At 58.1% G+C, this 57,671-nt stretch carries 41 protein-coding genes and 1 pseudogene (1 of these 42 only partly in view); 24 read left to right on the top strand and 18 right to left on the bottom strand.

Translation table 11 applies throughout. The features are described 5' to 3' along the window. Window positions 1–146: 146 nt before the first annotated feature. On the bottom strand, window positions 147–2,192 hold the full coding sequence (locus tag ACI7MX_RS14855; protein WP_405589230.1) for a S9 family peptidase: 2,046 nt from the start codon (window positions 2,190–2,192) through the stop codon (window positions 147–149). Window positions 2,193–2,292: 100 nt separating this feature from the next. Between ACI7MX_RS14855 and ACI7MX_RS14850 the strand changes: the two genes are divergently transcribed. The 7 genes from ACI7MX_RS14850 (at window position 2,293) to ACI7MX_RS14820 (ending at window position 7,283) form a co-directional block, all read left to right on the top strand. Further along, window positions 2,293–2,787 carry an MFS transporter gene (locus ACI7MX_RS14850; RefSeq protein ID WP_314490584.1) on the top strand — a complete coding sequence of 165 codons (495 nt, stop codon included), beginning with the start codon at window positions 2,293–2,295 and terminating at the stop codon, window positions 2,785–2,787. Between the two features lie 36 nt (window positions 2,788–2,823). Then, window positions 2,824–3,600 (top strand): class II glutamine amidotransferase, encoded by a 777-nt coding sequence (locus tag ACI7MX_RS14845; protein ID WP_314490581.1) that lies wholly within the window; start codon window positions 2,824–2,826, stop codon window positions 3,598–3,600. Between the two features lie 12 nt (window positions 3,601–3,612). Continuing rightward, window positions 3,613–4,146 carry a DUF2937 family protein gene (locus tag ACI7MX_RS14840; protein WP_405589234.1) on the top strand — a complete coding sequence of 178 codons (534 nt, stop codon included), beginning with the start codon at window positions 3,613–3,615 and terminating at the stop codon, window positions 4,144–4,146. 141 nt (window positions 4,147–4,287) lie between these two features. Continuing rightward, window positions 4,288–5,040, top strand: coding sequence for a 5-oxoprolinase subunit PxpA (locus tag ACI7MX_RS14835; RefSeq protein WP_314490575.1), 753 nt, complete (start codon window positions 4,288–4,290; stop codon window positions 5,038–5,040). Next, on the top strand, window positions 5,037–5,741 hold the full coding sequence (gene pxpB / locus ACI7MX_RS14830) for a 5-oxoprolinase subunit PxpB (RefSeq protein WP_405589238.1): 705 nt from the start codon (window positions 5,037–5,039) through the stop codon (window positions 5,739–5,741). Before ACI7MX_RS14835 ends, pxpB begins: the two co-directional genes overlap by 4 nt. Further along, on the top strand, window positions 5,738–6,658 hold the full coding sequence (locus ACI7MX_RS14825) for a biotin-dependent carboxyltransferase family protein (RefSeq protein WP_405589241.1): 921 nt from the start codon (window positions 5,738–5,740) through the stop codon (window positions 6,656–6,658). The genes pxpB and ACI7MX_RS14825 overlap by 4 nt, the downstream gene beginning before the upstream one ends. 97 nt (window positions 6,659–6,755) lie before the next feature. Next, window positions 6,756–7,283, top strand: coding sequence for a hypothetical protein (locus tag ACI7MX_RS14820; RefSeq protein ID WP_405589244.1), 528 nt, complete (start codon window positions 6,756–6,758; stop codon window positions 7,281–7,283). Between the two features lie 85 nt (window positions 7,284–7,368). Here ACI7MX_RS14820 and ACI7MX_RS14815 read toward each other — a convergent pair whose 3' ends face one another. The 3 genes from ACI7MX_RS14815 to ACI7MX_RS14805 form a co-directional block, all read right to left on the bottom strand. Continuing rightward, window positions 7,369–8,547, bottom strand: a complete 1,179-nt coding sequence (locus ACI7MX_RS14815; RefSeq protein WP_405589247.1) for a vWA domain-containing protein — start codon at window positions 8,545–8,547, stop codon at window positions 7,369–7,371. Between the two features lie 21 nt (window positions 8,548–8,568). Continuing rightward, window positions 8,569–9,414 carry a MoxR family ATPase gene (locus ACI7MX_RS14810; RefSeq protein WP_314490559.1) on the bottom strand — a complete coding sequence of 282 codons (846 nt, stop codon included), beginning with the start codon at window positions 9,412–9,414 and terminating at the stop codon, window positions 8,569–8,571. A 139-nt stretch (window positions 9,415–9,553) separates the two neighbouring features. Then, entirely contained in the window at window positions 9,554–10,630 is a 1,077-nt protein-coding gene (locus ACI7MX_RS14805) for a DUF748 domain-containing protein (protein ID WP_405589250.1), read from the bottom strand. Between the two features lie 120 nt (window positions 10,631–10,750). Here ACI7MX_RS14805 and cysK point away from each other — a divergent pair, with 120 nt between their 5' ends. Both cysK and ACI7MX_RS14795 read left to right on the top strand, forming a co-directional pair. Next, window positions 10,751–11,725, top strand: coding sequence for a cysteine synthase A (gene cysK / locus ACI7MX_RS14800; protein ID WP_405589253.1), 975 nt, complete (start codon window positions 10,751–10,753; stop codon window positions 11,723–11,725). Window positions 11,726–11,950: 225 nt separating this feature from the next. Next, the gene (locus tag ACI7MX_RS14795; RefSeq protein WP_405589256.1) at window positions 11,951–12,889 is read left to right on the top strand and encodes an aspartyl/asparaginyl beta-hydroxylase domain-containing protein; all 939 of its coding nucleotides are present in this window, start codon (window positions 11,951–11,953) and stop codon (window positions 12,887–12,889) included. Here the strand turns inward: ACI7MX_RS14795 and ACI7MX_RS14790 are convergent, their stop codons facing one another. Together ACI7MX_RS14790 and ACI7MX_RS14785 are read right to left on the bottom strand one after the other, a co-directional pair. Next, on the bottom strand, window positions 12,890–13,054 hold the full coding sequence (locus ACI7MX_RS14790; RefSeq protein ID WP_405589258.1) for a hypothetical protein: 165 nt from the start codon (window positions 13,052–13,054) through the stop codon (window positions 12,890–12,892). Between the two features lie 581 nt (window positions 13,055–13,635). Further along, a complete protein-coding gene (locus ACI7MX_RS14785; protein WP_314493135.1) occupies window positions 13,636–14,535 on the bottom strand; it encodes a DMT family transporter in 900 nt (299 codons plus the stop codon). 199 nt (window positions 14,536–14,734) lie between these two features. Here ACI7MX_RS14785 and hrpA point away from each other — a divergent pair, with 199 nt between their 5' ends. Then, entirely contained in the window at window positions 14,735–18,646 is a 3,912-nt protein-coding gene (gene hrpA / locus ACI7MX_RS14780) for an ATP-dependent RNA helicase HrpA (RefSeq protein ID WP_405589262.1), read from the top strand. Here hrpA and ACI7MX_RS14775 read toward each other — a convergent pair. Continuing rightward, entirely contained in the window at window positions 18,614–19,000 is a 387-nt protein-coding gene (locus ACI7MX_RS14775; RefSeq protein ID WP_405589279.1) for a hypothetical protein, read from the bottom strand. The two genes, hrpA and ACI7MX_RS14775, sit on opposite strands and share 33 nt — an antisense overlap. Window positions 19,001–19,800: 800 nt before the next feature. Here ACI7MX_RS14775 and ACI7MX_RS14770 point away from each other — a divergent pair. The 3 genes from ACI7MX_RS14770 to ACI7MX_RS14760 are packed head-to-tail and all read left to right on the top strand — an operon-like array spanning window position 19,801 to window position 21,779. After that, entirely contained in the window at window positions 19,801–20,922 is a 1,122-nt protein-coding gene (locus ACI7MX_RS14770; RefSeq protein WP_405589282.1) for a beta-ketoacyl-ACP synthase III, read from the top strand. Between the two features lie 24 nt (window positions 20,923–20,946). Beyond that, window positions 20,947–21,558: an RNA polymerase sigma factor gene (locus tag ACI7MX_RS14765; RefSeq protein ID WP_405589284.1), complete on the top strand. Its 612-nt coding sequence runs from the start codon at window positions 20,947–20,949 to the stop codon at window positions 21,556–21,558. Continuing rightward, window positions 21,552–21,779: a zf-HC2 domain-containing protein gene (locus ACI7MX_RS14760; RefSeq protein ID WP_405589287.1), complete on the top strand. Its 228-nt coding sequence runs from the start codon at window positions 21,552–21,554 to the stop codon at window positions 21,777–21,779. Before ACI7MX_RS14765 ends, ACI7MX_RS14760 begins: the two co-directional genes overlap by 7 nt. 119 nt (window positions 21,780–21,898) lie before the next feature. Here the strand turns inward: ACI7MX_RS14760 and ACI7MX_RS14755 are convergent, their stop codons facing one another. Further along, window positions 21,899–23,191 (bottom strand): putative porin, encoded by a 1,293-nt coding sequence (locus tag ACI7MX_RS14755; RefSeq protein ID WP_405589290.1) that lies wholly within the window; start codon window positions 23,189–23,191, stop codon window positions 21,899–21,901. 306 nt (window positions 23,192–23,497) lie between these two features. Between ACI7MX_RS14755 and ACI7MX_RS14750 the strand changes: the two genes are divergently transcribed. Next, the gene (locus tag ACI7MX_RS14750; protein WP_405589293.1) at window positions 23,498–24,622 is read left to right on the top strand and encodes a GNAT family N-acetyltransferase; all 1,125 of its coding nucleotides are present in this window, start codon (window positions 23,498–23,500) and stop codon (window positions 24,620–24,622) included. A 14-nt stretch (window positions 24,623–24,636) separates the two neighbouring features. On the opposite strand, the gene ACI7MX_RS14745 is transcribed toward ACI7MX_RS14750, so the two are convergent. The 3 genes from ACI7MX_RS14745 to ACI7MX_RS14735 all read right to left on the bottom strand — a co-directional run bounded on the left by ACI7MX_RS14745 (window position 24,637) and on the right by ACI7MX_RS14735 (window position 28,197). Beyond that, window positions 24,637–26,469 (bottom strand): ABC transporter ATP-binding protein, encoded by a 1,833-nt coding sequence (locus ACI7MX_RS14745; RefSeq protein WP_314483451.1) that lies wholly within the window; start codon window positions 26,467–26,469, stop codon window positions 24,637–24,639. A 105-nt stretch (window positions 26,470–26,574) separates the two neighbouring features. Then, window positions 26,575–27,138, bottom strand: a complete 564-nt coding sequence (locus tag ACI7MX_RS14740) for a peptidylprolyl isomerase (protein ID WP_314483452.1) — start codon at window positions 27,136–27,138, stop codon at window positions 26,575–26,577. Window positions 27,139–27,297: 159 nt separating this feature from the next. Then, window positions 27,298–28,197, bottom strand: a complete 900-nt coding sequence (locus ACI7MX_RS14735; protein WP_314483453.1) for a LysR family transcriptional regulator — start codon at window positions 28,195–28,197, stop codon at window positions 27,298–27,300. Window positions 28,198–28,623: 426 nt separating this feature from the next. On the opposite strand from ACI7MX_RS14735, the gene ACI7MX_RS14730 reads away from it, so the two are divergent. Then, entirely contained in the window at window positions 28,624–29,484 is an 861-nt protein-coding gene (locus tag ACI7MX_RS14730; RefSeq protein ID WP_314483454.1) for a carboxylate/amino acid/amine transporter, read from the top strand. Window positions 29,485–29,525: 41 nt separating this feature from the next. Beyond that, window positions 29,526–30,086, top strand: coding sequence for an RBBP9/YdeN family alpha/beta hydrolase (locus ACI7MX_RS14725; protein ID WP_405589298.1), 561 nt, complete (start codon window positions 29,526–29,528; stop codon window positions 30,084–30,086). A gap of 343 nt (window positions 30,087–30,429) precedes the next feature. Here the strand turns inward: ACI7MX_RS14725 and ACI7MX_RS14720 are convergent, their stop codons facing one another. Beyond that, window positions 30,430–31,737, bottom strand: a complete 1,308-nt coding sequence (locus tag ACI7MX_RS14720) for a mechanosensitive ion channel family protein (protein ID WP_314483457.1) — start codon at window positions 31,735–31,737, stop codon at window positions 30,430–30,432. A gap of 192 nt (window positions 31,738–31,929) precedes the next feature. Here ACI7MX_RS14720 and ACI7MX_RS14715 point away from each other — a divergent pair, with 192 nt between their 5' ends. Then, window positions 31,930–33,276, top strand: coding sequence for a DEAD/DEAH box helicase (locus tag ACI7MX_RS14715; protein WP_314483459.1), 1,347 nt, complete (start codon window positions 31,930–31,932; stop codon window positions 33,274–33,276). Between the two features lie 81 nt (window positions 33,277–33,357). On the opposite strand, the gene ACI7MX_RS14710 is transcribed toward ACI7MX_RS14715, so the two are convergent. Both ACI7MX_RS14710 and ACI7MX_RS14705 read right to left on the bottom strand, forming a co-directional pair. Continuing rightward, entirely contained in the window at window positions 33,358–33,639 is a 282-nt protein-coding gene (locus ACI7MX_RS14710; RefSeq protein ID WP_405589301.1) for a pyrimidine/purine nucleoside phosphorylase, read from the bottom strand. Between the two features lie 90 nt (window positions 33,640–33,729). Then, a complete protein-coding gene (locus ACI7MX_RS14705) occupies window positions 33,730–34,272 on the bottom strand; it encodes an exonuclease domain-containing protein (RefSeq protein WP_314483463.1) in 543 nt (180 codons plus the stop codon). A gap of 214 nt (window positions 34,273–34,486) precedes the next feature. On the opposite strand from ACI7MX_RS14705, the gene ACI7MX_RS14700 reads away from it, so the two are divergent. Both ACI7MX_RS14700 and ACI7MX_RS14695 read left to right on the top strand, forming a co-directional pair. Then, window positions 34,487–35,284, top strand: a complete 798-nt coding sequence (locus tag ACI7MX_RS14700) for an amino acid ABC transporter substrate-binding protein (protein ID WP_314483465.1) — start codon at window positions 34,487–34,489, stop codon at window positions 35,282–35,284. A gap of 107 nt (window positions 35,285–35,391) precedes the next feature. Continuing rightward, window positions 35,392–35,994, top strand: a pseudogene (locus tag ACI7MX_RS14695) (GNAT family N-acetyltransferase); the annotation flags it as partial. Window positions 35,995–36,083: 89 nt separating this feature from the next. Here ACI7MX_RS14695 and ACI7MX_RS14690 read toward each other — a convergent pair. Beyond that, window positions 36,084–36,632 (bottom strand): RNA polymerase factor sigma-70, encoded by a 549-nt coding sequence (locus ACI7MX_RS14690; RefSeq protein ID WP_405589306.1) that lies wholly within the window; start codon window positions 36,630–36,632, stop codon window positions 36,084–36,086. A 321-nt stretch (window positions 36,633–36,953) separates the two neighbouring features. Here ACI7MX_RS14690 and ACI7MX_RS14685 point away from each other — a divergent pair, with 321 nt between their 5' ends. Together ACI7MX_RS14685 and ACI7MX_RS14680 are read left to right on the top strand one after the other, a co-directional pair. Further along, window positions 36,954–37,700 carry a thioesterase II family protein gene (locus tag ACI7MX_RS14685; protein ID WP_405589309.1) on the top strand — a complete coding sequence of 249 codons (747 nt, stop codon included), beginning with the start codon at window positions 36,954–36,956 and terminating at the stop codon, window positions 37,698–37,700. Between the two features lie 62 nt (window positions 37,701–37,762). Beyond that, window positions 37,763–50,773: a non-ribosomal peptide synthetase gene (locus tag ACI7MX_RS14680; RefSeq protein ID WP_405589312.1), complete on the top strand. Its 13,011-nt coding sequence runs from the start codon at window positions 37,763–37,765 to the stop codon at window positions 50,771–50,773. 558 nt (window positions 50,774–51,331) lie between these two features. Here the strand turns inward: ACI7MX_RS14680 and dsbG are convergent. From dsbG to dsbD, 3 genes are read right to left on the bottom strand one after another with little or no spacing between them, the layout of a single operon-like run. Then, complete coding sequence (gene dsbG / locus ACI7MX_RS14675; RefSeq protein ID WP_405589315.1) at window positions 51,332–52,108, bottom strand: thiol:disulfide interchange protein DsbG; 777 nt, start codon at window positions 52,106–52,108, stop codon at window positions 51,332–51,334. Beyond that, window positions 52,087–52,932 (bottom strand): prolipoprotein diacylglyceryl transferase family protein, encoded by an 846-nt coding sequence (locus ACI7MX_RS14670; RefSeq protein ID WP_405589318.1) that lies wholly within the window; start codon window positions 52,930–52,932, stop codon window positions 52,087–52,089. Before ACI7MX_RS14670 ends, dsbG begins: the two co-directional genes overlap by 22 nt. Beyond that, window positions 52,933–54,672: a protein-disulfide reductase DsbD gene (gene dsbD, locus ACI7MX_RS14665; RefSeq protein WP_405589321.1), complete on the bottom strand. Its 1,740-nt coding sequence runs from the start codon at window positions 54,670–54,672 to the stop codon at window positions 52,933–52,935. A gap of 163 nt (window positions 54,673–54,835) precedes the next feature. Between dsbD and ACI7MX_RS14660 the strand changes: the two genes are divergently transcribed. From ACI7MX_RS14660 to cycA, 3 genes are all read left to right on the top strand, one after another. Next, window positions 54,836–55,519 carry a response regulator gene (locus tag ACI7MX_RS14660; protein ID WP_405589324.1) on the top strand — a complete coding sequence of 228 codons (684 nt, stop codon included), beginning with the start codon at window positions 54,836–54,838 and terminating at the stop codon, window positions 55,517–55,519. Further along, window positions 55,516–56,838 carry an ATP-binding protein gene (locus tag ACI7MX_RS14655; RefSeq protein ID WP_405589327.1) on the top strand — a complete coding sequence of 441 codons (1,323 nt, stop codon included), beginning with the start codon at window positions 55,516–55,518 and terminating at the stop codon, window positions 56,836–56,838. Before ACI7MX_RS14660 ends, ACI7MX_RS14655 begins: the two co-directional genes overlap by 4 nt. Before the next feature lie 158 nt (window positions 56,839–56,996). After that, a protein-coding gene (gene cycA, locus ACI7MX_RS14650) for a D-serine/D-alanine/glycine transporter (RefSeq protein WP_405589330.1) crosses the window boundary here: on the top strand, window positions 56,997–57,671 show its 5' portion. Its footprint extends 735 nt past the window's final position; only the first 675 of its 1,410 coding nucleotides appear in the window; the start codon lies at window positions 56,997–56,999; its stop codon lies beyond the right edge, outside the window.

Here is a 57,671-nt window from a genome sequence, read left to right as displayed (position 1 = left end):
GCTTAAGGCTTATCGCTGGTGCGGGGTTTCAGATACCCCCCAGGCATTAGCTTGCGACGATTGCATCGTCGAACGCAGCCTCGCATTACTCGACAGCTGCTACGAAATGCTTGTTTCGTGGCTTGGCAAGCGATAGGTCTTGCGCATCAGATGTTCAGCACTTTAAACACAAACGCATATTCCAGTGCCACGTCACGCAGGCCCTGATAGCGCCCGCTCATGCCGCCATGACCAGCGTCCAGCTCGGTCTTGAGCAACAGCAGGTGATCGTCGGTTTTGGTGGCGCGCAGTTTAGCCACCCATTTGGCGGCTTCCCAGTACTGCACGCGGCTGTCGTTATAGCCGGCAATCACCAGCATCGCCGGGTAGTCCTGAGCGGCGACGTTCTCATAGGGCGCGTACGCCTTGATGCGCGCGTACACCTCAGGTTCTTGCGGGTTGCCCCATTCGTCGTACTCGGTCACGGTCAGCGGCAGGTCGGGATCAAGCATGGTGTTGAGCACATCCACAAAGGGCACTTCAGCAATCGCCGCTTTAAACAGTTCAGGGCGCTGATTGAGTACCGCACCAATCAACAAGCCACCTGCGCTGCCACCGCTGATCACTAACTGGTCGGAGCGCGTCAGGCCGGTGTCGATCAGGTGCTCGGCACAGGCGATGAAGTCACTGAAGGTGTTGTGCTTGTTTTCCTGTTTGCCTGCGCGGTACCAGGCTTCGCCCAACTCGCCGCCACCGCGTACATGGGCAATGGCAAAGGCAACGCCGCGATCAAGCAAGCTCAGGCGGGCATGGGAAAACCACGGGTCAAGGCTTTCGCCGTAGGCGCCGTAGCCATACAGGTAAAGCGGTACAGGCTTGCCCAGTGCTGAGCGTTTGACCACCAGACTGATGGGCACGCGGGTGCCATCTGGCGCGGTGGCCCACAAGCGCTGACTGACGTAGTCGTCGGCATTAAACGTTCCCAATACCGGGGTTTCCTTGAGCACGCTTTGTTCGCCGGTCGCCAGCGTCAGTTGGCGAACTTGAGCCGGACGGTTCAATGACTCATAGCGAAGACGAATGTGCGGGCTGTCAAATTCCAGGCTGTCTTGTACATATAGGCTGTAGGCCGCATCGGGCAGTTGCACGCGATAGGACGCCAGGCCTTCAGGGCGAATCTCAATGATCGGCAGGCCACCTTCGCGCAAGCTCAGGCACAGGGCGTGGGCGTTCAGGCTCATCCCTTCCAGCATGACGTGATCGTTATGCGCGATCAGCAACTGCCAGTCATTGCGGGCAGGGACATCGCCCAGCGCGTAATACAAGGCAAAGTTGATGCCGTCTTGATTGGTGCGGATAAACCAGGCCCATTGCCCTTCGTACAGACCGTGGTCAACGCTGTAGTCGTGCCCCTCAACCCGAGGTGCCAGACAGTTGAACGACTGTTGCGGGTGATCGGCATCCAGTACCCAGCTCTCGCTGGTGGTCTTGCTGTTGAGCAACAGAATCAGCTGGCGCTCGGAACTGGAACGGTAGCAGTGCAGGAAAAAGCGTCCGTCCGGCTCATGAAACGCCTCGTGGGCCAAATCTTCACCCAGCGTGTGGCGATAGAGCTTATGCGGACGGTGCGTGTCGTCCAGCTCGGCAAAAAACAGCGTCTGGCTGTCATTGGCCCACGTCATGCTGCCATCGCAGTCTTCAAACGGCAGTTCGGTCACCGTGCCATTGCTCAGCTCTTTGACGAACAGGCGATAAGTCTCTTCGCCACTGGTGTCCAGGCTGTAAGCCAGGCGCTGGTGGTCAGGGCTGATACTGAAGGCACCTAACGAAATAAAACCACCCTCGGCCAAGGCGTTCGGGTCGAGCAGCAATTGCTCGACGCTTTCATCGACTTGCTGGCTGTCATCAGCCGGACGCGGGCAGCGGAAATGGCGGGCGTACTCATCACCCGCGACCGTGCGCGTGTAATACAGGTACGGTCCCCAAGGGGAGGGCAGGGACAAATCAGTCTCGCGAATACGGCCCTTAATCTCCTGAAACAGCGTCTCACGCAATTCAGCCTGATCGGCCAGCTGTGCTTCCTGATAGCTGTTTTCCGCTTTCAAGTAGTCCAGGACCTCTTCGCTATCGCGATTTTGTAACCATGAGTAGGGGTCAGAACCCTCAATCCGGTGTGCGATAGGTGCGCTGTTTGCGTAGGCTGATTCGGTCATTGAGCGTTCTCGAAGATTTGAATGAAAAGAAGGGAGGTTGAAGGCGGGGCAGCCGCACTGTCTAAAAGCCGTTATCATAGCGCTTCATTGCCTGCCGACCATGGATACCATGACCGAGAACGACTATCTGATCGCCTGGGGCCTTTACGCCTTTGCCGCTTTAGGCTGCCTGCTCGTGTGGTGCCGCCTGACCCGATTCATGTGGCGCTGGTTGCGTGAGCCGTTGCGTGTCTTGATGGCGGTGCTGCTGTTTAGCCCGACCATCATCGACCCGGTCAAAGAAAAATTTGCTCCTGCCGTGGCGATTACCGCGTTGGACCTGGCCTTCAAAGTGGGCAACAACGCCTGGCGTGCCGTATCAGACCTGCTGATGTACACACTGTTCGCGTTTGTGTTGTATGCGGTGTTTGTGCTGATCCGCTGGCCCATCGAGCGTGCCAGTAAGGCGCGTCAGGCAAAAATCGCTGCCGCTGAAAAAGCACAGGCAGCTGATCCTGAAGATGACCAGCCTTTCGGCTCGGCAGGCGATGACGGTTATGGTCGTCGCGTGCCGCCCCGTGCGGCAGCCCCGTCACGTGTAGAGCCGCGGTTGTAACCCTTTTACGTTGGGCTTGAATGCGAGAGTACGAGCGTGTGTGAATTATTGGGCATGAGCGCCAATGTCCCGACCGACATTGTGTTCAGTTTTACCGGGCTGATGCAGCGTGGCGGACGAACCGGCCCGCACCGTGATGGCTGGGGCATTGCCTTCTACGAGGGCCGTGGCCTGCGCTTGTTTCAGGACCCTGGGGCCAGCTGCGATTCCGAAGTGGCGTTGCTGGTACAGCGTTACCCGATAAAAAGTGAAGTGGTGATCGGCCACATCCGCCAGGCCAATGTCGGAAAAGTATGCCTGTCCAATACTCACCCGTTTGTCAGGGAGCTGTGGGGCCGTAACTGGTGTTTTGCCCACAACGGTCAACTGGCCGATTTTGCACCGGGCGCGAGTTTTTATCGCCCCATTGGTGACACCGACAGCGAAGCGGCGTTTTGTGACTTGCTCAACCGGGTACGCGAAGCCTTCCCGGAGCCGGTCGAGGTGGAGCGTATTCTGCCGGTGCTGGTGGCCGCCTGCGCCGAGTTTCGCAGCAAAGGTGTGTTCAATTGCCTGCTCAGTGATGGCGACTGGCTATTTTGCTATTGCTCGACCAAGTTGGCGCATATCACCCGTCGAGCGCCGTTTGGCCCGGCGCGCTTGAAGGATGTCGACGTTATCGTCGATTTTCAGTCTGAAACCACGCCGGACGATGTCGTCACGGTCATTGCCACCGAACCCTTGACCGAAAACGAAACCTGGACTCGCTACGAGCCTGGCCAATGGAGCCTGTGGCGGCGTGGCGAATGCGTCAGTCAGGGCACAACCGAATAAGGATGGGCCAATATGTGGTTGAGCTACCTGCGTTTGGTGTTGTTTACATTGGGCTTGTTGATCGGCGTGCAAGTGCCGGGGTTCATCAATGACTACGCCAATCGCGTCGAGGCTCACCTCATTGAAGCCCGGACCGGGCTGGCGGGTTTCCAGAACACGGCCAATCAGTTCTTCAAGGGCGACCTGCAAGCGCTGGTCGCGCATTACCAGGCCAGCGACGACCCGGTCTTTCGCAGCGATGCCAACAGCCTGAGCACCTTGCTGGATCGCCAGCGCCTGCTTGATGAGCAGTTCCAGGCCATGCAAGGCCCGTGGTACAGGCGCGCTCTGCAAGTGGCCTATGCCGCCGACCCGGCTATTCGCGAAGAAACCTACAACACCTATACCTATCAGGTACTGCTTTCGCCGGTGGCTATCGGCTGGGCAATGGCGGGTGCGCTGCTGTTCTCCTTCATTATTGAAGGCTTTGTGCGGCTGGTGGACTGGGTGGTGCTGGGCGGCAAACGTCAGCGAGAACGTATTGCCCGGCGTGAACGCTATAGCTAAGTCGCTGCCTTGGCGGCTTAACATTTAAGCAATCAACTTTTTCTTATGTCCGAGTCCGGCTTTTATTAGTTGGACGAAGGGCCTGTGCCTGTCGAAAAATGCCTGCCACCTACACTACAAAAAAACCACAGGAGCATGACCGTGAGCCGCCTGTTATTGAATTGCGATATTGGTGAGAGTTTCGGTAGCTGGACCATGGGCCTGGATGCCGAGGTGATGCCCTTTATTGATTGCGCCAACATTGCTTGCGGCTTTCATGCCGGTGACCCGAGCATCATGCGCAACACCGTGGAACTGGCGCTGGCGCACAACGTCAAGGTGGGGGCCCATCCGGCGTATCAGGATCTGGCCGGGTTTGGTCGACGTTCAATGGCCTATTCAGCGCAAGAGCTGCAAGACCTGCTGCACTATCAGATCGGAGCGTTGGATGGCATCTGCCGTGCTCAGGGCACCCGCGTCAGCTACGTCAAACCCCACGGGGCGATGTACAACGACATGATGGCCAATCCAGCGCAATTGAGAGCGGTGGTGCAAGCCGTGGCTGCCTATGACGGCAACTTGCCGCTGATGCTCATGGCCACACGGGACAACAGTGCAGCTCAGGCCATTGGCGATGAGTTCGGCGTGACCTTGTGGTTCGAAGCCTTTGCCGACCGTGCGTATGACAGTGCTGGCCGGCTTGTCTCACGCCAACTGCCGGGTGCGGTGCATCACGATCCGGACGTTATCGTGCAACAAGCGCTGACCCTGGCAGCGGGGCAACCGTTGCAAAGCAACGACGGCAGCGCCCTGCATTTACAGGCCAATACTTTATGTGTGCATGGCGACAACGCCAGTTCAGTCAACGCTGTACAGCGTATCCGTGAAGCCTTGAACCAGCAGGCTCAAGCATGAAGGTGCGTATCGAAGTGGTGGCCATCGACTGCCTGATGGTGCGTTTGTTCGATGATATTGCCGAAACCAACATGCCTTGGATGCTCGCTGCCAGCGAACGATTGCGCGTTTGCTTTGCTGAACACCTGACGGATCTTGTGCCGTCCTACACCACCTTGATGGTGCACTACGACGGGCTGGCGCTGACCCCGGCGCAAGCGCGCGAGCGGATTGCCCAAGCGCTGACGGACCTGCACCCGCACACTCAAAACAGTGGCCAGCGCCATGTGCTGCCGGTGTGGTATGACCTGAGCGTCGGCCCTGAACTCACTTTGTTGGCCCAACGCATTGGCGGGTCGGTCAGTGAGGTCATTCGCCTTCATAGCGAGCACGAATATCAAGTGTTCGCGTTGGGCTTTGCCCCCGGTTTTGCCTTTATGGGGTTGGTCGAAGAAGCACTGGCTGCGCCCCGTCTGAATACCCCGCGTAAACGGGTGGCCCAGGGCAGCGTCGGCATTGCCGAGCGCCAGACAGCGGCTTACCCGGCGCAGTCGCCGGGAGGCTGGAACCTCATCGGCCGCACGCCGAGCGCCTTGTTTGATCGAGACCGTGAGGGCTACAGCCTCCTGCAACCCGGCGATACCGTGCAATTCGCGGCTGTTTCTCATGCAGAATTCATTCGCTTGGGTGGCGACGATACCCCTCAGGAGGCCTTGGCATGAGCCGTTTACTGATTCAGGCCAGCAACCCGTTGTGCCAATTGCAGGACGCAGGGCGCTTTGGTGTCCGGCATCTGGGTGTGACGCAGGGCGGCGCGGCAGACTGGTTATCGATGGCCAGGGCCAATGGTCTGCTGGGTAACAAACCCGGTGCTGCGGTGATTGAAATCACCCTGGGCGGCTTGACCATAGTGGCCCAGGACGATTGCACACTGGCACTGGCGGGCGCCGATTTGGCGGCGGCGATAGACGGGAAACCGCTGAAACCTTGGCGCAGTTTTTCGTTGAACAAAGGCCAAACCCTGACCTTTACCCAGCCATTGACCGGGGCGAGGGCTTACTTGGCCGCGCCAGCCGGGTTTGCGGCGCCGCAAGTCTTGGGCAGCTGCGCTACGGTGGTGCGTGAACAGTTGGGTGGGCCGGATGGGTTTGGTCGAGCGCTGCTGGCAGGTGATGAGTTGAGCTATGACGGAGTTGCTCCGCCTTTGCGTGAGTTGCAAGTGCAACTGCAGCCTGTGTTCAGTGCCAATCCATTGCTTGACCTGGTCATGGGTGCGCAAATCGGTGCTTTCAGTGGCCAAAGTACCTTTGATGCGTTCAATAGCTCGTGGACGCTGGACAGTCGGGCAGACCGTATGGGCATTCGTTTGCTAGGCCCTGCGTTGGTGTATCAGGGCGCACCGATGATTTCGGAAGGCATCCCGTTAGGGGCGATTCAGGTGCCGCCGGATGGCCAACCGATTGTGTTACTCAATGATCGCCAGACCATTGGCGGTTACCCGAGGCTGGGGGCTTTGACGCCGCTGGCGTTAGCGCGGCTGGCGCAGTGTTTGCCGGGAGAGAAGATCCGCATGTCGCCACGGGTACATGAAGCGGCTTCTGAGCAGCATCTGCGTTATTTGCGAAAATTCCTTTATTAATAGTGAAAGGGATTACTGGGCGCGTCTTATTTGCTGACTCGTCGAGTAATGCATTCTGGTCTAGCGTGAAGTTCCTTTTTATGCTGAGAATCCGCTTATGCGTTACTTGAAGATTCATGCTCAAGATATACAGGACGACGATAAGCCCGACACAGTTCTACTTGATTTTTATGACGGCAGCAGCACCCCGCCTGTTCTGATCAAACAGGCAGCTGCATTCGACATCAACGATGACGGAAAACTGGACTGGGTCATTGCCGATGATATGAATGGCGATGGTGTTAAAGACAAAAAGGACGATGAGCTGGCAACTCAATTGGCTCAAATGTTCCTGTTATTTAAGTGGCACAGCCTTGATGCGTCCTACGATAAATACTTGAAGGTTAGCGCTGAAGATTTTGATGCCGATGGTAACCCCGACACCGTGCGCATGCATTTTCACCAGGGCACAGGTGATCCCCGTGATGAAACAATCGCTTACGGCGCTTCTTTTTATACCCGTGGGGATGGTTCAGGTACTGGCGAAACGATCAACTTTGATGTGAATAACGACAACAAGGTTGACCGGGCCGACTCAGAGCTGGTTAAAGCATTTGCACGCTGCTACTTAAAGTTCGGTTGGTAGGGTAAATAACATTTACCCATACTCGGTCTAACTAAGCTTTGCTGAATGAGTGCGCCCCTGCTGCTAAACGACGTTAGGGGCGCTATCACTTCGCCAAAAACCGCATGCCTTCTTCCAGCCCGTCTAGCGTCAGCGGGTACATGCGGTCTTCAATCAGGTCCCTGACAATCCCGGTCGAAGCGGTGTAGTGCCAAGTGTCTTTGGGATACGGGTTGATCCAGATGAGCTTTTTGTATTTCTCCATAAAGCGCTGCATCCACTTGTAACCCGGCTCTTCATTCCAGTGTTCGACACTGCCGCCCGCATGGGTGATTTCATAAGGCCCCATGGCCGCATCACCGATGAAAATCACCTTGTAGTCAGCCCCATAGGTATTGAGCAGGTCCTGGGTAGAAATACGCTCAACCTGTCGGCGCTGGTTGTTCTTCCACACCGATTCATAAATGAAGTTATGAAAGTAGTAATACTCCAGGTGCTTGAACTCGGTTTTGCAGGCCGAAAACAGCTCTTCGCAAATCTTTACGTGCGAATCCATCGAGCCGCCAATATCAAACAGCAACAACAGTTTGATGTTGTTACGCCGCTCGGGACGCATCTGAATATTCAGCAAGCCACCATCGCGAGCGGTGTGGTCGATGGTGCCATCAATGTCAAACTCTTCGGCTGCGCCCTGACGCGCAAACTTGCGCAAGCGTCTTAACGCCACTTTGATGTTGCGCGTGCCCAACTCAACCTGATCGTCGAGGTTCTTGTACTCGCGTTGCTCCCACACCTTGGCCGCCTTGCCCTGACGCAGGCCGGCATCACCCACGCGAATGCCTTCAGGGTGGTAGCCGCCCGAGCCAAACGGGCTGGTGCCGCCGGTGCCGATCCATTTATTGCCACCGGCATGGCGCTCCTTTTGCTCTTCAAGGCGCTGCTTGAAGGCTTCAATCAGCTTGTCCAGCCCGCCCAGCGACTGGAGTTGAGCGCGATCTTCATCGCTTAATGAACGCTCGAATTCCTTGCGCAGCCAGTCTTCGGGAATCAAGGCTTCAAGATGCTCATTGAGGTTTTGCAAGCCATTGAAATAGGCGCCGAACGCACGGTCGAACTTGTCGAAATGGCGCTCGTCCTTCACCAGAATTGTGCGCGCCAGATAATAAAACTCATCCATGTCGGCGAAGGTCACGCGGTTTTTCAATGCGTTGATCAAGTCCAACAGTTCGCGCACTGAAACTGGCACTTTGGCCGCCCGCATTTCATTGAACAGATTAAGAAACATGCTTATCGCCTTCTCGAAAAATCAGCGATTGCCGCGACGGCTCATAAACGCCAGACGTTCAAGCAACTGCACGTCCTGCTCGTTTTTCACCAGAGCACCCGCCAGTGGCGGAATGGCTTTGGTGGGGTCGCGTTCGCGCAATACCGCCTCACCGATGTTGTCGGCCATCAACAATTTCAACCAGTCGACCAGTTCGGAAGTGGAAGGTTTTTTCTTGATGCCGGGCACTTTGCGCACATCAAAGAACACGTCCAACGCTTCACTGACCAACTCTTTTTTGATATTCGGAAAGTGCACGTCAACAATTTTCTGCAGCGTGGTGCGATCCGGGAAGTTGATGTAATGGAAGAAACAGCGGCGCAGAAAAGCGTCCGGTAATTCCTTTTCATTGTTCGACGTAATGATGATGATCGGACGGATTTTGGCCTTGATGGTTTCGTCGGTCTCGTAAACGTAGAACTCCATCTTGTCGAGTTCTTGCAGCAGGTCGTTAGGAAACTCAATGTCGGCCTTGTCGATTTCATCGATCAGCAAGATCACCCGCTCATCAGCTTCGAAAGCCTCCCACAATTTGCCCTTTTTCAGGTAATTACGCACATCGTGGACTTTATCGACGCCCAGTTGTGAATCACGCAGGCGGCTGACCGCGTCGTACTCATACAAGCCTTGATGCGCTTTGGTGGTGGACTTGATGTGCCAGGTGATCAATTTGCAGCCAAAGGATTCCGCCAATTGTTCGGCAAGCATGGTTTTGCCGGTGCCCGGCTCACCCTTGACCAGCAATGGGCGTTCAAGGGTAATGGCCGCGTTGACCGCCAGTTTCAGGTCGTCGGTGGCGACATAGGCGCGGGTGCCTTCAAACTTCATCGATAAATCCTCAAACCATGGCCCGGGGCCTGCGAGGGCAGGGCGGGAGAAAAAAGTATGCCCGACTATAACGCGCCCCGGCGCACGCTGGGAACGTAAGCGCTTTATTCAGATTGTGAATGGATCGTCACGAACTGACTCACTCTGCCTTGGGCGCGGGTTGTTCATATCGGGCATTGAAGGCCTGAACAAAACCATTGCGCAAAATCTGCAAGAACGCCTGGAGCGCACTGATGTCCTGACGATGCACGCTGCCGCTCAATTCGACGCGAGTCGCGAACTGGTTTTTAGGCTGGTTTTTCAGCACCGTCTCAGTGCCGCCCACCACGGCCTCCCAGATAGAACGAAAGAACCCCTTGTCTTTGTTCTCGACATCCTGCTGCCAGTTGAACACTTCCACGTTGCGTAACAACGGTTTGATATAGCCTTTTAAACGACCTTTTTCGGCTTGAGCCTCAATCACCAAATCGCCATTACCGGCATTAAAGTCAAATTTGCCGTAGGCCGAGGCGAAGCTGTTAAAGCGCTTTAATTCAATCTTCGTGGCGCGCAGGCGAAACTCAAAGTTTTCAAAGTTGCTCAGCGGGTCGAAGGTCGCGCTGACTTCCATGGGGGCCTGTCCCAGTAACAGGGCTTTGCCTTCCAGACGGGCATCGCGGTTGCCTTTGACGTCCACCACGTTGGTTAAATTGAAGATGCTGGCATTTATGTCAGTGGCGCTCAGGTTGACGGGCGGTTTGGAGTTGAAGTTGCGAAAAGTGACTTGCCCGTCTTGGATGCGCACCTCGTTCAGCGTGATGGGCAGCAATTTGCGCAATTGCTCGCGCCAGTCGGTGCCTTCACCCGTCTGCGTGGCAGACGTATTGGCGCCGCCATCGACAAAGTTGATGTGCGGCCTGACAAACACGGCCTCGGCGACCACTGCGCGGTCGTACCAGAGTGAGTGCCAACTGACCGCCAGTTCCAGCGTCGGAATTTGCACGAAAGGTACGGGTACCTTGCCTGACACCTTGACGATTTCCAGGTCATTGATTCGATAGGCACCGCGCCACAAGGCCAGATCCACGTCGTTGACATGCCCGCTGTAGTCGCCCATATGGGCCAGTTTGTCGTTCAAGTAATTGCGCACCACATAGGGCAGGGCGATGTGAGCCGCCACCAGCAGTACCACCAACACACCCACTGTCCACAATGGCCATCTGTATCTCGCTTTCATGATAGAACCTCCCTCAGTACAGAATGGACTCCACTGCACGCCAGACGTTCGCATGACTGGACGCCTGAAGACACGAGGCCTACCCTGAGGCCTTTCCAGAAGGTGCATAAGGATCCCGTCATGAGCCGCATTTTTGCAGATAACGCCCAATCCATCGGCAACACGCCTCTCGTCCAGATCAACAGCATCGCCCCCCGTGGCGTGACCATCCTGGCCAAGATAGAAGGGCGCAACCCCGGCTATTCGGTGAAATGCCGCATTGGCGCCAATATGATCTGGGACGCAGAAAGCCGGGGCGTGCTCAAGCCGGGTATGACCATCATTGAACCGACGTCGGGCAACACGGGCATTGGCCTGGCCTTTGTCGCGGCGGCGCGCGGATACAAGTTGATGCTGACCATGCCGTCATCAATGAGCCTTGAACGACGCAAAGTACTCAAGGCCTTGGGCGCTGAACTGGTACTGACTGAGCCGGCCAAAGGCATGAAAGGAGCGATCGACAAGGCGGCTGAAATTCAGGCCACTGACCCGGAAAACTTCTTCATGCCCCAACAGTTCGAAAACCCGGCCAACCCGGCGATTCACGAAAAGACCACTGGCCCGGAAATCTGGAACGACACCGACGGCGGGGTCGATGTGCTGGTGTCGGGCGTGGGCACGGGTGGCACCATTACCGGCATTTCGCGTTACATCAAACACACCCAGGGCAAGCCGATCTTGTCGGTCGCGGTAGAACCTATTACCTCGCCGGTCATTACCCAGGCGCTGGCGGGAGAAGAAATCAAACCGTCGCCGCACAAAATTCAGGGCATTGGTGCCGGTTTTGTGCCGAAAAATCTCGACCTGTCGATTGTCGACAAAGTGGAATTGGTGAGCGATGACGAATCCAAAGCGATGGCCCTGCGCCTGATGCATGAAGAAGGCATCCTGTGCGGCATCTCGTGCGGAGCGGCGATGGCCGCAGCAGTACGCTTGGCCGAGACCCCGGAAATGCAAGGCAAGACCATTGTTGTGATCCTCCCTGACTCGGGTGAGCGCTACCTGTCGAGCTTCCTGTTCAGCGACATCTTCAGCGAGCAAGAATTGCATCAGTAAAGCGATAAAGGGTAGGCGCTGCTACAGCGGCTACCCTCTAAGGCCTGACGCAAATCAAACAGCGTCCCCTTACGCTTATGCATAATTAATCGATTATTACCTGTTCCTTACTACTGAATGTTGGAAGACGCGGGTTTTGTCCTTCGCCGGTAATGTTTATCATGACCGGCTGCCACGCTGCGTGACTGACCCGCTGCAGGTTGCCTATTTTCGAGGAGTTGTTGCATGACCTTATCCTTCGCCATCAAGGCAGGGTTGATACTGCTGTTTGTCGCCAGCATCCTTTACGTGCATTTGCGCGGTAAAGCGCGTTTGCCCGTGCTGCGTCAGTTCGTCAACCACTCCGCGTTCTTTGCGCCTTACAACGCCTTGATGTACCTGTTTTCTGCCGTGCCGTCCAAGCCCTACCTGGACCGCAGCAAATTCCCCGAACTGGATGTGCTCAAGAACAACTGGCAGGTCATTCGTGAAGAAGCCATGCACCTGTTCGACGAAGGCTACATTCGCGCGGCGGAAAAGAACAACGACGCCGGATTCGGTTCGTTCTTCAAAAAAGGCTGGAAGCGTTTTTACCTCAAGTGGTACGACAAGGCGCTGCCATCGGCCGAATTGCTGTGTCCTAAAACAGTTGAACTGGTCAACAGCATCCCCAACGTCAAGGGTGCGATGTTTGCCCTGTTGCCGGGTGGCAGCCACCTCAACCCCCATCGTGACCCGTTTGCCGGATCGTTGCGTTATCACCTTGGGCTGACCACGCCCAACTCCGATGCGTGCCGGATCTTTGTTGACGGTGAAGAATACAGCTGGCGCGATGGCGAAGACGTCATGTTCGATGAGACCTACGTTCACTGGGTCAAGAACGAAACCGACATTACTCGCGTCATCTTGTTCTGTGACATCGAGCGGCCCTTGACCAGCCGCCTGATGACCCGCATCAACCGCTGGGTCAGCGCGCAACTGGGCAAAGCGACTGCCCCGCAAAACACCGACGATGAGCGTGTAGGCGGCATCAACAAAGCCTATGCCTGGAGCAAAACCTTCAGTGACCGGTTCAGTGGTGTGGTTAAACAGTGGAAGCGTCGTCATCCCAAGCTCTACCGAGTGGCCCGCCCGGTATTGGCGGTTATCGTATTGGTACTGTTGGCGCGTTGGTTATTTGGTTAATTAACGGCAACTGCTGTTGCTGTTGCTGTTGCCGTAGATCTTGATCTTGATCTTGATCTTGATCTGGCTTTTGATCTTGATCTGCCGCCCCGTTCGGGAGGCCGAGTGTAGGTTTCGCGGAGTGGGTCGACCGGCATGGATGCCGGGAGAGCCGTGTTGGGCCATGGATGGCCCGTCACGGCGTGCCCACGGAGCGGGACCGGAGCGAGGGAACTTGAGCGAAGCGAAAGCCGTACGCAGGGGCAAGGCCTTTTTGGGTACTTTTGTGGCTGTTTGACAAAAGTGCCTCGCCGTAAGGGCGAAACCCGTAGAAAGTCGTTATACATCGAATGGATATGTACGCTGGCTATTTAGAAGCTTCGAGTACATATCCGTTATATGTGTCTAACTGAACTACGGGTTTCGCCCTTACGGCGAGTTCCTTTTGGCAAACAGCCCCAAAAGGAACCAAAAGGTCCTTGCCCTACCATACGGCCGAACTCGCCTAGGCTCGCCCGGTGCCAGAACGAAGGCACTGTTATGGGGGCCCGCCGCGACGGGCCATCCTTGGCCCGATCGCGGCTGGCTCGGCGTCCTGCCTCGCCACCTCCATAACAGCACCTACGTTCAGCCTCCTGTGAGGGGCCCCAGCGTCGTTCCCACTGTTTCGGTGGCGGCAGTGACATTGTTTTAGAAGCTAGAAGCTAGAAGCTACAAGCTACAAGCTACAAGCTTGAGGCTTGAGGCTTGAGCCTTGCCGCTTGCCGCTACCCTTCCTCCTTCACAACCACCCCTGGCCTAAGCACCAACCACAACGCCACGGCAATCAACACCCCGCCATACACATGGGCCATCGACAACGGCTCGCCCAGAAACAACGCGCCCCAGAGCACGCCAAACGGCGGAATCATAAACGTCACCGTCATCGACTTGACCGGGCCAATACTGGTTAGCAACCGGAAATACAGAATGTACGCAAATGCCGTACACACCAATCCCAGCCCCAACAACGACAACCAGACACTCATCCCGCCCCAGCTGACCGGAGGCTGATTAACCACGCTCAGCGCAAACAGCGGCAGCAAGAACAACGTAGCCCCCAGCATGCTGCCCAGCGCTGACAAACGCGGGTCAAGGCCGCCTTGCTGATCCAGCCAGCGGCGCGCGAGAAAACCGGCAAAGCCATAGCACGTCGTGGCCAGCAAGCAGGCAAGGGCGCCCATCAGCAAGTCCAGGTCGAAGGCCACCGGCCCGGCGCGGGTCAAAACGCCCACACCCAATAGCCCCAAAAACACCCCGGCCAGTTTGGTCAGGGTCAGTTTTTCACTGAAAAACAGCCCCCCAATCAACACGCCCATTAGCGGCGTAGTCGCGTTGAAAATGGCCGAGTAACCCGCGGGCAATACCTGGGCCGCCACTGAGTACAACGTGGCAGGAACCCCGGAGTTGATGACCCCGAGGATTAAAATAACCTTGAATTTCCCGTCAAAATTCCAGCGCACGCGCATCAACGCCAGTATCACCAGCAAGCCGGTGGCCGCTATGGACACCCTAAAAAACGCAGTAGGAACAGTCCCGAGAACTGGAGCGATGATGCGCATAAACAAAAAGCTGGCGCCCCAAATACCTGCCAACGACAGCATTCGGACGATATCGACAAGTCTCACGGCAGTTTCCCTACAAGGTTCGAGCCGGCAAGTGTAAGGGATGCCGGGATTCAGGTGAGTCGGATTTTCACCGCTACGCTGAGCATGATCATGTGAGTCGAGTCGCAATCGGGTGTCATCAGTCCCTACAGATTCGTGCATAAGCGCCTAAATCTGCGACAATCCGCCCCCTGCCTTTACCAAGACTACTGCGCACCTGATGACTGACGAATCGCCTGCTATCGACCAACTGTTGAAAAATCTTGATCACGCCATGATTGCCGACCGGCATAAGCTGCGCCGGCAATTGCATGAACTGCGCAAAAAGCCTGATGACGCCAAGTTGGCCGCATGGGCCGAGCGCGTGCAGGCGTCGTGTGAACAGGTCAAGGCGCGGGCGGCGAGCGTGCCGTTGATTCGTTATGACGAAAATCTGCCGATTGCCGCCAAGCGTGACGAGATCAAGGCTGCATTGCTTAAACATCAGGTGTTGATTCTGGCCGGTGAAACCGGCTCGGGTAAAACCACCCAATTGCCGAAAATCTGCCTTGAAATCGGCCGTGGCCAACACGGGTTGATTGGTCATACGCAGCCGCGTCGTATTGCAGCGCGCAGTGTGGCCAGCCGGGTGGCGGAAGAATTGGCCACGCCGCTGGGGGCGTTGGTCGGTTATCAGGTGCGGTTCGAAGATCAAAGCGATTCCAATACGCTGGTCAAATTGATGACGGACGGCATATTGCTGGCCGAAACCCAGCACGACCGTTATCTGGAACGCTATGACACGATCATCGTCGACGAAGCCCATGAGCGCAGTCTGAATATCGACTTCCTGCTGGGTTATTTGAAAATCCTGCTGCCGCGTCGCCCCGATCTGAAAGTCATCATCACCTCGGCCACCATCGATCTTGAGCGCTTTTCCAAGCACTTTGACGATGCACCGATTGTTGAGGTGTCAGGTCGAACCTTTCCGGTTGAAACCTGGTATCGGCCGCTGACTTCTGAGCAAGACGAGGAGGGCAACAGCGTCGAGGAGGACTTGAGCGTCGATCAGGCGATTCTTGCGACCCTGGATGAAATCGCTGCGTTCGAGCGCAGCGAACGCAAGAGCCCAGGCGATGTGCTGGTATTTTTGCCCGGCGAGCGCGAAATTCGTGACGCCGCCGACATGCTGCGCAAAGCCCAGCTCAAGCACACTGAAATCCTGCCTTTATATGCGCGTCTGACACCGGCCGAGCAGCAGCGGATTTTCCAGTCCCATGCCGGTCGCCGGGTGGTGCTGGCGACCAACGTCGCCGAAACATCGTTGACGGTGCCAGGTATCCGGTATGTGATCGACAGCGGCACCGCGCGCATTAGCCGTTACAGTTATCGGGCCAAAGTTCAGCGCTTGCCGATCGAGGCCATTTCCCAGGCCAGCGCCAACCAGCGTAAAGGTCGGTGTGGTCGGGTTGAGCCGGGTATTTGCGTGCGCTTGTACAGCGAAGAAGACTTTAACGGGCGCCCCGAGTTTACCGATCCGGAGATTCTGCGTACCAACCTGGCCGCCGTTATCTTGCAAATGCTGCACCTGCGTCTGGGCGAAATCACTCAGTTTCCGTTTATTGAGCCGCCCGATGGCAAGGCCATTACTGACGGTTTTAACCTGCTGCAAGAGTTGTCGGCGGTTAACCGTGAGAATCAGCTGACGCCACTGGGCCGCCAATTGGCGCGCTTGCCGGTCGACCCGCGGATGGGGCGTATGCTGCTGGAAGCGGCCAAGTTGGGTAGCTTGCAGGAAGTGTTGATCGTTGCCAGCGCGATGTCGGTGCAAGACCCGCGTGAACGTCCGCCCGAACGTCAGCAAGCCGCGGATCAGGCGCACGCGCAATGGAAAGATGTCGACTCCGATTTTGCCGCACTGATCAATGTCTGGCGTGGCTTTGAAGAGCAGCGTCAGGCGTTGACGGCCAGCCCGTTGCGTAACTGGTGCCGCAAGAATTTCCTGAACTACTTGCGTTTGCGCGAGTGGCGCGACTCGCACCGCCAATTGAGTCTGATCTGCCGCGACATGCAGCTCACCGTCAATAAAGAGCCCGCGGATTACCCCAAACTGCATAAGGCGGTGTTGTCTGGCTTGCTCAGTCAGATCGGGCAAAAAACTGAGGACGGTGATTACCTTGGCGCGCGTCAACGTCGGTTCTGGATTCATCCGTCATCGGGCCTGGGCAAGAAACGCCCGCAATGGTTGATGACCGCCGAGCTGGTTGAAACGACCAAACTGTATGCACGTATGGTCGCCAAAATCGAACCGGACTGGATTGAGCCGCTGGCCGGGCACTTGATCAAAAAGAATTACTTCGAGCCGCACTGGGAGAAGAAGCGCGGGCAAGTGGTGGCCTACGAGCAAATCACTTTGTTCGGCTTGATCGTGGTCGGTCGCCGTGCCGTGCATTACGGGCCGATTGATCCGGTATTGTCGCGCGAGCTGTTTATCCGCGAAGGCCTGGTGCGGGGCGAGATTCAGTCACGGGCCAAGTGTTTGACGGCCAACGCCAGGTTGCTCGAACAGCTCGACGAACTGGAAGCCAAGGCCCGACGCCGCGACATTTTGGCGGACGAAGAAACCCTGTACGCGTTTTACGATGCGCGGCTTCCGGCTGAGATCCATCAGACGGCGACCTTTGACAGCTGGTATCGCATCAACAGTCAGAAAGACCCGCAGCTGCTGATCATGCGCGAGGAGGATGTACTGGCGCGAGAAGCCACTGAAATCACCGCCCAGCATTTCCCGGACACCCTGCATCTGGGCGATTTGACCCTTGAGCTGAGCTATCACTTTGAACCGAACCACCCGCGTGACGGGGTAACGGTCAAAGTGCCAGCGCCGTTACTGCCGGTATTGCCGCCTGAGCGGCTTGAGTGGTTGGTGCCGGGCATGATCGAGGCCAAATGCATTGCACTGGTGCGCAGCCTGCCCAAGGCGCTGCGTAAAAACTTTGTACCGGTGCCGGACTTTGTCAAAGCCGCCTTGCAGCGCATGACGTTTGCCGAAGGTTCGTTGCCTCAGGCGCTGGGTCGCGAGTTGTTGCGCATGACCGGTGCTCGGGTCAGCGATGACGCCTGGGCCGAAGCCGCGCAGCAGGTCGAAAACCACCTGAAGATGAACCTTGAAGTGGTCGACGGCGAAGGTCAGTTTCTCGGCGAAGGCCGTGATTTGGCCGAGTTGACGGCGCGCTTTGCGCAAGCCAGTCAGGCGGCTCTTGCTGTGCCGCAAACGGCAAAAAGCCAGCAGCCGGTCGAGGCCAAGGTGTTCGCCCCTGTGGCAGAAAAAACCCAGCAGAAGATCGCTGGCTTGTCGATGACGGTTTACCCGGCGCTGGTGGAAGAAGGCAATACGGTCAAGGAGGGGCGTTTTTCGACCCCGGCTGAAGCGGAGTATCAACACCGCCGTGCCTTGCAGCGCTTATTGATGCAGCAACTGGCCGAGCCCGCCAAGTTCTTGCGCGGCAAACTGCCGGGTCTGACCGAGCTGGGCTTGCTGTACCGCGAGTTGGGACGGGTTGAGAGTCTGGTTGAAGACATTCTGCTGGCCAGCCTGGACTCGTGCATCCTCGAAGGTGAAGCGAGTCTGCCCCGTGACGGTGCAGGACTGGCGTCCCTGGCTGAGCGTAAACGCGGAGCTTGGACCCAACACGCTGAAAAACTGGCCAAGCTGACGCTGGAGATTCTCAAGCTGTGGCATGGTCTGCAAAAACGCTTCAAGGGCAAGATCGATCTGGCTCAAGCGGTGGCCTTGAATGACATCAAACAGCAATTGAGCCATCTGGTTTACCCGGGTTTTGTTCGCGAAACCCCCGCGATGTGGCTCAAGGAGCTGCCGCGTTATCTGAAAGCGATTGAATTGCGGCTGGAAAAACTGCCGAGTCAGGTGCAGAAGGATCGGGTCTGGAGTGGCGAGCTGAGTGGCCTGTGGGCGCAGTATCAGGCCCGCGCCACCAAGCATGCCCAGGAAGGCAAGCGTGATCCGCAATTGGAGCTGTACCGCTGGTGGCTTGAGGAGTACCGCGTGTCGCTGTTTGGCCAGCAGCTGGGCACCAAGGTGCCGATTTCGGACAAGCGTTTAAGCAAGCAATGGAGTGTGGTTGAGGCTTAGCGAAACAATCCCAACGCTGTAGCCGCTGACGAGGAACGAAGGCTGCGATCTGCGGCAAAGCCGCGGTAAAACCTGACGCGCCGAGGTGTTCCGTTTTGCGACCGCTTCGCGCTCGATCGCAGCCTTCGTCAGCGCAAGCATGATCGCCAGCGAGTTTTTGATCTGGCGTGTGATCTGGCGTGTGATCTGGCGTGTGATCTGGCGTGTGATCTGGCGTGTGATCTGGCTTGTGATCTTGTTTTTGACTTGGCTGTTGATCTGGTTTTTGATCTGCCGCCCCTTCGGGAGGCCGAGAGGAGGTTCTGCGGAGTGGGTCGACCGGCATGGATGCCGGGAGAGCTGCGATCGGGCCATGGATGGCCCGTCGCAGCGTGCCCACGGAGCGGGACCGGAGTGAGGGACACCTGAGCGCAGCGAGGGCCGTACGTGGGGGCGGAAGCGTTTTGGTTACTTTGCCGCTTTTGCAAAGTGACACGCCGTAAGGGCGTAACCATTACTTCAGCCAGACACTAAGAATGGATATGTAATCGAAGCTTTTAATTGGCCAGCGTACATATCCATTAGATGTAGGAACTCTTTCTACGGTTTCCGCCCTTACGGCGGCTCACTTTTGTCAAACAGCCACAAAAGTAAGCAAAAAGTCCTTGCCCTACCATACGGCCGAGCTCGCCTAGGCTCGCCCGGTGCCTTCACTCCGGCACTGTTATGGGGGCACGCCGCGACGGGCCATCCTTGGCCCGATCGCGGCTGGCTCGGCGTCCTGCCTCGCCACCCCCATAACAGCACCTGCGTTCAGCCTCCTGTGAGGGGCCTCAGTGTTCATTTCACTGTTTCGGTGGCGGCAGGGGGATTGTTTTAGAAGCTAAAACCTAAAACCTAAAACCTAAAAGCTCCCCGTACGAGCAGTTGGTTGTGCTCTGAGGATCAAGACAGTACCTACAGAAATACTTCACGCAGGCATGCTGCTCAATCCCGTAAAGGACTTTCTTCTGCTAAAGAAGGCCAAATGCTGGCGTTTATGGCAAACTTCGCGGCTATTAATACCTTAAGCGAATGTAGTTCGGGCTTTTCCTCTCTCTATCAGGGGTCAGCCTTTTTATGACTTGGTACGAACGTGCCAGTATTATCTGCTTGATCAGAATAGAGGAACGACCGTGCATAACGTCGTCATCAGCGGCACCGGCCTGTACACCCCGGCCAACAGCATCTCCAACGAAGAGCTGGTGCAATCTTTCAATACCTGGGTACAGCAGTTCAATGCAGACAACGCTGCAGCCATCGAGGCGGGCGATGTTGAGCCGCTGGCAGAATCCAGCGCTGCCTTTATTGAAAAGGCATCAGGGATTAAAAGCCGCTTTGTGATGGACAAAGAAGGCATTCTTGATCCGCAACGCATGCGCCCGCACTTGCCGGAGCGCTCCAACGACGAAATGTCGGTGCTCTGCGAAATGGCGGTGGGCGTTGCCAAACAGGCGTTGGAACGTGCGGGCAAAACAGCCGCCGATATCGACGGGGTCATTGTCGCCTGCTCCAATTTGCAACGTCCTTACCCGGCCATTGCCATTGAAGTGCAACATGCCTTGGGCATTCAGGGCTTTGGCTTTGACATGAACGTGGCCTGTTCTTCGGCAACCTTTGGTATTCAAACGGCCAGTAACAGTGTGCAATTGGGCCAGGCACGTGCGGTGCTGCTGATCAGCCCTGAAGTGTGCACCGGCCATCTGAATTTCCGGGACCGTGACAGCCACTTTATCTTTGGTGATGCCGCCACGGCGGTGGTCGTTGAGCGTGCCGACCTGGCCACATCTGCGCACCAGTTCGATATTGTCAGCACCAAACTGCTGACCACCTATTCGAACAACATCCGCAATAACTTCGGCTTTCTCAACCGCGCCTCGGATGAGCCGGCAGACAGCCCCGACAAATTGTTCGTGCAAGAAGGTCGCAAGGTTTTCCGCGATGTGTGCCCGATGGTGGCCGAATTGATCGGGCAGCATCTTGAGGAAAACACTATTGATGTCAATGACGTTAAACGCTTCTGGCTGCATCAGGCCAACCTGAGCATGAACCACCTGATCGTCAAACGTCTGCTAGGCCGTGAAGCGACAGTCGAAGAAGCGCCGGTCATTCTCGACACGTACGCCAACACCAGTTCGGCGGGATCGGTGATTGCATTCCACAAGTACCAGGACGATCTGCCGAGCGGGGCGCTGGCAGTGCTGAGTTCGTTCGGTGCCGGGTATTCAATTGGCAGTGTGATTCTGCGCAAGCGTTAAACATCGCTACTTTGCGGGGTGCGAATGCTGACAGCTGACGACACCGATTTGCTCAAGCGTCTGTTGGCAGGTGAGCAGCAGGCGTTTCGAAAGCTGGTCAGTACCTACCAAGGTGCTATGCAGGCGGTTGCCTACGCAATTGTAGGGAACCGCCATGCTGATGAGGTTGTGCAGGATGCCTGGCTATTGGTGGTGCGCAATCTGGCCTCCTTTGAGGGCCGTTCGAGCCTGAAAACCTGGCTGCTGACTATCACGGCCAACTCGGCCAAAAATCGCTATAAACAAAATCGTCGGGAAGTTTTGCTCGACGATCTCCCTTCGCCTCACGGCAGCGTTAACGACGATCGATTCTCCAGCGATGGCCACTGGCTGCTGGCGCCGTTTGCCTGGCATCACGACACCCCGGAAGCCTTGTTGGCTGAAGATGAATTACGTGAATGCCTGGAGCACACGTTGCTCAGCCTGCCGCAATTACAGCGCAGTGTGTTGGTGTTGCGTGAACGTCAGGGGCTGGAGCTGGAAGAGATTTGTAATCTTTTGGACATATCGCTCTCCAATGTTCGGGTGCTGGTGCACCGGGCGAGGCTAAAAGTCTTCGCCACTGTGGAGCATTTTGAGGAAACAGGAGAATGCTGACCTGCAAACAGTACGTTGCGCAGTCAAGTGATTATCTGGATGGTCAGCTGACCTTTCGACAGCGCTTGGTCGCGCGACATCATTTACTTTTTTGCCCTAATTGCCGCCGATTTACCCGGCACATGCGTTTGCTGGGTGCGACCGTGAAAAGGTTTGAGGAACCGCTAGCGGGCGATGTCGAAATGACGGTGCAGCGGATGATGCGCGAACGGCGTACGTAAGTGCAAAAGCGTGGAGACCTTCGGTGGATGTGAAGGGGGCCGAAGGTTTCCACACTCTGCAGGTAACACACAAAACGCTGCTGATTCAGCGTTTTGCTTATTTCCGGGAACCGTAGTGCTTAGAACTTGGCTTCCACGTCCAACTGCAGGGTATTGGCATCGGCATCTTTATGCGTTGAGGTTGCATAGTCGGCTTTGGTCAGGAAGTACGTCACCCCCACACCGAAGTTCTTGTCGATTTCATAACCCACTTTGAACTTATGCCCACGGGAACCGGTGGTGCCGTTGGCAAAGTCGGAGTCGGTGAAGGCACCCACCACAGCGTTACGCTGAATATCGCGGTAGTTGTAGTCCAGGCTGAATGCGTCGAGCTTGCTTTTGAAACCCACCAGCCAGGCGTCGTCCTGATCGCTGTCTGTGGCCGCGTTGTGCACGTATTGGCCGTAAAGCGACAGGGGCACCGGCAGGTTGGCAATATCGACCTGACCAAAACCTTCGTATAGACGGAACTCGTCGGTGCTGTTGCCGTTGACCGCCAGAGCGCACGGTGTGGTCTTGGTGCCAGTGGTCGGGCAGCTGCTGTCCTTGTCGTTGTCGTAGCTGTAAATGCTGCCGCCCAAGGTGACTTTCAGGCTGTCAGTCGGGGCGAATTTGGCACCCAGTTGGCCCGCATACAGCCGCAGGTCGTGGCGGAACTGCACACCTTCACCGTCAACGTTGTCCTTGAGGGTGTAGTAACCGGCGCTGCCGAACATTTCTACACCCGAGTTACCCAAGTTGTGCTTATAAGTCGCCGCCAGACCTTCGGGGTTGATATCGCTATCCCAGATCACGTCGCCCATGCTGACCCACGGTTGTGGCATCTTGCCGCCGATCAGGTGCATGTTGGCCAGCGCGGTCGGGTGGTAGTCGATGTAGGCCTGATCCAACCACAGCTGTTTCTTGTCGAAGTAGTTGTCCAGGTCCTGGTTGGTTGAGCGGGCATCGTCGCCGCCACCGGTAGCAATACGAATACCGGTGTTCACCTGCGGGTTGATTTCGGTGTAGGCGCCCAAGCGAGCACGGATACGCTGGCGATCCTTGTTTTTGCCGTCGGACTCGCCGTCGATCTTGACGTTTTCGTGGCGTACCCGAACGTCACCCTTGAATTCGGTCTTGGCGGCCCAGGCCACTTTTTGTTCAAACGCGCTCAAGTCGGATTTCTTCACCTGATTGGCGGCGGCTTCTTGCTGGGCTTGTTTCTCGCTGGTCAGCTCGGTTTGCAGCTCGGCGTACTGAGCCGGTGATATGGAGCCGTTGGCTTTGAGCATTTCTAGCAGTTTTGCATCGACGCCAGCGCTGGCCGGAACACTCATGGCCAATACCAGTGTGCCACACAGTCCCGCCGCAACTCGTGTAGAAACAAGACGCATATGAATCTCCCAATAGTGAGATGGCTGAGGCCACCGCAGAAACAATCGGCCCTTGATGGGCTCGCTAATAAGAGGTTGAGCGTGACGCTAGCGTGTTGGCAGGCTGACCGCTCATAACCCTGTCTTCTAAGAAGCGGCGCCAGTATCGCGGCTGGATATGACAAAAAAGTGGCAATCTGATAGCAAGTCTGTGACAGCATTCGAACGCTCTGGAACAGTCGTTTGCGCAATATTGCTGGCTGTGCAATCGGCTTCCGGGGTTCTGGTGCTACCATCGCCACTCTTGTGCGTGGGTTGGGGATTTCAATGCCGTTACATCGTCTGGACAGTCTTGCTGGCATTTCAGCCCAGGAATGGGATGCATTGGTGCCGCTGACGCAACCGTTTTTGCGTCACGCTTTTCTCAGTGCGCTGGAAGACAGCGGCAGCCTTGGCCCGCATTCGGGCTGGAAGCCCGAGCACCTTCTGCATTATGAAAACGGTCAGTTGCTCGCGGCGTTGCCCAGTTATCGTAAATGGCATTCCTACGGCGAATATGTGTTCGACCACGAATGGGCGAATGCGTGTGAGCGGGCGGGTATCGACTATTACCCCAAACTGCTCACGGCCGTTCCGTTCAGCCCGGTCAGCGGGCCCCGGCTGTTGGCCGCGCGAAGTGAGGATGGCCTTGAGTTGCTGGCGGCCTTGCCGGGCTATTTGAAGATAGAAGGGCTGTCCAGTGCGCACATCAACTTTACCGATCCCTTGGCCGACACCGCGTTGGCGCAACAACCGGGATGGCTGCAACGCATCGGCTGTCAGTTTCATTGGCAGAACCGTGATTACCGCGACTTTCAGGATTTTCTGGATGCGCTGAGTTCACGCAAGCGCAAGCAAATGCGCAAGGAGCGCGAGCAGGTGGCGGGGCAGGGTTTTGAGTTTGAGTGGCTCGAAGGCCAGCAGGTCAGTGAGGCGCAGTGGGATTTCGTCTACGCCTGTTATGCCAATACCTATGCGGTGCGCCGCCAGACGCCTTATCTAACGCGAGCGTTTTTCAGCCTGCTGGCTGAACGCATGCCCGAGTCCATTCGCGTGGTAATGGCCAAACAAGGCTCTGCGCCCGTCGCAATGGCGTTTAGCCTGTTGGGTGGCGACAGTCTTTATGGACGCTACTGGGGCTGTCTGGGGGAGTTTGACCGGCTGCATTTCGAAACGTGTTTCTATCAAGGAATGGACTATGCCATTGCGCACGGCATACAGCGTTTTGATGCGGGCGCACAGGGTGAGCACAAACTGATACGCGGTTTTGAGCCGGTGATCACTCATTCATGGCATTACTTGCGCCATCCAGGGTTGAAAGCCGCGGTCAGTGATTTTCTGGATCGTGAGCGGGTCGGTGTGCTGGCGTATGCCGAAGAGGCGAGGGCGGCGCTGCCATACCGGCAGGCCTGACCCTCGCATTTTTGTCAGTCTATGCCGACAAAGCCGCCCGTTTGATGCTGCCAAAGACGTGCGTATAAACCGCCGTGGGCGAGCAGTTCGGCGTGGGTGCCGCTTTCTGCGATATGGCCTTTTTCGAGCACGACCAAACGATCCATTCGCGCAATCGTTGAAAGCCGGTGAGCGATGGCGATAACTGTTTTGCCTTGCATGAGGGTTTCCAGGCTTTCCTGAATGGCGGCTTCCACTTCGGAGTCCAGCGCCGAGGTGGCTTCGTCCATGATCAGGATCGGCGCATTTTTGAGCAGCACGCGAGCAATGGCGATGCGCTGGCGTTGCCCGCCTGACAACTTAACCCCGCGCTCGCCGACATGCGCATCAAAGCCGGTGCGGCCTTGAGCGTCGGACAGCTGCGGGATGAATTCGTCAGCGCGGGCTTTGTGCACGGCTTCCCATAGCTCTTCGTCGGTGGCGTCCGGCTTGCCGTACAGCAAGTTGTCGCGAATCGAACGGTGCAGCAATGAGGTGTCCTGAGTGATCATGCCGATTTGTTCGCGCAGGCTTTCCTGTGTCACGTCGGCGATGTTCTGGTCATCGATCAGAATTCTGCCGCCTTGCACGTCATACAGGCGCAAGAGCAGGTTCACCAGTGTGGACTTGCCAGCGCCCGAAGGGCCGATCAAGCCGATCTTCTCCCCGGGTTTGATCACCAGATTGAGGTCGCTGATGATCCCGCTGCGCTTGCCGTAATGAAAGTCGACATGTTCGAAGCGCACTTCACCGCGTTTGATCTCAAGGCGCGGTGCCCCTTCACGGTCATTCACGGCAACGGGCTGGGCAATGGTCTGCAAACCGTCCTGGACCATCCCGATATTTTCGAAAATGCCATTGACGACCCACATGATCCAGCCGGACATGTTGACGATCCGGATCACCAGACCGGTGGCCAGCGCAATCGCACCCACGCTGATCAATGACTGGCTCCACAGCCACAAGGCCAGGCCGCTGGTGGTAACGATCAGCAGGCCGTTAAGGCTGGTGATGGTCACGTCCATGCTGGTCACAACGCGGCTGGCCAGTTGGGTTTTTTCAGTTTGTTCAATGATCGCTTCGCGCGCGTACTGCTGCTCGAAGTTGGTGTGCGCGAACAGTTTGAGCGTAGTGATATTGGTGTAGCCGTCGACGATACGGCCCATCAATTTGGAACGTGCATCGGACGACACTACCGAGCGCTCTTTGACGCGCGGCACGAAGTAATACAGTGCGCCGATATAGAGCACGATCCAGGTCAGCAACGGGATCATCAGGCGCCAGTCGGCTTCGGCAAACAGCACCAGCGAACTGATCGCATAGATCAATACATGCCACAGGGCATCCACGGCCTGCACCGCCGAATCGCGTAGTGAGTTGCCTGTTTGCATGATGCGCTGGGCAATGCGGCCAGCGAAATCGTTCTGGAAAAAGTTGAGGCTTTGTTTGAGTACATAGCTGTGGTTTTGCCAGCGGATCATGCTGGTCATGCTCGGGCTGAGCGTCTGATGAACCAGCAGGTCATGCAGGCCGAAGAATACCGGGCGGATGATCAACGCCACCACGGCCATCCAGATCAGTTCACCGCTATGGACTTTGAAAAAGTCTGTATTGGGCGTGCCCTGGGTCAGGTCGATCAACGTACTCAGGTAACTGAACAGTGACACTTCAATCAAGGCCGCGACCAGACCTACCACCAGCAAGGCAGCGAAGATGGGCCACACCTGACGCAGGTAATAGAGGTAGAACGCCCAGACAGTACTGGGCGGGGCGGCGGTGGGCGCTTCGCGGAAAATATCGATCAGTTTTTCAAAACGACGATAAAGCATGTTCACTGACGCCCGCTGCGCGGACTCTCCTTTAGTGGTGTGACCGGCCCGTCAACAGGGCGGTGAGGGTGTGGGCCGGTCGTGCTCCCTGCAAGATTCGGCTTATCAGTCGATACGCTTGGCGGACTTGATCAGCACCGGGTCGATCGGCACATTCTGCATGCCTTGTTTGGTGGTGGTCTGCGAATTGACGATTTGGTCCACCACGTCCATGCCGTTCACGACTTTGGCAAATACGGCGTAACCCGCGTCGCGGCCCGGGTCGAGAAAGGCGTTGTCAGCCACGTTGATAAAGAACTGGCTAGTCGCCGAGTTAGGGTTTGAGGTGCGCGCCATCGACAACGTACCGCGTACGTTATGCAGGCCATTGCTGGCTTCGTTTTTGATCGGGTCGCGCGTCGGTTTTTGCACCATCTCCTTTGTAAACCCGCCGCCCTGAACCATAAAGCCCGGGATCACGCGGTGGAAAATAGTGTTGGTGTAAAAGCCGCTGTCGACATATTTCAGAAAGTTTTCGCTGCTGATCGGCGCCTTTACCGGGTCCAGCTCGATTTCGATCTGGCCGAAGCTGGTGTCCAGCAGAACGTGCGGGGCTTTAGCCGCAGGGGCGGCCATCAGGTTGGCAGCGAAGATCAGGCCTGCGGCAGCGAGGGCGAGTTTTTTCAACATGGGTCAATAATCCTGAACAGTGGTGGCAACGGGGTGAGGGAACTCACTCACGACGAAAAATTGGAGGTCACGAGCCAGCCAAGGCCAGCGGGTAAACCTTGGACAGGATATTCGCGATCGATGTTCCTGCCCACCCTTGTGATAGTTACAGGGCGGTGATCAGCCTTTCAGAGGTGCGGTGTCAAAGGTGCGCAGTAATTCGACCAGTATTTGGGTGGCCGGCCCCAATGGCTTGTCCTTGTTGGAGTACAGGAAAAACAGCGGATGGCGATTGCCGCCCTGGTTCAGCGGCAGAGGTTTAAGCGTGCCTTCTTTAAGCTCGCGCTCGATCATGTGGCGGGGGAGCCAAGCAAAGCCCAGCCCGCTGCTGACAAAGGCGGCAGCCGTGGCGAGACTGCCCACGGTCCAGCGCTGTTCTGCGCCCAGCCAGCCCATGTCGCGGGGCTGTTGGCGTCCGGAGTCGCGAATCACCACCTGCAACTGGCTTTCGAGATCCTGAAAGTGCAACTCGCGTTGCAGTTTATGCAAGGGATGGTCAGGGTGAGCTACGGCCACGAATTCCACAGCGCTTAATTCGGCACCTAGATAACCGGGGATATTAAAGCTGCTGATGGCCAGGTCGGCCACGCCTTCGAGCAGGACTTCTTCGACACCGGAAAGCACTTCTTCGCGCAAACGCACACGACAGCCGCGGCTTTGCGGCATGAAAGCGGTCAGCGCCTGCACCAACCGAGCGTTGGGGTAGGCGGCATCCACCACCAGCCGGACTTCGGCCTCCCAGCCTTGCTCCATATGATGGGCCAAATCTTCGAGTTGGCTGGCTTGCTTCACCAATTGTCGGGAGCGGCGCAACAAGACGCCCCCTGCTTCAGTCAACACGGCTTTACGCCCGTCGATACGCAATAACGGCACACCGAGCTGATCCTGCATACGGGCCACGGTATAGCTGACAGACGATTGCGAGCGATGCAGCACTTCTGCGGCTTGGGCGAAGCCGCCATGGTCGACCACGGCTTGTAAAGTGCGCCACTGATCAAGGGTCACACGGGGCGCTTTCACGATGAATTCCTCTGCAGTTACCGGTTGTGTGGTGACTTTATAAACAGTTTTATAGATAGGTTGTAGCAGATATTTACTATTTTTTATCGAGGCATTGTCCTATAACCTAGATTCCATTGTCCTGCATCGGTTAGCGATTAAGCCTACGCAGCGTGTCAAAAATTCCGATCCGTTAAGCACCTATTTAATCGGCAGATAATTGAACGCTGGCTTAATCGGTTCATTGCTCCTTCAAGCATGCGGTTCGCGCATCGAACCTCCCTTTGCACTTTAAGTGAGTGCTCCTGCCCGATCAGCCCCTGCGCTGAATCGGGTTTTTTTTTGCCAGCATTTTACTGGCGATCGAAAACCGCTAAGGTCCCGCACATTCCTTTTGGCTCGCCGGTGCTGCGCCGAGCGAACCGTGTGACTTACGGGCGAAAATCTATGGGCTATTTGTTATTTGTCACGCTGATACAGGCGTTTTCCTTCAGCTTGATTGGCGAGTACCTGGCGGGTCACGTCGACAGCTACTTTGCCGTACTGGTGCGTGTGGTGCTGGCTGGGTTGGTGTTTATCCCGTTGACACGCTGGCGACAGGTAGAGCCCGGCTTCATGCGCGGCATGTTGCTGATCGGGGCGCTGCAATTCGGCATCACCTACGTGTGCCTGTACTTGAGTTTTCGTGTCCTGACTGTGCCAGAAGTTCTGCTGTTCACTATTCTTACGCCATTACACGTGACCTTGATCGAGGACGCACTCAATCGCCGGTTTAATCCGTGGGCGCTGGTGGCTGCACTGGTCGCGGTCGCGGGGGCGGGTGTGATTCGCTTTGACAGCATCAGCCCGGACTTCTTTAAAGGCTTCCTGCTGTTGCAACTGGCCAACTTCACCTATGCCGCCGGTCAGGTCTTGTACCGTCGATTGGTGGCGCGTTACCCGAGTGACGTGCCGCACTACCGGCGTTTCGGCTTTTTCTATGTGGGTGCGCTGGCAGTGGTGTTGCCGGCCTTTATGCTGTTTGGCAAAGCCCACTTTCTGCCTGATGCGCCGTTGCAGTGGGGCGTGCTGGTCTTTCTGGGGCTGGTGTCGACTGCGTTGGGGATGTATTGGTGGAACAAAGGTGCATGCATGGTCAGCAGCGCAACGCTGGCGGTGATGAACAACCTGCATGTGCCGGTGGGGTTGTTGCTCAATCTGCTGATCTGGAACCAGCACGAGCCGCTGGGGCGTTTGCTGATTGGCGGTCTGGTGATTGTTGTGGCTGTCTGGATCAGTCGCCTAGACCGCAGAGCTATCAGGGTCTAAGGTCAAGTTCAGTCTAGCAACCACCTTCAAGGAGAGTCGTAATGACAGTCAGGGTGTTGATCTTGCCGGGCCTGTTCAATTCAGGGACAGAGCATTGGCAATCTCACTGGGAACAGCGCTACAGCGGGCTGCACCGGGTTAAACAGGACAACTGGGAAACCCCCGTGTGTACCGACTGGGTAAATAACCTGCAAAAAAAGATCAGCAAAAGCGAGCGACCGGTGGTGCTGGTGGGGCACAGTCTGGCGTGCGCATTGATCGCCCGTTGGGCGCAGGAGTATCCCGCGCAAGCCAAGCGCGTTCGCGGCGCTTTACTGGTGGCACCCAGTGACACCGAAGCGCAAAGCTACCCGGCGGGGACCACGGGTTTTACGCCCATGCCGCTCAATGCTTTGCCTTTTGATGCAATTACCGTGGCCAGCACCAACGATCCTTACGTGAGCCGCGAGCGGGCCACCGCATTTAGCAATGCCTGGGGCAGCGAGCTGGTGTGGCTGGAAAACGCTGGCCATATCAATGCCGAGGGTGGCGTTGGCGCGTGGCCAGAAGGGATTGAGCTGTTGTTCAAACTGACAGGCGACCCGCAGTTCAAACACAGCTGAGTAACGGGTGCCCATGGTTACGAAGCGCTATAAAGCCATTCAGATCGGTGTTTTTGGGTCGGTAATGGCCTCTCAGGGTTGCGGCCTTACGCCGCGTCACTTTGAGCAGCGCAAAGTAACCAAACGCTCTTGCCCCTACCACGCGGTGCCTCGCTTTGGCTCGGCATGCCCTCGCACAGGCAATGCTCCGTAGGCCGCCGCGATCGGCCATCCTTGGCCGTGTCGCGGCTAACCCGGCGTCCTGCCGGGTTACCTACTGCGCATTCCCTGTGTTCGGCCAGCGTGCTTTAAGGGGGCGCTTTAGATCAAAAGCTAAAGCAACCTCAAAAGCTCGCATTACTCGTCAGCTGCTACGTGAATCTTCGCTCACCTGTTCAGTCACCACCAGCGGCGCTTGAACCTTGCCCTGCAAGCCCTGGCGCAGGTCATTGCCGCTGGGTTGCTGGTACACACTCAAACCAAACTCTGGCAAGAGTGACAACAGGTAGTCGAAAATATCGCCCTGAATACGCTCGTATTCGTCCCAGACCGTCGTGCGGGTAAAGCAATACACCTCCAGCGGCACGCCTTGCGGGGTGGCTTGCAGTTGGCGAACCATGCAGGTCATGTTCGGCTGAATATCGGGATGGCTCTTCAGATACGCCAGTGCATAAGCGCGGAAGGTACCGATATTGGTCATGCGCCGACGGTTGGCGGACAGGGCGGCGACATTGCCTTGGGCTTCGTTCCAGTGCTTGAGCTCAACTTTTTTGCGCACCAGGTAATCGCTCAACAGGCGTACCTGTTCCAGACGTTGCTCCTGTTCATCGCTCAAAAAGCCAACATCGCCAGCGTCGATAAACAGACTGCGCTTGATGCGTCGACCACCGGATTGCTGCATGCCGCGCCAGTTTTTGAACGACTCGGACATCAAGCGCCAGGTTGGAATGGACACGATGGTCTTATCGAAATTCTGCACTTTGACAGTGTGCAGGGTGATATCGATCACGTCCCCATCGGCACCTACCTGAGGCATTTCGATCCAGTCACCCACCCGCAGCAAATCGTTGCTGGTCAACTGCACACTGGCCACGAACGACAACAGCGTGTCTTTATAGACCAGCAAAATGACCGCCGACATGGCGCCCAGCCCCGATAGCAGCAACATGGGCGAGCGGTCGATCAGGGTGGCGACAATAATGATGGCCGAAAACACATACAGCAGCATTTTAGCCAGCTGGATATAGCCCTTGATCGGGCGTGTCTTGGCGTAGTTGGTGCGCGAATAGATGTCGAGCAAGGCGTCCAGCAGGGACGCAATAACCCGTGTCAGCGCAAAAATAGTGATTGCCAGTGCCAGGTTGCCCAAGAAGTGACGACCGGTGTCACTCATGTCCGGTACAAGGTTGCGGCCAAACTGCACCACCAGCGAAGGTGTCATTTGCGCCAGGCGATCGAAGACCTTGTGTTCGCGAAGATCATTGACCCAGTGCAAGGCTGGCTGGCGAGCGAGGATTTTTGTCACGCGCAGGATAATGATGCGTGCGATGTGGCCAGCGAGCAGGGCAACGCCCACCAGAACGATCAGTCCCATTAAGGCCGTGATCCAGGGATGTTGATCCAAAGAGGCCCACAGGTCCTGGATTTGGCCCCAGAGTGCTTGAGTATCCATAAGCTAAAACGTTATCTCAGTAATAAATGACCATGGGATTAGAGCACTTCAGGGCGTTTTAGGGGACTCGATTGGACTAAAGAGCCTAAAAAACCATTTGTTTCATGCCGTTCGTGCAAAGTAACTCGGCCTGCGCGCTCGAAACCGTTACTCTATGCCGCTGATTTTTTGCATTTCTTCGAGGTAGCACCCGTGTTTTCCGATTTCGCCCTGCACGAACGCCTGCTTAAAGCTGTGGCCGAGCTTAAATTTGTCGAGCCTACGCCTGTGCAAGCAGCGGCCATCCCGCTCGCGCTCGAAGGGCGTGACCTGCGGGTTACAGCTCAAACCGGGAGCGGCAAAACAGCTGCTTTCGTCCTGCCGATCCTCAATCGTCTGATTGGCCCGGCCAAAATTCGCGTCAGCATCAAAGCGCTGATTTTGCTGCCGACCCGCGAGCTGGCACAGCAAACGCTCAAAGAAGTTGAGCGTTTTTCGCAGTTCACGTTCATCAAGTCCGGTCTGATCACCGGCGGTGAAGACTTCAAGGTTCAGGCCGCCATGCTGCGCAAGGTGCCGGACATTCTTATCGGTACGCCCGGCCGTTTGCTGGAGCAACTGAACGCTGGCAACCTTGACCTCAAAGAGGTTGAAGTGCTGGTGCTGGATGAAGCTGACCGCATGCTCGACATGGGGTTCTCCGAAGACGTTCAGCGTCTGGTCGACGAATGCCCGAACCGTCAGCAAACCATGTTGTTCTCGGCCACCACGGGTGGTTCCGGCCTGCGCGAGATGATTGGCAAGGTGCTGACCAACCCTGAGCACTTGCAGCTCAATCAGGTCAGCCAGCTGAACGCCACCACGCGTCAGCAAGTCATCACCGCCGACCACAACCAGCACAAAGAACAAATTGTGAACTGGTTGCTGGCCAATGAGACGTATCAAAAGGCCATTATTTTCACCAATACCCGTGCCATGGCTGACCGTATCTACGGTCGTCTGGTGGCGCAGGAATACAAGGCTTTTGTCTTGCACGGTGAAAAAGACCAGAAGGACCGTAAGCTGGCCATTGACCGCCTCAAGCAAGGTGGCGTCAAAATCCTCGTGGCCACTGACGTGGCTGCACGTGGTCTGGACGTCGAAGGTCTGGATATGGTGATCAACTTCGACATGCCCCGCAGCGGCGACGAATACGTTCACCGTATTGGCCGCACAGGCCGTGCCGGTAACGACGGCCTGGCGATCTCGTTGATCTGTCACGGTGACTGGAACCTCATGTCCAGCATCGAGCGTTACTTGAAGCAAAGCTTTGAGCGCCGCGTGATCAAGGAAGTCAAAGGTACCTACGGCGGCCCTAAAAACGTCAAGGCGTCGGGTAAAGCGGTAGGTGTGAAGAAGAAAAAAACTGACGCTAAAGGCGTCAAGAAGAAGACCGGCGCCAAGGCCCCGACTAAGCGCAAAATCGCCAACCGTCCAAAGACCGACGCGCTGTCGCTGGTCAGCAAAGACGGCATGGCGCCGCTCAAGCGACGCAAGCCAGAAGCCCCAGCGGCTGAGTAACAGGTTATCGCGATGCACAAAAAACCCGGCGAAAGCCGGGTTTTTTATTGGCTGCTCGAGGTGCTGAAGGGGTCGAAATTCTCAGCGGTACTCACACAGGTAAGCGGTATCAACGCTCACCTTGAGCTGAAATTTGCTGTTGGCGGGCACATTGAACTGGCTGCCGGTTTTAAAGGTTTCAAACGCGTCGCTGCCTGGCAGCTTCACACTCAGTTCACCCGACACCACATGCATGATTTCACGCTGTGCTGTGCCGAACTCATATTCACCCGGGGCCATGACGCCAATAGTTGCACTGCCATCGGCTTGTGCGAAGGCAATCGACTTGACGGTACCGTCGAAGTATTCGTTGACTTTAAACATGGCGCTTCCTCGCAATGGACTAAAAAAGGCTGGCCAGTATGCAGAAGCCGGTATATCCCGTCACGCCCTTTATAGCGGCCGTTCTTGAACCTAAATCGCGAAAACCAGCGGTAATAAGCGTGCTGTATTGCGGGCATCTTCAAGCGCCCTGTGTTGTTGCCCGTTGAACTGCATACCGGCCAGATGCAATGCACTATTGAGCCCCGGCGCGCGCTTTAGCTGGCGTGCTTGAGCAAACTGCTGCTTGAGGTTTATATGCGGCAGTCGGGCCAGTGCGCTGTCCAGATTTTTTTGCTGCCATTCCTGTTCCAGTTGCTTGCGGTCGTAGTCGCCCCAACTGGCCCAGCCTTCAAGCTTGGGCAGGTGTTGACCGAGCCAGCGTTCGAATTGCGCCCATACCTGCACCAGCGGGGCGGCGCTATCAATGTCTGCTTGGCTGATGCGCGTCAACTGGCGGCAAAAAGGGGTCAGCAGTGGTCGCCGCTGGGGGCGGATAAATCGCTGGAAGTGGTCAACCTCCCTACCTGCGCGAGTGACCACGCTGGCGCCCAGTTCGATCACCTCCATATCGGATAAAGGCCAGCCGCCATCATCGGTTGTCGCTTCCAGGTCAATGACCAGCCAGTGAGGCATGTGCAGCTTCCTTAAACAGCATGGGCGTTGGTGATGGAGCGTAGCCAAGGCATCGACACGCACCTACTTAATTTGCAGTGGGCCAGCCAAGTGCTTGCTTGATATTCTGTGCCCGCTTAAATTACCTCGGTGCACAACTCTCAGGTCGTGTGTCATTTAATAAGTTCAGTGGTGGGCAACCCCCCAGAGGTACACGGCTTTGAAGTGTCTGCCCATGTGGATGGCTCGCGGCGTAGTGATGGTTCTTGGTGCAACGCTGGTGATACCTGTCTGGGCTGCCCAGGAAGTCAGGGTCGGAGCGGCGCACTTTCCTCCGTATACGGTACGGCCCGAAATCGGTGTGGATACCGGTTTGTTACCGCAGCTGCTGGACGCCCTGAACGCGCTGCAAAGCGATTTTCATTTCGTCATCGCCCCTACTTCCAATGCACGCCGCTTTCGTGAGTTCAAGCAAGGCAAGATGGACATGGTGCTGTTTGAAAATCCCGAATGGGGTTGGCAGGGCATCGCGCACATTCCTGTCGATATGGGCCTTAGAGATGCTGAAGTATTTGTCGCCAAACAGCAGGAAGGGCGACAGCAAAGTTATTTTGATAATCCGGGCAGTAAACGCCTGGCGCTCTTTAACGGTTATCACTATGCCTTTGCCGGTTACAACACCGATCCGAAGTTTCTGTCTGATTCATTCAATGTAAGCCTGACGTACTCCCACTTGAGCAATTTGCAGATGGTCATGCGTGGGCGTGTGGAAATGGCATTGATCACCCGTTCCAATCTCGTCGACTTGCTGAATGACAAACCGCAATTTCGCGCTCAGGTCATGGTGTCTGACCGCGTCGATCACATCTATCACCATTACGCGTTACTACGCCCTCAAGCGCCGATCCAGAGCCAGCAGTTTGCTCAGTTAATGGGCATTCTTCGCAATAATGGTCAGCTGAAGGCCATTTTTTCGCCCTACCAAATTGAAGTGGTGACGCCCGAGCCCCCCGCAGGCGGCAGCGAACCCTAAATTTCAAGGCGCGGCCCACGTCACACAGCCTATCTGTTGACGATAAATGCGAGCCCTTGACCATGATTGCACCCTCATCGACACCATTGCCAGCCACTGCCCGTTCAGGTACCGACCACCCTCAGCGACCGGCAAAACCCGCTGGCGAAGTGTACCGGCGCTTTGATCCGCAGCTCGGCGCGTGGGTTTCGTTGCGTACGCTGGATATCAGCGACGACCTTGAGCGCTTCAGCCGCTGGCAAAACACCCCGCGGGTGATGGCTTTCTGGGAGGAGGGCGGCAGTTTGGAACAACATCGCCACTACCTCGAAAAACTCGCCGCAGACCCCCATACCCTGACCCTGATCGGCTGTTTTGATGACCAGCCGTTTGCTTATTTTGAAGCGTATTGGGCCAAGGAAGACCGTATCGCGCCGTTCTACGACGCCGGCGATTACGACCGGGGGATTCATATGCTGGTGGGTGAGCAGGCCCATCGCGGGCCACACAAAGTGGCCAGCTGGCTGCAGGCGCTGACCCATTACCTGTTCGAGGATGAACCGCGCACCCAGCGCGTGGTGGCTGAACCACGTGCCGATAACGACAAAATGATCAGCTACATGCAGTCGCAGGGCTATCACTGCGTCAAGGAATTCGATTTTCCGCACAAGCGCGCGGCCTTGATGATGCAGCGTCGCGAAGATTTTTTTGAGGGGCGGCAGTTGGACTGAGTCCGAGCACCTGGTCAGCGATTATTGCTTGCCCTGTCGCTGACCAATGTGCTGATCCAGCGCAGGGCGCAAGCCGTGTTGACGCGTGTTCAGCGCCGGGAAAACGTATCCGCCTGCGTGCCTGAGACCTTGCGGCAATGCACCAGTGCATCGCGAATCATGAAATTCACCAGCGTGGGCGAAACGCCCAGTTCCTTGGCGATGTCTTTTTGCTGCACGCCGTGCAGGCGATACATCTCGAACGCGTAGCGAGTGCGGCTGGGCAGATCGTTCAGCGCGGTCTCGATATGTTCCAGCGTCGAAAAATTGATATGCGAGGTCTCGGGTGACGCGCCCTGAATGACCACATTCAAACCTTCTTCTTCAGGGCCCGAGTAGCGTTGCTCCAAGGCCTGTTTACGGTAGTGGTCAATGGCAAGGTTGCGCACGATCTGGAACAGGTAGCTCAGTTGCGCCTTGAACGAGGAGGTGATTTGCGGCGCCGACTGCAAGCGAAAAAAAGCATCCTGCACCACGTCCTCTGCCCTGGATCGGCAGCCGGTAATGCGGGCTGCGATTTTGACCAGGATAAGCCGATTATCAACAAAGGCCTGGAGTAAGGGTGAGTCGCACCTGCTTGTCGACACTTGTTCCGTCATGGAGATCACCTGCTGCAAATGAATGAGTGCGGGCCCGAGTAAGGCCTCCTACACAGCTGGCAACAAATTAGGTTGAATGATAATGATTGTCAAATGAGAAGAAGAACTAATGCCGCGCCTGACAGAAGATTGAGACATGCCTCACATCCGCCTTCCTCAGATTCAAAACGCCACTATTGCCCTGACTAATTATTTGCCTGAGTTAACCGTTCTCAATGGACTACAGCCGGTGAAGCAGGCCGGTGACGAATGAGTGGGCACAGGAGGGCGGGATGTTTTTAATCGTGGACAGGTGGCATTCGAGTGCTGGAGCAGTGGCTGATGAGTGAGCCCGTCATGCTGCGTTTGTTTTGCCTGCCTTACTCCGGCGCCAGTGCAATGGCCTATAGCCGCTGGCGTCGTTCAATGCCCGAATGGTTGCATGTGCGACCGCTCGAACTGCCCGGTCGCGGCATGCGCATGGATGAGCCATTGCAAAGCGACATACGCCGTCTTGCCGCGCAACTGGCGGACGAAATCAGTGCCGAACTTGACCGCCCCTATGCCTTGTTTGGCCATAGCCTGGGCGGCTTGCTGGCGTTTGAGCTGGCCCATGCGCTGCGCGAGCGCGGTCTGCCTGCGCCGCTGGCGCTGTTTGCTTCGGCCACCGCCGGGCCCTCGCGGCGCGATGTCAACGAATACGCCGTGGCTAAAACCGACCAGCAATTGATCGAGCGCCTGCGCGAACTCAAAGGCACCGGTGAAGAGGTGCTGGCCGATGCCGAACTGATGCAGATGATGCTGCCGATTCTGCGCGCCGACTTCCTGTTGTGCGGCAGTTTCAACTACGGCCAACGTGCGCCGTTGCCCATGCCCATCCACGTCTTTGGCGGCAAGCAGGACAGCGTGCGTGCCGAGCAATTGCTGGACTGGCAAACCGATACCAGCAGCACGTTTTCCCTCGACCTGTTTGAAGGGCACCACTTCTTTCTGCTGCAGCAAGAATTGCCGCTGCTGCGCTGCCTGCGCCGTTATGCCGAAGAGCATTTGACGCGCTGGCGCAATCAACAGGCGCGCCTGTCTGTGTAAGCGCCGCCCGCCGTTACAAACACACTGAATTTCTTTCAAGCCGACCTCAGGCAGGAAACCCCATGATGGACGCGTTCGAACTCCCCGGCACCCTGGCCCAAGCCCTTGCGCAACGTGCAGCTCTGACTCCGGATCGTCAGGCGCTGCGCTTTCTGGCCGATGACCCGGCGGCCAACCAAGTGCTCACCTACCACGACCTGGACCTTCGGGCGCGCACAATTGCCGTCGCCTTGCAGGCCCATGCGGCTGTGGGTGATCGGGCGGTGTTGCTGTTCGCGAGCGGCCCGGACTACGTCGCGGCCTTCTTTGCCTGTCTGTACGCGGGCATCATCGCCGTGCCGGCGTATCCACCCGAGTCGAGCAAGCGCCATCACCAAGAGCGTTTGTTGTCGATTCTCGATGATGCCGAGCCGCGCCTGCTGCTGACCTGTAGCGCGTTGCGCCAGTCCTTGTTGCAGATGAGCGAGCTGAGCGCGACAGATGCGCCACACGTGCTCTGTGTCGACGAAGTTGAACCCGACGCCGTGCACGCCTGGCGGCCCGTTGCTTTGCAGGCTGATGACGTGGCCTTTTTGCAGTACACCTCGGGTTCGACGGCCTTGCCCAAAGGCGTTCAAGTGACCCACGGCAATCTGGTCGCCAATGAGGTGCTGATCCGCCGGGGGTTCGGCATCGACTTGAACCCCGACGACGTGATTGTCAGCTGGTTGCCGCTGTACCACGACATGGGCTTGATCGGTGGTTTGCTGCAACCGATTTTCAGCGGTGTGCCGTGCGTGTTGATGTCCCCGGCGTACTTCCTTACCCGCCCGCTGCGTTGGCTCGAAGCCATCAGCGAATACGGCGGCACCATCAGTGGCGGCCCGGACTTCGCCTACCGGTTGTGCAGCGAACGGGTCAGTGAAACCGCTCTGGCTGGCTTGGACCTGAGCCGCTGGCGCGTAGCCTATTCAGGTTCCGAGCCGATCCGCCAAGACACTCTGCAACGCTTTGCCGAAAAATTTTCCCCATGCGGCTTTACCCCGGACAGCTATTTCGCCTCCTACGGATTAGCCGAAGCCACCTTGTTTGTCGCAGGCGGGCAGCGCGGCAAGGGCATCCCGGGCTTGTGCGTGAATGAACTGGAACTGGCCAACAACCGTATCGTGTCGGGCGAGGGCAGCGCGGTCATGAGTTGCGGCACCTCCCAGCCAGAACATGCGGTTCAGATTGTCGACGCGCAAAGCCTTGAAGCGCTGGCTGACAACCTTGTCGGTGAAATCTGGGCCAGCGGCCCGAGCATCGCCCACGGCTACTGGCGTAACCCGAACGCCAGCGCCGAGACTTTCGTCAAACGTGACGGCGCTACTTGGCTACGCACCGGCGATCTGGGCTTTATGCGTGACGGCGAGCTGTTCATCACCGGACGCTTGAAAGACCTTGTGATCGTTCGCGGCCAAAACCTGTACCCCCAAGACATTGAAAAAGTCATTGAGCGCGAAGTTGACGTCGTGCGTAAAGGTCGTGTCGCGGCGTTTGCGGTCAATGTCAAAGGTGAGGAGGGCATTGGTATCGCTGCGGAAATCAGCCGCAGCGTGCAAAAAATCCTGCCCGCTGACGCGCTGATCACTGCCATTCGTCAGGCCGTGGCCGACGCTTGCCAGCAAGCGCCAAGCGTGGTGGTGCTGCTCAACCCCGGTGCGCTGCCCAAGACCTCCAGCGGCAAGTTGCAGCGCTCCGCCTGCCGCAGCCGGCTGGCCGATGGCAGTCTCGACACTTATGCGCAATTTCCGGCCCCGCAGCCAGCGGACTCGCTGCCCGCTGCGCAGCATCGCGCCAGTGATCTGGAAGCGCTGATCGCCTGGGTTTGGTGCGAGCATTTGCACGTCGAGCAAGTGGCCGCCGATGACCATTTTTTCCTGTTGGGCGGCAACTCGATTGTGGCCACCCAAGTGATCGCCCGCTTGCGGGAAGAACTCAAGCTTGTACTTAATCTGCGTCTGTTGTTTGAAGCGCCGACCCTCGGCGCCTTCGTCGCGCAGGTCGGCGCACTGCAACAGGACAGCGGGTTGGCCCAAGGCAATATCCCGCACCTGAACCGGCAGGACGAACTGCCACAGTCGCTGGCGCAAAACCGCCTGTGGTTTTTGTGGCAACTGGCCCCTGACAGCTGCGCCTTCACCATCCCCGGCGCGTTGCGCTTGCGCGGTGAGCTGAATGAAGCCGCGTTGCGCAGCAGCTTCACGCACTTGATCGAGCGCCATGAAGCCCTGCGTACCGGCTTTTATCAACGTGACGAGCACGCCTTGCAACGGGTCGACAAGGCCGCAGAGGTTGACCTGCACGTCATCGATCTTCGCGACCTGCCAGCCCCTGAGCGTGAGCTGCGTGCGCAACAGATCCGTGAAGATCAGGCACAGACCCCTTTTAATCTCGAAAGCGGGCCGCTGCTGCGGATCACGCTGGTCAAGCTGGACGACGATGACCATCAACTACTGCTGACGATGCACCACATCATTGCTGATGGTTGGTCGCTGAACGTGCTGATCGACGAGTTTTCCCGGCTGTACGCTGCGGCCTGCCTTGGCCAGCCGCTGGCGCTGGCGCCACTGGCGCTGCAGTACGCCGACTACGGCAGTTGGCAGCGCCAGTGGCTGGCGCAAGGTGAAGCGGAACGCCAACTGCATTACTGGAAAACACAACTGGGCGATGAGCATCCGGTACTTTCGTTAGCCACTGATCATCCGCGCTCCGCCCTTGGGCGGCGCAGCGCCGCACGCTACAGCCTGAAACTGGATGCCGCGTTGTGCGACGCCGTGCGTTCGACCGCGCAGGCCCACGACAGCACCGCTTTCATGTTGCTGCTGGCGACCTTTCAAACATTGCTGCATCGCTACACCGGCCAGTGCGATATTCGTATCGGCGTGCCCAGCGCCAACCGTGGGCGTCAGGAAACCCACGGCCTGATCGGGTTCTTCATCAACACCCTGGTGCTGCGCGCGGAGTTACACGGCCGTTTGCCTTTCACTCAATTGCTGGCGCAAACCCGTCAGGCCACCCTGGATGCCCAAGGTCATCAGGACGTGCCGTTTGAGCAAGTGCTCGAAGCGTTCCCTCAGGCCCGCGAGCATGGCCTGTTCCAAGTCATGTTCAACCACCAGCAGCGCGACCTTAGCGCCTTGCGCCGCTTGCCGGGCCTGCTGGCCGATGAGCTGGACTGGCACAGCCGCGAAGCCAAGTTCGACCTGCAACTGCACAGCGAAGAAGACCATCAGGGCCGCCTGAAACTTTCTTTTGACTACGCCGATGAACTGTTCGAGGCCGCTACAATTGAGCGGCTGGCCGAGCACTTTGTCAGCCTGTTGCGCCAAGTCAGCGAGGACAGCGAGAAGGCCCTCGGTGATTTACAAGGGGTGAGCGCGCAGCAGTTAACCGAACAGCAGCAATGGGGGGCCGCACCCTGTGTCGCGGCCCAGCACTGGCTGCCGCACTTGCTGGAGCAGCAAGCACAGCTGACGCCTGAGCGGGTCGCGCTGGTCTGGGAGGGTGGCAGCCTCGACGTTGCCAACCTGCACGCACAGGCCAACCGCCTTGCGCATTACTTGCGGGACAAGGGCGTGGGGCCGGATGTACCCGTGGCGATTGCTGTCGAGCGTTCGCCGCACCTGCTGATCGGTTTGCTGGCCATTCTCAAGGCGGGCGGTGCCTACGTACCGCTGGACCCGGACTACCCGCCAGAACGCCTGAGCTACATGCTGCAAGACAGCGGCGCCACCCTGTTGCTGACGCAACGCCACTTGCTGGACGGCTTGCCGCACCTGAGCAGCGTCAGTGCCATTGCGATGGACTGCCTCAAGCTCGACAACTGGCCCAGCCACGCACCGGGTTTGCACCTGCACGGCGATAACCTTGCCTACGTGATCTACACCTCCGGTTCCACCGGTCAGCCCAAAGGTGTGGGCAACACCCACGCCGCGCTGAGCGAGCGCCTGCAATGGATGCAAGCCACCTACGCGCTGCAAGCCGATGACGTGCTGATGCAAAAAGCGCCGATCAGTTTTGACGTGTCGGTGTGGGAGTGCTTCTGGCCTCTGATTACCGGCTGCCGTCTGGTGCTGGCCGGCCCCGGTGAGCATCGCGACCCCCAGCGCATTGCGCAGTTGGTGCAACAGTTTGGCGTGACCACCTTGCACTTTGTGCCGCCATTGTTAAGCCTGTTCGTCGATGAACCACAGAGCGTCCACTGCACCAGCTTGCGTCGGGTATTCAGCGGCGGTGAAGCATTGCCGGCCGAGCTGCGCAATCGCGTCCTGCAGCACCTGCCGAACGCGCAGTTGCACAATCGTTACGGGCCGACCGAAACCGCGATCAATGTCACCCATTGGCATTGCCGCGTTGAAGACGGTGAGCGCTCACCCATCGGCCGCCCTTTGGGCAACGTGTTGTGCCGGGTGCTCGACAGCGAGCTCAATCCGCTGCCCACCGGTGTGCCGGGCGAATTGTGCATTGGCGGAAGCGGCCTGGCGCGCGGCTATCTGGCGCGTCCGGGGCTGACTGCCGAACGCTTTATTGCCGACCCGCTGGGCGAGCCGGGCGCGCGTCTGTACCGCACCGGTGACCGGGTGCGCTGGAACACCGAAGGCGTGCTGGAATACCTCGGGCGGCTCGATCAGCAAGTCAAACTGCGTGGCTTTCGGGTCGAGCCACAGGAAATCGAAGCGTGCCTGCTGGCATTGCCACACGTGGCACAGGCGGCCGTGGTCATTCGCGACAGCGCCGCAGGGCCGCAACTGATCGGCTACTACACAGCGCTGCAATGCACGCTGGGCGAAGAAGCACTGAGCCGCGAACTCACGGCTGCACTGGCCGCGCAGTTGCCCGACTACATGGTGCCTGCGCAGTTACTGCGTCTGGAGGCGATGCCGTTGAGCCCGAGCGGCAAACTGGATCGCCGCGCCTTACCCGAGCCGCAGTGGCGTGTCAGCGAGTTCGTGGCGCCGTCCACCGCGCTGGAACAACAGATCGCGGCGATCTGGCGTAACGTATTGGGGCAGACGCAGATTGGCCTGCGCGATGACTTCTTCGCCTTGGGCGGGCACTCCTTGCTGGCCACGCAAATTGTCTCCCGTGTTCGTCAGGCCTGTGACGTGGAGCTGGCGTTGCGCACATTGTTTGAGGCCAGCGAACTGGGCGCATTTGTCGAGCAGGTCGCGCAGATTCAGGCGGCGGGGCAGCGCAATAGCCAGCAACCGATTGGCCTTGTCGACCGTCGCCAAGCGGTGCCTCTGTCTTATTCCCAGCAGCGCATGTGGTTCCTCTGGAAAATGGAACCCGACAGCCCGGCCTACAACGTCGGCGGCATGGCGCGCCTCAAGGGCCTGCTGGATGTCGGCCGTTTCGAGGCGGCCTTGCAAGCCTTGCTGCTGCGTCATGAAACCCTGCGTACCACCTTTCCAAGTGTGGACGGTGTGGCGTGTCAAAAAGTCCATGCCGAAACGGGCGTGGGCATGGCCTGGCTGGACTTGACCAGCCTTGATGAGCACGCCCGTCAGCAGCGCCTGCAGGCGCTGGCCGACCACGAAGCGCACCAGCCATTTGATCTGGAAAGCGGGCCGTTGCTGCGCGCCTGCATGGTCAAGGCGGGCGAGCGTGAGCATTACTTTGTACTGACCCTGCACCACATCGTCACCGAAGGGTGGGCGATGGACATCTTCGCCCGCGAACTGGGTGAACTGTACGAAGCCTTTCTGGATGATCGCCAGTCGCCTCTGGTCCCGCTGGCTGTGCAATACCTGGACTACAGCGTGTGGCAGCGTCAGTGGCTGGAGTCGGGCGAGCGTCAGCGTCAGCTCGATTACTGGACGGCAAAACTTGGCAACGAACATCCGCTATTGGAGCTGCCCGCCGACCGACCTCGGCCGTCGGTGCAAAGCTACAAAGGGGAGCTTTACCGTTTTGATCTCAGCGATGACCTCGCAGCGCGAGTGCGGGCATTTAATGCCCAGCATGGCCTGACCCTGTTTATGACCATGACCGCGACATTGGCCGTGCTGCTGCATCGCTACAGCGGTCAGAACGATGTGCGCATCGGAGCGCCGGTGGCTAATCGCATTCGCCCGGAAAGCGAAGGGCTGATCGGTGCCTTCCTTAATACTCATGTGCTGCGCTGTGAGCTGGACGGGCAGATGCGTGTTGCCGACCTGTTCGAGCAAGTGCGCAATACCGTGATCGAGGGCCAGTCCCATCAGGACTTGCCGTTTGACCATCTGGTCGACGCGCTGCAACCGCCGCGCAGTGCAGCGTATAACCCGTTGTTTCAGGTGATGTGCAATGTGCAGCGCTGGGAGTTCCAGCAAAGCCGCCAGTTGGCGGGCATGACCGTCGAGTTTCTGCCCAACGATGCGCGGGCGACCAAGTTCGACCTCAATCTGGAAGTCACCGACCTCGACCATCGCCTGGGCTGTTGCCTGACTTACAGCACCGACTTGTTTGACCAACCGCGCATTGCGCGCATGGCCGAACATTGGCGCAATCTGCTGGAAGCCTTGCTGGGCGACCCGCAACAACGCCTTAGCGAATTGCCGTTATTGGGAGACGCCGAGCAACAGCGCTTGCTTGACGGGCTGGCGCCATCTGCGGCCGGGCATGACCTTGACCTGTGCATTCATCGCCTGTTTGCCGAGCAAGCGCAGGCGCAGCCTGACGCCATCGCCCTGACCTTTGCCGGGCAGCACCTGAGCTACGGCGAACTCGATCGCCGGGCCAATCAAATGGCTTGGATGCTGCGCGAACGCGGCGTCGGCCCGCAGATGCGCGTGGGGCTGGCGCTGGAGCGCTCGCTGGACATGGTGATTGGCCTGCTGGGGATCCTTAAAGCCGGTGGCGCCTATGTGCCGCTGGACCCGGAGTACCCGCTCGAACGCCTGCATTACATGATCGAAGACAGCGGTATTGGCGTGCTGCTAAGCCATCGCGCATTGTTCGAAGCCTTGGGCGAGTTGCCTGCTGGCGTGGTGCGCGGCTGTCTTGAAGATGATCGAGAAACCTTGGCCGCTTACCCGACCGGCGAGGTGCCGTTTATCAGCCTGGCACAGCATCAGGCGTACCTGATTTACACCTCGGGTTCTACCGGGCAGCCGAAAGGCGTGATGGTGTCTCACGGCGAAATTGCCATGCATTGCCGAGCTGTGATTGAGCGCTTCGGCATGCGTAGCGATGACTGCGAATTGCATTTTTACTCGATCAATTTTGACGCCGCCACCGAGCGCTTGCTGGCCCCTTTACTGTGCGGCGCGCGGGTGGTGCTGCGTGCCCAAGGGCAATGGGATGCCGAGCAAATCTGCCAACTGATCGACGAGCAACAGGTCAGCATTCTGGGCTTTACGCCCAGCTATGGCAGCCAGCTGGCGCAATGGTTGGCCAGTCGCGAGCAGACCTTGCCCGTGCGCATGTGCATCACCGGCGGTGAAGCGCTCACCGGGGAGCATTTGCAGCGCATTCGCGCCGCGTTCAGCCCCGAGGTGTTTTTCAACGCCTACGGGCCGACCGAAACCGTGGTCATGCCCCTGGCCAGTCTGGCCCCGGCGCAATTGGAAGACGGTGCCACCAGTGTGCCCATCGGTCAGGTCATTGGTGCCCGGGTTGCGTATATCCTCGACGCCGGTCTGGCGCTGGTGCCGCAAGGGGCTGTCGGTGAGTTGTACATCGGTGGCGCCGGTCTGGCTCAGGGCTATCACCAGCGTGCCGGTCTGACCGCCGAACGTTTTGTCGCCGACCCGTTCGCCGGCAATGGCGGGCGCCTGTACCGCACCGGCGATCTGGTGCGTCAGCGTATTGACGGGCTGGTCGAATATGTCGGACGCATCGACCATCAAGTGAAAATTCGCGGTTTTCGTATCGAGCTGGGCGAAATCGAAAACCGCCTGCTCGATCACCCTGCGGTGCGCGAAGCAGTGGTGCTGGCGCTGGACATGCCCGGTGGCAAGCAATTGGCCGCGTACCTGGTGTGCAGCGTGGCGCAGCACGACGAACAGGCGCAAGCCGCCTTGCGCGATGACCTCAAGCGTCACCTCAAAACCCAACTGCCCGACTACATGGTGCCGACCCATCTGGTGTTGCTGGCCAGCATGCCGCTGACCGCCAACGGCAAGCTTGACCGGCGCGCCTTGCCGACGCCCGATATTGAACTCAACCGTCAACAGTACGTGGCCCCAAGCACTGCGCTGGAGCAGAGTTTGGCGCAGGTGTGGTGTGACGTGCTGAACCTGAGCCAAGTGGGGTTGGACGATAACTTCTTTGAACTGGGTGGCGACTCGATTCTGTCAATTCAAGTGGTCAGCCGCGCACGCCAACTGGGTATCCATTTCAGCCCGCGTGATCTGTTTCAGCATCAAACCGTGCAGGCGCTGGCGAGTGTCGCCACCCTTACCGAACAGACCCTCGCTGAACAGGGGGTACTCACCGGCGAGGTCGGCCTGACGCCGATCCAGCACTGGTTCTTTGAAACAGCCATACCGCAACGTAATCACTGGAACCAGACCCTGTTGCTCGAACCTGCGCAACGTCTGGAGGCACCGCTGCTGGAGCAAGCTCTGAACGCCTTGCTGCAGCACCACGACGCCTTGCGCCTGAGTTTCCATCAGATGGACGGCCAATGGCGCGCCGACTACCGCACCGAAGTGGCGGGCAACGTACTAAGCCATGCCACCGTGACGGATCTGCAACACAGCCTCGACCTGTTCGAGCAGGCCCAGCGCAGCCTTGATGAGCAACAAGGCGCGCTGGTACGTGCCGTGCTGGTCGACGGCCCGCAGGGTCAGCAACGCTTGTTGTTGGTGATCCATCACCTGGCGGTCGACGGCGTGTCCTGGCGCGTATTGCTCGCAGACCTGCAAACCCTTTATCGCCAATTCGCGCAGCAGCAACCGCCGTCACTGCCGGCCAAGACCAGCGCCTTGCGGGCCTGGACCACCCGGTTGCAGGCCTATGCCAGCAGCGATTCCCTGCGCGAAGAACTCAGCCTGTGGCAACAACAACTCAGCGGGTCGCCGGTGAGCTTGCCGTGTGACAACCCGCACGGCGGCGGGCAAAACCGCCATGGCCACACCGTCAGCGTGCACCTGGACGCCGAACGCACCACCCAACTGTTGCAGCAGGCGCCCAGCGCATACCGCACTCAGGTCAATGACCTGTTATTGACCGCTCTGGCGCGGGTATTGTGTCGCTGGACCGGGCAGCCTTCGGCGTTGATCCAGCTCGAAGGCCACGGCCGCGAAATGCTGTTTGACGACATCGACCTGAGCCGCACCGTGGGCTGGTTTACCAGTGCCTACCCGCTGCGCCTGACCCCGCAGGCAGCAGGCGGGCAGGGCGCTTCGATCAAGGCCATCAAAGAACAACTGCGCAGCATCCCGCACAAAGGGCTGGGCTACGGCGTGTTGCGTTACCTGACCGATAGCCCCACCCGTCAGGCGCTGGCGGATCTGCCAGGAGCGCCGGTGACGTTCAACTACCTCGGCCAGTTCGACCAGAGCTTTGGCGCTAACGCCCTGTTCCGCCCGCTGGCTGAAGCCACGGGAGCCGCCCACGACCCGCTGGCCCCTTTGCCCAACGAACTGAGCATTGACGGTCAGGTCTATGGCGGCCAATTGCAGTTGCGCTGGACCTTCAGTGCCGAACGCTATGCGCCGCAGACCATCGCCACCTTGGCCGACGCTTATGTCAGCGAGTTGGAAACTCTCATTGCGCATTGCCTGAGCGCTGACGCGGGCGGTTTGACACCGTCCGACTTCCCGCTCACGAGCCTCAGTCAGGCGCAACTGGACGCGCTGCCGGTGGCGGCGCAACAGATTGAAGACCTCTACCCGCTGACGCCGATGCAGGAGGGCATGCTCGTGCACACGCTGCTCGAACCCGGCACCGGGCTGTATTTCATGCAGGACCGCTACCGCATCAACAGCGCCCTCGACCCTCAGCGGTTTGCGGAGGCGTGGCAGGCGGTGATTGCCCGTCACGAAGCCTTGCGTGCGTCGTTCTGCTGGAATGTCGGCGAACAGATGCTGCAAATCATCCATCGCCCCGGCGCTACTGCCATCGACTTCCTTGACTGGCGTGCCGAGCCACAGGACAGCCACGAGCCACGCCTGCAAGCGTTGCTCAAGGCCGAGCGCGAAGCCGGCTTTGATTTGCTCAATCAGGCACCGTTCCACCTGCGGCTGATCCGTGTCGATGAAGCCCGTTACTGGTTCATGATGAGCAACCACCACATTCTGATTGATGCCTGGTGCCGCTCGTTGCTGATGAGTGACTTCTTCGAAATCTACAGCGCGCTGGGCGAGCAGCGCACCGCGCAACTGGCCGCGCCGCCGCGCTATCGCGACTACATTGGCTGGCTGCAACATCAGGATTTGCAACAGGCCAATGCCTGGTGGCAGCACAACTTGCAGGGCTTCGAGCAGACTACGTACATACCCAGCGACCGTCCGTTCCTGCGTGAACACGCGGGTGACAGCGGCGGCATGAGGGTGGGTGACTGCTACACCCGGCTTGAAGTGCAGGACGGCCTGCGCCTGCGGGAGCTGGCCCAGCAGCACAAACTGACCATTAACACCTTCGCGCAAGCAGCGTGGGCCTTGGTACTGCGCCGTTTCAGCGGCGAGCGCGATGTGCTGTTCGGCGTCACCGTGGCCGGGCGGCCGGTCGAGTTGCCACAGATGCAACAGACCGTTGGCTTGTTTATCAACAGTGTGGCCCTGCGCGTGAAAATGCCCGCAGACGGTCAGGCGCTGGGGGTTCAGCAATGGCTGAGCGCGTTGCTCGAACACAATATGGAACTGCGCGAGTACGAATACGTGCCGTTGGTGACGATTCAGGAACGCAGCGAGTTGCCCAAGGGCCAGCCGCTGTTCGACAGCCTGTTTGTGTTTGAAAACGCGCCCGTGGACATCTCGGTGATGGACCGTGCCCAGCACCTGAACGCGACTTCGGATTCGGGGCGCACGCACACCAACTTTCCGTTGACGGCGGTGTGTTACCCCGGCGATGACCTGGGTCTGCACCTGTCGTATGACCAGCGCTTCTTCGAGCAAGACAGCGTCGAGCGTTTGCTGGCCGAGTTCAAACGCCTGCTGCTGGCCTTGATGGCGGGCATCGAAGGCGACATGGCTGAACTGCCCTTGTTGGGCGAAGCCGAGCGGCACTTCTTGCTCGAGGGGTGCAACCAGAGCCAGCGCCAATACCCGTTGCAGCAAAGTTACATCGAGCTGTTTGAAGCGCAGGTGGCGGCGCACCCGCAACGAACGGTAGCCCGCTGTCTGGATCAGCACTGGTGCTACGCCGACCTTAATCAGCGCAGCAACCGCCTGGGCCATGCCTTGCTTGGCGCGGGCGTCAAAGCGGATCAGCCGGTGGCGCTGCTGGCCGAGCGCGGACTGGAACTGCTGGGCATGATCATCGGCAGCTTCAAGGCCGGGGCGGCTTACTTGCCACTCGACCCGGGGCTGCCCGAAGCGCGGTTGAGCCGCATCATCGAATTAAGCCGCACGCCCTTGCTGGTGTGTACGGCGGCTTACCGCGAGCAGGCCCAGGCCTTGCTGGATGAGTCGGGGTGCGCGAACCGTCCGCGTTTGCTGGTGTGGGAAGAGGTGCAAGCCCAGACGCTGGCCGAGCACAACCCGCAGGTGTACAGCCAGCCGGACAATCTGGCGTATGTGATCTATACCTCCGGTTCTACCGGCCTGCCCAAAGGGGTGATGGTCGAACAGCGCGGCATGCTCAATAACCAGTTGAGCAAAGTGCCTTACTTGCACCTCAGCGAACGGGATGTGATCGCGCAGACGGCGTCGCAAAGTTTTGATATTTCGGTGTGGCAGTTCCTTGCTGCGCCCTTGTTCGGTGCCAGCGTCAACATCGTGCCCAACGCCCTGGCCCATGATCCGCAGGCCTTGTTGGCACACGTCAATGCCCAGGGCATTAGCGTGCTGGAAAGTGTGCCGTCTCTGATTCAGGGCATGCTTGCAGAAGACACCGTGCCACTCGATAGCCTGCGCTGGTTGCTGCCTACCGGAGAAGCGATGCCGCCCGAACTGGCCCAGCAATGGCTGCTGCGCTACCCGCAGATCGGACTGGTGAATGCCTATGGCCCGGCAGAGTGCTCGGACGACGTGGCGTTCTTCCGTGTCGATCAGGCGTCTACCCAAGGCAGTTATTTGCCCATTGGCACGCCCACTGACAACAACCGTTTGTACGTGCTCGATGACGCATTGCACCTGGTGCCACTGGGTGCGGTAGGGGAGTTGTGTGTCGCCGGTACCGGCGTGGGCCGGGGTTATGTCAGCGACCCGCTGCGCACGGCGAGCGCCTTTGTGCCGCATCCTTTCGGCGCACCGGGTGAGCGCTTGTATCGCACGGGCGATTTGGCGCGGCGCCGCATGGACGGTGTGCTGGAGTACGTTGGACGCATCGACCATCAGGTCAAAATTCGTGGTTTGCGGATCGAGCTGGGGGAAATTGAAGCGCGCCTGCACGATCACCCGTGGGTACGCGATGCAGCGGTCAGCGTGCAGCAGGGGCCTAACGGCAAGTATTTGGTGGGTTATCTGGTGGCGGCGGTTGCTGATCCGGGCCAGAACGAGTGCCTGGAGCACATCAAACAGCGCCTGCGCGCTGAGCTGCCGGAGTACATGGTGCCCTTGCATTGGCAGTGGCTGGCGCGTTTGCCGCTGAACGCCAATGGCAAGCTGGATCGCCGAGCGTTGCCGTTGATTGAAATCGGTCAACAGCAACGTGACGACTATTTGGCGCCGCGTTCGCTGCTGGAACAGACCTTGGCTGACATTTGGGCGGATGTATTGAACGTCGAGCAAGTGGGCGTGAGGGACAACTTCTTTGAACTGGGCGGGCACTCCTTGCTGGCCACGCAAATTGCCTCGCGGGTGCAAAAAGTGTTGCAACGCAACGTGCCGCTGCGGGCGATGTTTGAGTGCAGTTGTGTCGAACAGCTGGCGCTGTATATCGACGGGCTGGAAAGCAGCGAAATCAACGAGGATAAGGTTGATCGCCTGAGTGATCTGATGGCGGAGCTGGAAGGGTTGTAAATCAACCGCCCCTCACCCCAACCCTCTCCCAAAGGGAGAGGGGGCTTGATTGGGGTGGTTTCGGATTTAGCGCCCGGCTTTGAGGTTGAGGCTGATAGTTAACATCCCCTCACCCCAACCCTCTCCCGGAGGGAGAGGGGGCTTGATTGGGGTGGTTTCGGATTTAGCGCTCGGCTTTGAGGTTGAGGCTGATAGTTAACATCCCCTCACCCCAACCCTCTCCCGGAGGGAGAGGGGGCTTGATTGGGGTGGTTTCGGATTTAGCGCTTGGCTTTGAGGTTGAGGCTAATAGTCAACATTCCCTCACCCCAACCCTCTCCCGGAGGGAGAGGGGGCTTGATTGGGGTGGTTTCGGATTTAGCGCCCGGCTTTGAGGTTGAGGCTAATAGTCAACATTCCCTCACCCCAACCCTCTCCCAAAGGGAGAGGGGGGCTTGATCGGTGGTGGTTTCGGATTCAGCGCTTGGCTTTGAGGTTGAAGCTGTTAGTCAACATCCCCCAATCAGTCCCCTCTCCCTTTGGGAGAGGGTTAGGGTGAGGGTGCTCTTCGCTTTACCCTTACTTGGGCCCCAAAATCTTCACCAATTTATCCGGCGATGGCGCACCTTGCTGTTGCTGCAAGTTGCCGTTTTCATCCAGATAGAAAATCGCCGGGGTCGCGGCCACATCCAGTTCGGTCATCAACTGCGCATTGGCGTCCAGTTTGGCCTGAACGTCGGCCGGGATTTTACCCAGCGCCTTGAGTGTGCTGGCCTTGCCGGCTTTCTCATGGTCATGCAGCGCTTGCTGCGGGTCTTTGGCAGCCAGCAACGCGGCGGATTTGGCCGGGCTGTCTTCGCGGATGATGCCGACCATAATGTGGCGCAATTGCACTTTCCCCGAGTCGACCCAAGGGCGAGCCTGCTCCCAGAACATGTTGCAGTACGGGCAGTTCGGGTCGCTGAACAAGTAGACGATGCGCGGTGCATCTTTTTTGCCGTCCGCGATCCAGTTGCTCTTCTCCATAGAGGCCCAGACCTCTTTGGCCATCGGCTCATACACCAGCTTTTGCAACGGTGCCAGGCTCAAATCGTTGCCTTGGGCATCATATAAATTGCCCACCAGCACGTTTTTACCGTCCGGGGTCAGGTACAAGGCCATGCCACGGTTTTGATACTGCGCGGCATAACCCCGCATGCCGCTGGGCGCATCGAAACTGCCGATGATTTTTGCCCCTTTGGCTTCGATCTTTTTAATCGGTGCCGGCCATTCTTCAGCGTGCAGCAGCGGCGATTGCAATAAGGTCGCGCCGAGCAGAGAGGTGATGCCCAGGGTCAGCAGTTTGCGGTTGAACATTTTTGCAGATTCCTCGAATTAAGGGCGTCGAAGCTTTCCAGCGCGCGGGCCAGACTGGCTTCTGACAATTCGCCCAGATGGCTGCTCAAAAGGCGGCCTTGCGGGCTGTAGAAAAGAGTGGTCGGCAGGGCCATTGAGCCCACTTTTTGGCCCAGTTGGCCACCGCTGTCGAATAACACGTTATTGAGGTTCAGACCTTGTGTTTCAAGGAAGGTGCTGACGCTTTGCATGCTTTCGCCCTGATTGACGAACAGGAAAGTAACGTCTTGATTCTGCGTCTGCGCCTTTTGCAACACGGGCATTTCACGCCGACACGGCGGGCACCAGGTCGCCCACAAATTGATCACCAACGGGCCGCCCTGATAACTGCTCAGTTCCACTGACTTGCCATTGGCGTCACGCAACACCATTTGCGGCATGTGCGTACTCTGTTCATAGAGGCTGGAGGAGAAGGTGGCCAGCAGCCAGAACGCCAAGCCGCTGATCAGGCCCCAGCCCAGCGGGCGGCGCAGGCCCGGACGACGCCAGCCGATGAACAGCGCACCCACGACCACCGCGATCAATCCGGGCCACAGCAGAAAACCGCCGTCTCGTACGTCAAGCACTTGCAGCAGGTCGTCCTTGAGCCAATGCCAGTACTCGATAACAAACGCGCAGCGGGCAACCACTAACCCGAGCATAAACAGCCCGAATAGCACTGACTCCGGATTATCGCCGCCGCGTTTGGCCACTCGCCAGCCCACCAGCGTCGCCAGAGCGAGGGCCAGTATCATCAGCAAATGGTTGATTGCCAGCGCAAACGAACCGATGGTCAGTGTCAGCATTCAGAGGTGTTCCCGCGTGGCGTTCCAGTTATTCAAAAAGGTCTGGGCGTTGACTTCGCCCGTAATCCGCTGTGCGCGACGCTCAACGCCGTTGGGGCCGATCCAGATAAAACTCGGCGGCCCTGGTACCTGATAACGGCTGAGCAATTCGCGGCTGGCGACAGTATCGGCGGTCACGTCAAGACGCAACAGGCGTACACCCTGTAAAGCGTCCATCACTTGCGGTTGACCAAAGACCTGTTTCTCCATGACTTTGCACGACACGCACCAGTCGGCGTAATAATCGAGCAGTACCCATTGGCCCTGCGCCTTGGCGGTGTTCAACTCGCGCTCAAGGCTGGCAGGGTCGTTAATGGTGATAAACGCATCGTGGGCCGTTACCGGGTTGCTGCCCGCGACCGTCTTGGCGGTATACACCTGCAAGGGTTGCCAGACATCGGTGCTGCCACCGGCCGCGCCTATCACTAAGAGGCCGCCCCACAGACCCGCCAGCAAACTCATCGGTCTAAACAGAGGGCTGGCGCGCAAATACTGAGTCGATTGTTGCCACAGGCTATTGGCCAGTACCAGCAGCAATACGCCCCACAAACCGACCCACAGCGACTCATCGAGCACCGGGCGCACCAACAGCAAGGCCGTGCCCAGAAACAGGAAGCCGAACAGACCTTTCATCACGTCCATCCACGCGCCGGGCTTGGGCAGGAAGCGACTGCCCACCGTCACCAGCAGTAACAGCGGCACGCCAATCCCGACGCCCATGACGAATAACACCAGAGCGCCTTGCAGCGCATTACCGCTCTGGGCAATAAACAACAGGGCACCCGCCAATGGCGCGGTCATGCACGGACCGACCAGCAAGCCGGACAGCGCGCCGAGAATACTCGCACCCAGCAAGCTGCCGCCTTTGCGTCCGCGGCTGGCCGTCTCAAGGCGATCACGCAGGGCAGAGGGTAATTGCAGCTCAAAAAAGCCAAACATCGGCAGGGCCAACACCACGAAAAGCGCTGCGAAACTGCCCAGCAGCCAGGGTTGTTGCAACATGGCTTGCAGGTTGGCACCCAGCATCGCGGCCAGCACGCCAAGCCCTGCATACACCAGTGCCATGCTCACCACGTAACTGCCCGCGACGGCAAAACCACGACCGGCGCTGGCACCGCTGCCGACTACCAGCCCGGCCAGAATAGGCAACATCGGCAAGGTGCAGGGGGTGAAGGCGAGCAACAGGCCCAAGCCGAAGAACAGCAATAAACTCCAGCCCAGCGAGCGTTGCTGCAAGCTGGACGCCAGCGACTGGTCTTGCGCCTGCCCGGTGGCAACCCCGGCCTGCGTGCCGCCCAGATCCACCACTTGAGTTTGCGGCGGGTAACACAGGCCAGCATCAGCACAGCCCTGCCAACTGACCTTGACCTGACCGCTGGCGCCAGCCGGAATCAACATTTCAACCTGATCTCGGTACACCTGCGTGGCACCAAAGAACTCATCGCTGTGCTCAAGCCCCTGGGGCATCACAGGCTGATGGGCCGGATCCAGACCGTCGAACTTGAAACGCTTCTGATAGAGATAGTAACTATCGGCGATTTTCCAGTGCAGGCGAGTTTCGCCGGAAGGAAGCGCTTGGGTGGTGAACACAAAGGCTTTTTTAACAGGCAGGAAATCTGGCTGGCCGAAGGGGTCGCTCGCGCTCCCGGCATGGGCCAGGCTGGCCAGACATACCAGCAGCAACGTCAACAACACACGCATGTTTAACAACCTTAAACAAAAACAAGTGCGGCTACAGTGCAAGCCAGCGATTAACCGATCATTAACCCCTGACGCGCCCGCTGGCCTACTATCGGACTGTTCGCGGCATAATCTGCCCTTAATCCCATCGCCTTTTAATCGGCCCATTTACGCGGGTATCAGCATGCATGTACTGGTTTGTGAAGACGACGAACTGATCGCCAGCGGCATTGTGGCGGGTCTTACCGCCCAAGGCCTGACCGTTGAGCATGTGGGCACCGCCAGTGCAGCGCGGGCCATGCTCAAGGCCGCACAGTTCGATGTCATGGTGCTTGATCTGGGGCTGCCGGATGAGGACGGTCTCAAGCTGCTGCAACAATTGCGTCAGCAAGGCTTTGATCTGCCGGTATTGGTGCTGACGGCGCGGGACTCGGTAACTGACCGGGTCGATGGCCTGCAAGCGGGTGCTGACGATTACCTGCTCAAACCCTTCGACCTGCGTGAGCTTGCTGCCCGCTTGCACACCTTGCTGCGTCGCGTAGCCGGGCGCAGCGTCAACCTGATCGAACACGGCGCGTTGAGCTATGACCCCAGCAGTCGGGTGACGATGCTGGCGGGTCAGCCGGTTGACTTGTCCCGCCGCGAACAAGCGCTGTTGCAAGCCTTGCTGCATAACCGCGGGCGTGTGTTGTCGACCGAACAGCTCAAAGACAGCATTTATGGCTTTGGCGACGAACTGGAGAGCAATGCCCTGAACGTTCATATCCATCACCTGCGGCGCAAGCTGGGTAACGGCATTGTCGAGACTGTGCGTGGCCTGGGTTATCGCCTGGGCCAGGCTGACGGCACTGAGCCTCAGCAGCCATGAGCATGCGCCTGCGTTTAAGCCTGACCATCGGCTCGGCCTTTGTGCTGGTCTGGGCACTGGCGGCGGCCTGGATGCTCAGCGACTTACGCCAGCAAATGATGTTTTCCCTCGACCAGCGCCTGGTCGCTTCGGCGCGGATGGTCGCCGGCTTGCTGGAGCAATTGCCGCCGTTGCCGGTAAAAGGCGAGGGCACCCATTTCAGCGCCGAACAGCTGACCATTCCCGGCGGCATGGCCTGTCAGGTCAGTTCATTGCGCGGTGAAATCCTGGCGCGCAGCCACAACCATCCCGACGAGCCGATGCAATCAGAAGCCACCGGCTTTCATGATCAAGTGATTGATGGCGCCGTGTGGCGCACCTTTACGCTGGATCGTGGCGATGTGCGCATCACCACGGCCGACCGCCAGGTGGAACGCGAGGCGTTGAACCTGTCGGTATTGCTCGCCGCCTCGGTGCCGGTGGGCATGGCCTTGATCGTTTGTTTGTTCCTGTTGTGGCTGGGCATCGGGCAAGGGCTGGCGCCGCTTAAACGCATGCGCGATGCCTTGATGCGACGTGATGCCGATTCGCTGCAACCTTTGCAGATCGACCCGTTGCCCAGCGAATTGAAACCCCTGCTCGATTCCCAGAACCAACTGTTGGCGCGTATCGCCAAAGCGCTTGAACGTGAGCGGCGCCTGACCGGCGATGCGGCCCACGAGTTGCGCAGCCCGCTGACCGCGATCAAAACCCACTTGCAAGTGGCGCGCATGACCGACGGCCTGGCGCGTGAGCAATCTTTGGCCCAGGCCGAAGCCGGAGCCGATCGCCTGCACCGCACTTTGGAGCAGTTACTGTTACTGGCCCGGGTCGAAGGTAGCCTGTCGTTCGACGACGGCGTGCAGTGTTCGGCCGAGCAAGTGGCCCGTTTGGCGATACACGATGCCGCGAGTGACGCGGCCGAGCGGGTCACCTTGAGCCTGCCGGATGATTTGCCGACAACGCCGCTGGAGGTGCCGTCGGTATTGGCTATCGCGGCCTTGCGTAACCTGCTGGACAACGCGTTGCGGCATGCCCCTGCCCAGACTCAGGTGGAGCTGGCGCTGCGGATTGAAGGGCGGCAGGTCTGTTTTGTGGTGCGCGACCACGGGCCGGGTATTTCACCTGACACCTTGCAGCACATGACTCAGCGCTTCTGGCGCAATGGCAACAGCAACGGTTGTGGGTTGGGCCTGGCGATCGTGCAAGCCATTGTCGAGCGTTGCGGCGGCGAATTGAACTTCGACAGCCAACCGGATGGTTTGCGGGTGGAGCTGCGCATGCCACTGAAAATGGATTGAAATCAAGGGGGGCGCGGCGCACCCCATCGCAGCCTTCGGCAGCGGCTACAGGGAATGTTGATCAGCCTGCGGCGTTTAGGCCGCTCGTTTTTCTGGTTTTAATTCAATGCCTTCTATTTAATGACGCTTTGTAAAAGTCATTGCAAGGTATGAAAACAATGAAGGACGCACCACTTGCTCCCCATTCTGATGGGGATGAACCGGAGCTTAAGCGCAGTCTGTCCAACCGTCATATCCAACTGATTGCCATTGGCGGTGCTATCGGCACTGGTCTGTTTATGGGTTCGGGCAAGACCATCAGCCTGGCAGGCCCTTCGATCATCTTTGTCTACATGATCATTGGATTTATGCTGTTTTTCGTCATGCGGGCCATGGGCGAGTTGCTGTTATCCAACCTCAATTACAAGTCTTTCATTGATTTCTCCACTGACCTGCTAGGCCCCATGGCCGGTTACTTTACAGGCTGGACTTACTGGTTTTGCTGGATCGTCACGGGTATTGCCGATGTGATTGCCATCTCCGGTTATACCCAGTTCTGGTTCCCCGAGATTCCATTGTGGATGCCCGCTATCGGTTGTGTGGCCGTGCTGTTGTCGCTCAACTTGCTGACCGTGAAAATGTTTGGCGAACTGGAATTCTGGTTCGCCATGATCAAAATCATCGCCATCTGCGGGCTGGTCTGCACCGGGCTGTATATGGTTGTGACAGCTTTCCAGTCCCCCACCGGCAACACCGCATCGCTGACCAACCTGTGGAATGACGGCGGCATGTTCCCCCATGGGCTGATGGGCTTCTTTGCCGGTTTCCAGATCGCCGTGTTTGCGTTTGTCGGT

This window comes from Pseudomonas sp. 2024-210, from assembly GCF_045062345.1.
In the GTDB taxonomy this organism is placed as follows: domain Bacteria; phylum Pseudomonadota; class Gammaproteobacteria; order Pseudomonadales; family Pseudomonadaceae; genus Aquipseudomonas.
The sequence above is the reverse complement of the archived record's forward strand: the minus strand, read 5'-3'. Positions and strand labels throughout refer to the sequence as shown.

Coding starts and splice junctions, on each gene's coding strand:
- pxpB (WP_405589238.1), top strand. CDS start 5,037: ATGAAGGTGCGTATCGAAGTGGTGGCCATCGACTGCCTGATGGTGCGT.
- ACI7MX_RS14705 (WP_314483463.1), bottom strand. CDS start 34,272: ATGCCTCACTGGCTGGTCATTGACCTGGAAGCGACAACCGATGATGGC.
- ACI7MX_RS14775 (WP_405589279.1), bottom strand. CDS start 19,000: ATGGCCCGATCGCAGCTCTCCCGGCATCCATGCCGGTCGACCCACTCC.
- ACI7MX_RS14730 (WP_314483454.1), top strand. CDS start 28,624: ATGGGCTATTTGTTATTTGTCACGCTGATACAGGCGTTTTCCTTCAGC.
- ACI7MX_RS14750 (WP_405589293.1), top strand. CDS start 23,498: ATGCCGTTACATCGTCTGGACAGTCTTGCTGGCATTTCAGCCCAGGAA.
- ACI7MX_RS14740 (WP_314483452.1), bottom strand. CDS start 27,138: ATGTTGAAAAAACTCGCCCTCGCTGCCGCAGGCCTGATCTTCGCTGCC.
- ACI7MX_RS14660 (WP_405589324.1), top strand. CDS start 54,836: ATGCATGTACTGGTTTGTGAAGACGACGAACTGATCGCCAGCGGCATT.
- ACI7MX_RS14765 (WP_405589284.1), top strand. CDS start 20,947: ATGCTGACAGCTGACGACACCGATTTGCTCAAGCGTCTGTTGGCAGGT.
- ACI7MX_RS14810 (WP_314490559.1), bottom strand. CDS start 9,414: ATGAAGTTTGAAGGCACCCGCGCCTATGTCGCCACCGACGACCTGAAA.
- ACI7MX_RS14680 (WP_405589312.1), top strand. CDS start 37,763: ATGATGGACGCGTTCGAACTCCCCGGCACCCTGGCCCAAGCCCTTGCG.
- ACI7MX_RS14685 (WP_405589309.1), top strand. CDS start 36,954: ATGAGTGAGCCCGTCATGCTGCGTTTGTTTTGCCTGCCTTACTCCGGC.
- ACI7MX_RS14670 (WP_405589318.1), bottom strand. CDS start 52,932: ATGCTGACACTGACCATCGGTTCGTTTGCGCTGGCAATCAACCATTTG.
- ACI7MX_RS14795 (WP_405589256.1), top strand. CDS start 11,951: ATGACCTTATCCTTCGCCATCAAGGCAGGGTTGATACTGCTGTTTGTC.
- ACI7MX_RS14755 (WP_405589290.1), bottom strand. CDS start 23,191: ATGCGTCTTGTTTCTACACGAGTTGCGGCGGGACTGTGTGGCACACTG.
- ACI7MX_RS14840 (WP_405589234.1), top strand. CDS start 3,613: ATGTGGTTGAGCTACCTGCGTTTGGTGTTGTTTACATTGGGCTTGTTG.
- ACI7MX_RS14790 (WP_405589258.1), bottom strand. CDS start 13,054: ATGGCCCAACACGGCTCTCCCGGCATCCATGCCGGTCGACCCACTCCG.
- ACI7MX_RS14690 (WP_405589306.1), bottom strand. CDS start 36,632: ATGACGGAACAAGTGTCGACAAGCAGGTGCGACTCACCCTTACTCCAG.
- ACI7MX_RS14725 (WP_405589298.1), top strand. CDS start 29,526: ATGACAGTCAGGGTGTTGATCTTGCCGGGCCTGTTCAATTCAGGGACA.
- ACI7MX_RS14700 (WP_314483465.1), top strand. CDS start 34,487: ATGTGGATGGCTCGCGGCGTAGTGATGGTTCTTGGTGCAACGCTGGTG.
- ACI7MX_RS14815 (WP_405589247.1), bottom strand. CDS start 8,547: ATGTTTCTTAATCTGTTCAATGAAATGCGGGCGGCCAAAGTGCCAGTT.
- ACI7MX_RS14760 (WP_405589287.1), top strand. CDS start 21,552: ATGCTGACCTGCAAACAGTACGTTGCGCAGTCAAGTGATTATCTGGAT.
- ACI7MX_RS14655 (WP_405589327.1), top strand. CDS start 55,516: ATGAGCATGCGCCTGCGTTTAAGCCTGACCATCGGCTCGGCCTTTGTG.
- dsbG (WP_405589315.1), bottom strand. CDS start 52,108: ATGTTCAACCGCAAACTGCTGACCCTGGGCATCACCTCTCTGCTCGGC.
- cysK (WP_405589253.1), top strand. CDS start 10,751: ATGAGCCGCATTTTTGCAGATAACGCCCAATCCATCGGCAACACGCCT.
- ACI7MX_RS14825 (WP_405589241.1), top strand. CDS start 5,738: ATGAGCCGTTTACTGATTCAGGCCAGCAACCCGTTGTGCCAATTGCAG.
- ACI7MX_RS14855 (WP_405589230.1), bottom strand. CDS start 2,192: ATGACCGAATCAGCCTACGCAAACAGCGCACCTATCGCACACCGGATT.
- ACI7MX_RS14745 (WP_314483451.1), bottom strand. CDS start 26,469: ATGCTTTATCGTCGTTTTGAAAAACTGATCGATATTTTCCGCGAAGCG.
- ACI7MX_RS14720 (WP_314483457.1), bottom strand. CDS start 31,737: ATGGATACTCAAGCACTCTGGGGCCAAATCCAGGACCTGTGGGCCTCT.
- ACI7MX_RS14805 (WP_405589250.1), bottom strand. CDS start 10,630: ATGAAAGCGAGATACAGATGGCCATTGTGGACAGTGGGTGTGTTGGTG.
- ACI7MX_RS14820 (WP_405589244.1), top strand. CDS start 6,756: ATGCGTTACTTGAAGATTCATGCTCAAGATATACAGGACGACGATAAG.
- dsbD (WP_405589321.1), bottom strand. CDS start 54,672: ATGCGTGTGTTGTTGACGTTGCTGCTGGTATGTCTGGCCAGCCTGGCC.
- hrpA (WP_405589262.1), top strand. CDS start 14,735: ATGACTGACGAATCGCCTGCTATCGACCAACTGTTGAAAAATCTTGAT.
- ACI7MX_RS14710 (WP_405589301.1), bottom strand. CDS start 33,639: ATGTTTAAAGTCAACGAATACTTCGACGGTACCGTCAAGTCGATTGCC.
- ACI7MX_RS14850 (WP_314490584.1), top strand. CDS start 2,293: ATGGATACCATGACCGAGAACGACTATCTGATCGCCTGGGGCCTTTAC.